This window comes from Photobacterium aquae, assembly GCF_001029445.1.
GTDB lineage: Bacteria > Pseudomonadota > Gammaproteobacteria > Enterobacterales > Vibrionaceae > Photobacterium > Photobacterium aquae.
Window position 1 is genome coordinate 57672 of the sequence record NZ_LDOT01000011.1, and the last position, 57038, is coordinate 114709.

General features: G+C 52.8%; 57 protein-coding genes and 1 other RNA gene (2 of these 58 cut by a window edge). 37 read left to right on the forward strand and 21 right to left on the reverse strand.

Annotated elements, in window-relative coordinates; translation table 11 throughout:
• The 4 genes in view from lptC to ABT56_RS09055 are tightly spaced (at most 14 nt apart) and all read right to left on the reverse strand, a layout consistent with a single transcriptional unit that may run on beyond the window.
• A protein-coding gene (gene lptC / locus ABT56_RS09045; protein WP_047878561.1) for an LPS export ABC transporter periplasmic protein LptC crosses the window boundary here: on the reverse strand, positions 1–417 show its 5' portion. Its footprint begins 141 nt before the window's first position; only the first 417 of its 558 coding nucleotides appear in the window; the start codon lies at positions 415–417; its stop codon lies off the left edge, out of view.
• Complete coding sequence (locus tag ABT56_RS23890) at positions 414–590, reverse strand: hypothetical protein (RefSeq protein WP_157037807.1); 177 nt, start codon at positions 588–590, stop codon at positions 414–416. Before ABT56_RS23890 ends, lptC begins: the two co-directional genes overlap by 4 nt.
• Positions 590–1561 (reverse strand): KpsF/GutQ family sugar-phosphate isomerase, encoded by a 972-nt coding sequence (locus tag ABT56_RS09050; RefSeq protein WP_047878562.1) that lies wholly within the window; start codon positions 1559–1561, stop codon positions 590–592. Before ABT56_RS09050 ends, ABT56_RS23890 begins: the two co-directional genes overlap by 1 nt.
• A gap of 14 nt (positions 1562–1575) precedes the next feature.
• Complete coding sequence (locus tag ABT56_RS09055) at positions 1576–2541, reverse strand: calcium/sodium antiporter (protein ID WP_047878563.1); 966 nt, start codon at positions 2539–2541, stop codon at positions 1576–1578.
• A gap of 430 nt (positions 2542–2971) precedes the next feature.
• Between ABT56_RS09055 and mlaF the strand changes: the two genes are divergently transcribed.
• The 7 genes from mlaF to murA all read left to right on the forward strand — a co-directional run bounded on the left by mlaF (position 2972) and on the right by murA (position 7633).
• Positions 2972–3790: a phospholipid ABC transporter ATP-binding protein MlaF gene (gene mlaF / locus ABT56_RS09060; protein WP_047878564.1), complete on the forward strand. Its 819-nt coding sequence runs from the start codon at positions 2972–2974 to the stop codon at positions 3788–3790.
• 2 nt (positions 3791–3792) lie between these two features.
• Positions 3793–4572, forward strand: coding sequence for a lipid asymmetry maintenance ABC transporter permease subunit MlaE (gene mlaE / locus ABT56_RS09065; protein WP_047878565.1), 780 nt, complete (start codon positions 3793–3795; stop codon positions 4570–4572).
• An 82-nt stretch (positions 4573–4654) separates the two neighbouring features.
• Positions 4655–5128, forward strand: a complete 474-nt coding sequence (gene mlaD / locus ABT56_RS09070; protein ID WP_047878566.1) for an outer membrane lipid asymmetry maintenance protein MlaD — start codon at positions 4655–4657, stop codon at positions 5126–5128.
• A 15-nt stretch (positions 5129–5143) separates the two neighbouring features.
• Complete coding sequence (gene mlaC / locus ABT56_RS09075) at positions 5144–5782, forward strand: phospholipid-binding protein MlaC (RefSeq protein WP_047878567.1); 639 nt, start codon at positions 5144–5146, stop codon at positions 5780–5782.
• On the forward strand, positions 5779–6090 hold the full coding sequence (locus tag ABT56_RS09080) for an STAS domain-containing protein (protein ID WP_047878568.1): 312 nt from the start codon (positions 5779–5781) through the stop codon (positions 6088–6090). Before mlaC ends, ABT56_RS09080 begins: the two co-directional genes overlap by 4 nt.
• Before the next feature lie 13 nt (positions 6091–6103).
• On the forward strand, positions 6104–6367 hold the full coding sequence (gene ibaG, locus ABT56_RS09085; protein WP_420835123.1) for a BolA family iron metabolism protein IbaG: 264 nt from the start codon (positions 6104–6106) through the stop codon (positions 6365–6367).
• Positions 6368–6376: 9 nt separating this feature from the next.
• The gene (gene murA, locus ABT56_RS09090) at positions 6377–7633 is read left to right on the forward strand and encodes a UDP-N-acetylglucosamine 1-carboxyvinyltransferase (RefSeq protein ID WP_047878569.1); all 1257 of its coding nucleotides are present in this window, start codon (positions 6377–6379) and stop codon (positions 7631–7633) included.
• A gap of 63 nt (positions 7634–7696) precedes the next feature.
• On the opposite strand, the gene ABT56_RS09095 is transcribed toward murA, so the two are convergent.
• The 4 genes from ABT56_RS09095 to zapG all read right to left on the reverse strand — a co-directional run bounded on the left by ABT56_RS09095 (position 7697) and on the right by zapG (position 11733).
• The gene (locus tag ABT56_RS09095) at positions 7697–8419 is read right to left on the reverse strand and encodes a glycosyltransferase family 25 protein (protein WP_047878570.1); all 723 of its coding nucleotides are present in this window, start codon (positions 8417–8419) and stop codon (positions 7697–7699) included.
• A gap of 141 nt (positions 8420–8560) precedes the next feature.
• Entirely contained in the window at positions 8561–9622 is a 1062-nt protein-coding gene (gene degS / locus ABT56_RS09100) for an outer membrane-stress sensor serine endopeptidase DegS (protein ID WP_047878571.1), read from the reverse strand.
• Between the two features lie 158 nt (positions 9623–9780).
• Complete coding sequence (locus ABT56_RS09105; RefSeq protein ID WP_047878572.1) at positions 9781–11148, reverse strand: Do family serine endopeptidase; 1368 nt, start codon at positions 11146–11148, stop codon at positions 9781–9783.
• Positions 11149–11310: 162 nt separating this feature from the next.
• Positions 11311–11733, reverse strand: a complete 423-nt coding sequence (gene zapG / locus ABT56_RS09110; protein ID WP_047878573.1) for a Z-ring associated protein ZapG — start codon at positions 11731–11733, stop codon at positions 11311–11313.
• 289 nt (positions 11734–12022) lie between these two features.
• On the opposite strand from zapG, the gene zapE reads away from it, so the two are divergent.
• From zapE to sspB, 8 genes are all read left to right on the forward strand, one after another.
• Positions 12023–13120: a cell division protein ZapE gene (gene zapE / locus ABT56_RS09115; protein WP_047878574.1), complete on the forward strand. Its 1098-nt coding sequence runs from the start codon at positions 12023–12025 to the stop codon at positions 13118–13120.
• Positions 13121–13386: 266 nt separating this feature from the next.
• Positions 13387–13815: a 50S ribosomal protein L13 gene (gene rplM / locus ABT56_RS09120; RefSeq protein ID WP_047878575.1), complete on the forward strand. Its 429-nt coding sequence runs from the start codon at positions 13387–13389 to the stop codon at positions 13813–13815.
• Positions 13816–13830: 15 nt separating this feature from the next.
• The gene (gene rpsI, locus ABT56_RS09125) at positions 13831–14223 is read left to right on the forward strand and encodes a 30S ribosomal protein S9 (protein ID WP_047872725.1); all 393 of its coding nucleotides are present in this window, start codon (positions 13831–13833) and stop codon (positions 14221–14223) included.
• 426 nt (positions 14224–14649) lie between these two features.
• Positions 14650–15240, forward strand: a complete 591-nt coding sequence (gene petA / locus ABT56_RS09130; protein ID WP_047878670.1) for a ubiquinol-cytochrome c reductase iron-sulfur subunit — start codon at positions 14650–14652, stop codon at positions 15238–15240.
• A complete protein-coding gene (locus ABT56_RS09135; RefSeq protein ID WP_047878576.1) occupies positions 15240–16505 on the forward strand; it encodes a cytochrome b in 1266 nt (421 codons plus the stop codon). Before petA ends, ABT56_RS09135 begins: the two co-directional genes overlap by 1 nt.
• Positions 16502–17239, forward strand: coding sequence for a cytochrome c1 (locus tag ABT56_RS09140; RefSeq protein WP_047878577.1), 738 nt, complete (start codon positions 16502–16504; stop codon positions 17237–17239). The genes ABT56_RS09135 and ABT56_RS09140 overlap by 4 nt, the downstream gene beginning before the upstream one ends.
• An 85-nt stretch (positions 17240–17324) precedes the next feature.
• Positions 17325–17963 (forward strand): stringent starvation protein SspA, encoded by a 639-nt coding sequence (gene sspA, locus ABT56_RS09145; RefSeq protein WP_047878578.1) that lies wholly within the window; start codon positions 17325–17327, stop codon positions 17961–17963.
• Positions 17963–18448, forward strand: coding sequence for a ClpXP protease specificity-enhancing factor (gene sspB / locus ABT56_RS09150; RefSeq protein WP_047878579.1), 486 nt, complete (start codon positions 17963–17965; stop codon positions 18446–18448). The genes sspA and sspB overlap by 1 nt, the downstream gene beginning before the upstream one ends.
• Before the next feature lie 51 nt (positions 18449–18499).
• Here sspB and ABT56_RS09155 read toward each other — a convergent pair whose 3' ends face one another.
• The 4 genes from ABT56_RS09155 to ABT56_RS09170 are packed head-to-tail and all read right to left on the reverse strand — an operon-like array spanning position 18500 to position 21830.
• Positions 18500–19033, reverse strand: coding sequence for a BON domain-containing protein (locus ABT56_RS09155; RefSeq protein WP_047878580.1), 534 nt, complete (start codon positions 19031–19033; stop codon positions 18500–18502).
• A 21-nt stretch (positions 19034–19054) separates the two neighbouring features.
• Positions 19055–19645 (reverse strand): phosphoheptose isomerase, encoded by a 591-nt coding sequence (locus tag ABT56_RS09160; RefSeq protein WP_047878581.1) that lies wholly within the window; start codon positions 19643–19645, stop codon positions 19055–19057.
• A 3-nt stretch (positions 19646–19648) separates the two neighbouring features.
• On the reverse strand, positions 19649–20023 hold the full coding sequence (locus ABT56_RS09165; RefSeq protein WP_047878582.1) for a YraN family protein: 375 nt from the start codon (positions 20021–20023) through the stop codon (positions 19649–19651).
• Positions 20001–21830 carry a penicillin-binding protein activator gene (locus tag ABT56_RS09170; RefSeq protein ID WP_047878583.1) on the reverse strand — a complete coding sequence of 610 codons (1830 nt, stop codon included), beginning with the start codon at positions 21828–21830 and terminating at the stop codon, positions 20001–20003. The genes ABT56_RS09165 and ABT56_RS09170 overlap by 23 nt, the downstream gene beginning before the upstream one ends.
• A 61-nt stretch (positions 21831–21891) precedes the next feature.
• On the opposite strand from ABT56_RS09170, the gene rsmI reads away from it, so the two are divergent.
• The 16 genes from rsmI (at position 21892) to lpxC (ending at position 40211) form a co-directional block, all read left to right on the forward strand.
• Positions 21892–22752, forward strand: a complete 861-nt coding sequence (gene rsmI, locus ABT56_RS09175) for a 16S rRNA (cytidine(1402)-2'-O)-methyltransferase (protein ID WP_047878584.1) — start codon at positions 21892–21894, stop codon at positions 22750–22752.
• A gap of 73 nt (positions 22753–22825) precedes the next feature.
• An RNA gene (rnpB, locus tag ABT56_RS23235) (RNase P RNA component class A) lies at positions 22826–23215 on the forward strand.
• A 326-nt stretch (positions 23216–23541) separates the two neighbouring features.
• A complete protein-coding gene (gene rsmH / locus ABT56_RS09180) occupies positions 23542–24489 on the forward strand; it encodes a 16S rRNA (cytosine(1402)-N(4))-methyltransferase RsmH (protein ID WP_047878585.1) in 948 nt (315 codons plus the stop codon).
• Positions 24486–24806 carry a cell division protein FtsL gene (ftsL, locus tag ABT56_RS09185; RefSeq protein WP_047878586.1) on the forward strand — a complete coding sequence of 107 codons (321 nt, stop codon included), beginning with the start codon at positions 24486–24488 and terminating at the stop codon, positions 24804–24806. Before rsmH ends, ftsL begins: the two co-directional genes overlap by 4 nt.
• Entirely contained in the window at positions 24803–26584 is a 1782-nt protein-coding gene (locus ABT56_RS09190) for a penicillin-binding transpeptidase domain-containing protein (RefSeq protein ID WP_047878587.1), read from the forward strand. Before ftsL ends, ABT56_RS09190 begins: the two co-directional genes overlap by 4 nt.
• A complete protein-coding gene (gene murE, locus ABT56_RS09195; protein WP_047878588.1) occupies positions 26571–28085 on the forward strand; it encodes a UDP-N-acetylmuramoyl-L-alanyl-D-glutamate--2,6-diaminopimelate ligase in 1515 nt (504 codons plus the stop codon). The genes ABT56_RS09190 and murE overlap by 14 nt, the downstream gene beginning before the upstream one ends.
• Positions 28082–29461: a UDP-N-acetylmuramoyl-tripeptide--D-alanyl-D-alanine ligase gene (gene murF, locus ABT56_RS09200; RefSeq protein WP_047878589.1), complete on the forward strand. Its 1380-nt coding sequence runs from the start codon at positions 28082–28084 to the stop codon at positions 29459–29461. Before murE ends, murF begins: the two co-directional genes overlap by 4 nt.
• On the forward strand, positions 29461–30543 hold the full coding sequence (mraY, locus tag ABT56_RS09205; RefSeq protein ID WP_047878590.1) for a phospho-N-acetylmuramoyl-pentapeptide-transferase: 1083 nt from the start codon (positions 29461–29463) through the stop codon (positions 30541–30543). Before murF ends, mraY begins: the two co-directional genes overlap by 1 nt.
• Entirely contained in the window at positions 30544–31881 is a 1338-nt protein-coding gene (gene murD, locus ABT56_RS09210) for a UDP-N-acetylmuramoyl-L-alanine--D-glutamate ligase (protein WP_047878591.1), read from the forward strand.
• Entirely contained in the window at positions 31881–33089 is a 1209-nt protein-coding gene (gene ftsW, locus ABT56_RS09215; RefSeq protein WP_047878592.1) for a cell division protein FtsW, read from the forward strand. Before murD ends, ftsW begins: the two co-directional genes overlap by 1 nt.
• On the forward strand, positions 33076–34155 hold the full coding sequence (gene murG, locus ABT56_RS09220) for an undecaprenyldiphospho-muramoylpentapeptide beta-N-acetylglucosaminyltransferase (RefSeq protein WP_047878593.1): 1080 nt from the start codon (positions 33076–33078) through the stop codon (positions 34153–34155). The genes ftsW and murG overlap by 14 nt, the downstream gene beginning before the upstream one ends.
• Positions 34155–35615 (forward strand): UDP-N-acetylmuramate--L-alanine ligase, encoded by a 1461-nt coding sequence (gene murC / locus ABT56_RS09225; protein WP_047878594.1) that lies wholly within the window; start codon positions 34155–34157, stop codon positions 35613–35615. The genes murG and murC overlap by 1 nt, the downstream gene beginning before the upstream one ends.
• 267 nt (positions 35616–35882) lie before the next feature.
• Complete coding sequence (locus ABT56_RS09230) at positions 35883–36650, forward strand: cell division protein FtsQ/DivIB (protein ID WP_047878671.1); 768 nt, start codon at positions 35883–35885, stop codon at positions 36648–36650.
• Between the two features lie 51 nt (positions 36651–36701).
• The gene (gene ftsA / locus ABT56_RS09235) at positions 36702–37958 is read left to right on the forward strand and encodes a cell division protein FtsA (RefSeq protein ID WP_047878595.1); all 1257 of its coding nucleotides are present in this window, start codon (positions 36702–36704) and stop codon (positions 37956–37958) included.
• Between the two features lie 33 nt (positions 37959–37991).
• Positions 37992–39170 carry a cell division protein FtsZ gene (ftsZ, locus tag ABT56_RS09240; RefSeq protein ID WP_047878596.1) on the forward strand — a complete coding sequence of 393 codons (1179 nt, stop codon included), beginning with the start codon at positions 37992–37994 and terminating at the stop codon, positions 39168–39170.
• A gap of 123 nt (positions 39171–39293) precedes the next feature.
• Positions 39294–40211, forward strand: a complete 918-nt coding sequence (gene lpxC / locus ABT56_RS09245; RefSeq protein ID WP_047878597.1) for a UDP-3-O-acyl-N-acetylglucosamine deacetylase — start codon at positions 39294–39296, stop codon at positions 40209–40211.
• A 90-nt stretch (positions 40212–40301) separates the two neighbouring features.
• Here the strand turns inward: lpxC and ABT56_RS09250 are convergent, their stop codons facing one another.
• Positions 40302–40772: a DUF721 domain-containing protein gene (locus tag ABT56_RS09250; protein WP_047878598.1), complete on the reverse strand. Its 471-nt coding sequence runs from the start codon at positions 40770–40772 to the stop codon at positions 40302–40304.
• Between the two features lie 419 nt (positions 40773–41191).
• Between ABT56_RS09250 and secA the strand changes: the two genes are divergently transcribed.
• On the forward strand, positions 41192–43918 hold the full coding sequence (secA, locus tag ABT56_RS09255) for a preprotein translocase subunit SecA (protein WP_047878599.1): 2727 nt from the start codon (positions 41192–41194) through the stop codon (positions 43916–43918).
• An 80-nt stretch (positions 43919–43998) separates the two neighbouring features.
• On the forward strand, positions 43999–44418 hold the full coding sequence (gene mutT / locus ABT56_RS09260) for an 8-oxo-dGTP diphosphatase MutT (protein ID WP_047878600.1): 420 nt from the start codon (positions 43999–44001) through the stop codon (positions 44416–44418).
• 31 nt (positions 44419–44449) lie between these two features.
• Here the strand turns inward: mutT and yacG are convergent, their stop codons facing one another.
• The 8 genes from yacG to nadC form a co-directional block, all read right to left on the reverse strand.
• Positions 44450–44668 (reverse strand): DNA gyrase inhibitor YacG, encoded by a 219-nt coding sequence (gene yacG, locus ABT56_RS09265; RefSeq protein ID WP_047878601.1) that lies wholly within the window; start codon positions 44666–44668, stop codon positions 44450–44452.
• Between the two features lie 8 nt (positions 44669–44676).
• Entirely contained in the window at positions 44677–45414 is a 738-nt protein-coding gene (gene zapD, locus ABT56_RS09270) for a cell division protein ZapD (RefSeq protein WP_047878602.1), read from the reverse strand.
• Between the two features lie 23 nt (positions 45415–45437).
• Positions 45438–46043 carry a dephospho-CoA kinase gene (gene coaE, locus ABT56_RS09275; RefSeq protein ID WP_047878603.1) on the reverse strand — a complete coding sequence of 202 codons (606 nt, stop codon included), beginning with the start codon at positions 46041–46043 and terminating at the stop codon, positions 45438–45440.
• Positions 46044–46045: 2 nt separating this feature from the next.
• Complete coding sequence (locus ABT56_RS09280; RefSeq protein ID WP_047878604.1) at positions 46046–46924, reverse strand: prepilin peptidase; 879 nt, start codon at positions 46922–46924, stop codon at positions 46046–46048.
• 117 nt (positions 46925–47041) lie between these two features.
• Positions 47042–48262, reverse strand: a complete 1221-nt coding sequence (locus tag ABT56_RS09285; protein WP_047878605.1) for a type II secretion system F family protein — start codon at positions 48260–48262, stop codon at positions 47042–47044.
• A 10-nt stretch (positions 48263–48272) separates the two neighbouring features.
• Entirely contained in the window at positions 48273–49973 is a 1701-nt protein-coding gene (pilB, locus tag ABT56_RS09290) for a type IV-A pilus assembly ATPase PilB (RefSeq protein WP_047878606.1), read from the reverse strand.
• Positions 49973–50425: a pilin gene (locus ABT56_RS09295; RefSeq protein WP_047878607.1), complete on the reverse strand. Its 453-nt coding sequence runs from the start codon at positions 50423–50425 to the stop codon at positions 49973–49975. Before ABT56_RS09295 ends, pilB begins: the two co-directional genes overlap by 1 nt.
• A 305-nt stretch (positions 50426–50730) precedes the next feature.
• The gene (nadC, locus tag ABT56_RS09300; protein WP_047878672.1) at positions 50731–51618 is read right to left on the reverse strand and encodes a carboxylating nicotinate-nucleotide diphosphorylase; all 888 of its coding nucleotides are present in this window, start codon (positions 51616–51618) and stop codon (positions 50731–50733) included.
• 195 nt (positions 51619–51813) lie between these two features.
• Here nadC and ampD point away from each other — a divergent pair, with 195 nt between their 5' ends.
• The 4 genes from ampD to aceF all read left to right on the forward strand — a co-directional run.
• The gene (ampD, locus tag ABT56_RS09305; protein WP_047878608.1) at positions 51814–52377 is read left to right on the forward strand and encodes a 1,6-anhydro-N-acetylmuramyl-L-alanine amidase AmpD; all 564 of its coding nucleotides are present in this window, start codon (positions 51814–51816) and stop codon (positions 52375–52377) included.
• Between the two features lie 315 nt (positions 52378–52692).
• Positions 52693–53466: a pyruvate dehydrogenase complex transcriptional repressor PdhR gene (gene pdhR / locus ABT56_RS09310; protein ID WP_047878609.1), complete on the forward strand. Its 774-nt coding sequence runs from the start codon at positions 52693–52695 to the stop codon at positions 53464–53466.
• A 79-nt stretch (positions 53467–53545) separates the two neighbouring features.
• Positions 53546–56212 (forward strand): pyruvate dehydrogenase (acetyl-transferring), homodimeric type, encoded by a 2667-nt coding sequence (gene aceE / locus ABT56_RS09315; RefSeq protein WP_047878610.1) that lies wholly within the window; start codon positions 53546–53548, stop codon positions 56210–56212.
• Positions 56213–56226: 14 nt separating this feature from the next.
• Positions 56227–57038, forward strand: partial view of a pyruvate dehydrogenase complex dihydrolipoyllysine-residue acetyltransferase gene (aceF, locus tag ABT56_RS09320; RefSeq protein WP_047878611.1) — the 5' portion only. 1075 nt of this gene lie beyond the right edge of the window; only the first 812 of its 1887 coding nucleotides appear in the window; the start codon lies at positions 56227–56229; its stop codon lies beyond the right edge, outside the window.

Here is a 57038-nt window from a genome sequence, read left to right on the forward strand (position 1 = left end):
GATCAAATCGAGGCGCAGGTTGTCGGTTTGGATGACCTTGAGTGCAGATTGTGGCAGCAGGTTGAATACCCTAACGTGACCGGTCATCTGCAGTACGTGATCTTTGTCAAGGCGGGCCTTGTCGGCACTGATCCGCCATTCGGTTTCATCTCCGTCTCGGTAAACCCACAGGACGGGGTCGACAAAGTCGGTATTGCCACTCTGGTTGAAGTGCTCTAGGTAGCTGGCATCTATCTGATAGCTGCGCAGGCCCGCTTCGTTATACGAGGTATTGGTTACCGTATTACCGGTAAACAGAGGCTTCTCGGCATCAGGAGCAACCTGCACGTCTTCTTCCCAGTGTTTGTCCAGCAGGTAGTAGCCGGTCCATGCACAAACTACCAGTAGCAAGGCAGAGAGTAGCCTTTGTAAGGTCATATGCTTAAACCTTTATGTTTATCTAATTTGCCGTTGGCTTCAAGGAGCAGGTTGTACACAGTCTCATACTTATAAGAAAAGGCCGCACCTACATCACAAATCAGCAGCCGGGTCTCTAATGTTTCATTATACAGTGTATGGCATACAGGGCAGCCAAGCGCTCCAATTTGCATTACATCACTCCGGCTTTCAAGAGGTCATGCATATTAAGCGCCCCAACCAGTTTGCCGTTATCGGTGACCAGCAGGCCATTGATTTTTTTGTCTTCCATCAGCTTCAGTCCCTCAGCGGCCAAGACGTCACACGTGATGGTCGCTGGGCTGCGGGTCATTACCTCACCGATTTCCGTATTGTGGATATCGACATGGTTGTCCAGCAGGCGGCGCAGATCGCCATCGGTGAAGATCCCGAGCAGGGTCTGATCCTGATCTATGATAGCTGTCATTCCCAAGCCTTTGCGAGAGACTTCGAGCAACGCATCTTTGATGGTCGCATTTTCCTGTACCACAGGCAGGGCCTCGCCGCAGTGCATTACGTCGCTGATCCGCATCAGCAGTTTGCGGCCTAGTGCTCCACCCGGGTGGGACAGGGCGAAATCATCGGCGGTGAAGCCGCGGGCTTCCATTAGGGCAATGGCGATTGCATCTCCCATCGCCAGCGTTGCGGTGGTGCTGGAGGTGGGAGCCAGCCCAAGCGGGCAGGCTTCTTTGTCGACGGTGATCTGCAGGTGGATCTGCGACAACTTGGCCATGCTTGAGGCGGGCTTGCCAGTCATGCTGATTAGCGGGATGCCCAAGCGCTTGATTACCGGAAGCAGGGTTAGGATCTCTGATGCTTCGCCGGAGTTGGAAATGGCCAATAACACATCCCCTTTGGCAACCATGCCCAGATCACCGTGGCTGGCTTCGCCCGGATGAACAAAGAATGCCGGTGTGCCGGTGCTGGCAAGGGTCGCGGCAATTTTGTTGCCGATATGCCCTGATTTGCCCATTCCCATCACGATGACTTTGCCGTTGGCATTGGCAATGAGTTCGCAGGCAGCAGTAAAGCTACCATTGATGTATTGGGTTAGCTGCTGCAGGGATTGGGCCTCGATATCGATCACTCGACGGCCAATTTCACAATAATCAAACGTTTCAGACATAGCTTAGATCTCCGTTAGGCCGCCAGATTATAAAGGAGATAACCTTGATAGGCGACAAAGGTAGCCAGGAGAATTGCACCTTCAACGCGGTTAATGCGGCGGCGTTTGCCCAGCGCCATCAAAACAAGCAGTACCGATACGCCGAGCATAACCAAATAGTCGCGATCCATCGCTAGCGGGCTGAGCTCTGAAGGGTTGAGCAATCCCGGAAGCCCCATGACAGCGAGGATGTTGAAGACATTGGAGCCGATAATGTTGCCGACAGCCATGTCGTCCTCGCCCTTGAAGATACTGGCAACCGATGCCGCCAGCTCCGGCAGGCTGGTACCGACAGCAATGATGGTCAAGCCGATCACCAGATCGCTCATGCCAAAATGCTTGGCGATAGTTACAGAAGAGTCAACCAGCATACTGGCGGCATACGGCAGCAGTACCAGGCCGATCACTGTCCAGATGGTGGCTGCGGTGTTGCTGACGCCTTCCGGGATCTCCGACTCTTGCTCATCAACGAGAGGATCTCCGCTGCTCTTGGCATTGCGGCTGATTTTCAGCATGGCTAGCAAGAAAATCACAAACAGGATGACCAGCAATACACCTTCGTAGAAGCCGAGGTGGTTGTCCCAGAGTAGGCCGCCGGCAATCAGGGTGACGACCATCATCAGCGGTAATTCACGGCGGATGATCTCGGAGCTGATCGAAAGAGGCTTGATCAGTGCGGTGATGCCGAGGATCAGGGCGATATTGGCGATATTGGAGCCAAGTACGTTACCCACGGCGGTATCGGTTTTGCCATCAAGGGCAGCGGTGGCCGAAACCATCATCTCCGGCGCGGAAGAGCCCATCGCAAGAATAGTCATACCGATGACCAATGGGGTTACGCCGAGGTTTTTCGCAAGTGCGGCCGCACCAAAAACAAGTCGATCAGCACTCCATACCAGTAACGTCAGACCGATACAAAGCAACACGATGGCTTCGAGCATGGTTATCCCTTTTGTTGTATTTAAATAGACAGATCTTGTGGCGGTGTCCTTAGCCCGTTGGGTTGAACGCCGTCACCAAAGATATAGGTGGTTAATTTTGACGGTTCATCCTGTAAAAAGAAAGCGTAAGCAGAGAGAAATTAACCGCCTTGTCAGATGTGTTGTAGGTTGCTCACAGAGAGCGGTGTTTGATGTCATTGGTGACTCAAAATGCTAGCTATAGGTCGCAATTGGCGCATGAATACGCGGTTTGGCGAGCGAGGTGGGCGGGATAAATAACAGAGTTCTTACAGTTATAGCCTTGAGTTGGCATCATAATGTACCTATCATCAAGGCGTAAAATTTAAATATCTAATTCTATTCATATATTACTGTTAGTTGTGGCACCGAGGGTGGCCCAGAACGGCAGGGGAGCCTTGTTGATAGCGTGATGGAGCAGAGCCAACCGCTGGTGTCGATCCGCCAGATGACGTTCTCTCGAGGAGAACGTAAAATTTTCGATGATGTATCCCTAGACGTCCCAAAAGGCAAGATCACGGCCATTATGGGCCCGTCAGGGATCGGCAAAACGACCTTGCTGCGCTTGATTGGCGGCCAGTTGCTGCCTGATTGCGGCGAGGTCTGGTTCGAAGGGGAAAATATACCGGCTCTAAAGCGGCAGGCACTGTATCAGGCCCGTAAGAAGATGAGCATGCTGTTCCAGTCAGGGGCGCTGTTTACCGATATGACGGTGTATGACAATGTCGCCTTCCCGCTGCGCGAGCACACCCAGTTACCCGCTGATTTGCTGCATACTCTGGTATTGCTCAAATTGGAAGCCGTTGGCCTGCGTGGCGCGGCCCAGCTGATGCCTAACCAGCTATCCGGCGGTATGGCCCGCCGAGCGGCTCTGGCACGCGCTATTGCGTTGGATCCCGAGTTGATTATGTATGACGAGCCATTCGTTGGCCAAGACCCCATTACCATGGGGGTACTGGTGAAGCTGATCCGCGATTTGAACAAGGCCTTGGGGATCACATCGATCATTGTGTCGCATGATGTGCCCGAGGTGATGAGCATTGCCGATCATGTCTATTTGCTTTCCGGTGGTAAGGTTATCGGTCAGGGAAGCCCACAGGCGCTGTCCGCCGATCCGGATCCGCGGATCCGCCAGTTCCTCGACGGTGATGCTGACGGCCCCGTGCCTTTTACGTACCCAGCCAAGTCGATGGCTGACGAGTTGTTTTTGTCCTCTTTGGGAGATCGATAGGCATGGTGTTGGATTTAGTGGCCCGCCAAGGCCAACGGGCCTTGGCCTTGTGTAGCTCGATTGGCCGAGCGACCCTGATGCTTTACGGCGCGGTGGTCAGCAAGCCCCAGCCCCGCAAAATGTTCCCGCTGCTGGTTCGCCAGCTGTATTCGGTGGGGGTGATGTCGGCGGCTATTATCCTGGTGTCGGGGTTGTTTATCGGGATGGTGCTCAGCCTGCAGGGCTATATCGTGCTGGTGGACTTTGGTGCCGAAACCAGCCTTGGCCAGATGGTTGCCCTGTCGTTGCTCCGTGAACTCGGCCCCGTCGTGACGGCCTTGCTGTTTGCTGGCCGGGCAGGCTCGGCGCTGACGGCAGAGATTGGCCTGATGAAGGCAACCGAACAGCTGTCCGGCATGGAAATGATGGCGGTGGATCCGCTACGGCGGGTGATTGCCCCGCGTTTCTGGGCTGGGGTTATTTCGATGCCGCTGCTGGCGATGCTGTTTATCGCTGCGGCCATTTGGGGCGGCGAGCTGGTCGGTGTTGACTGGAAAGGTATCGACCACGGCAGTTTCTGGTCGGTGATGCAGTCTTCTGTCGAGCTGGGCTATGACATTGGCAACAGTGTGCTCAAGTCGGTGGTTTTTGCCGTGACGGTGACCTGGATTGCGGTCTTCAATGGTTACGATGCGGTACCGACTTCCGAAGGGATCAGCCGGGCAACGACTCAGACAGTGGTTCATTCATCATTGGCAGTATTGGGCTTGGACTTTGTTCTTACCGCCCTGATGTTCAGCTAAAAACAAATATGACGTATTGGTCCCCGCAGAAAGGGTTTAGGGGCCAGTAAGTGCCAGCAGGGACGACAACAGGAATTTTCTGATGCAACAAACAAGAAAACTAGAATTATGGGTAGGCAGCTTTGTCTTGGCTGGAATTGCAGCATTGTTGGTGCTGATCTTCAAAGTCGCCGACGTACAGAGCATCGGTGGTACAGAAACCTACACCCTAAAAGCACATTTTGACAATATCGGCGGGCTCAAGGTGCGTTCACCGATCAAGGTCGGTGGGGTAACCGTCGGTACGGTTGCTAACATCACGCTAGATACCGAGACGTATGTCCCGGTCGTAACATTGTCGATTGATAAGAAATATGGCTATTTCCCAGAAACCAGTTCAGCAGCTATTCTGACATCAGGCTTGCTGGGCGAGCAGTTCCTGGGGATTAAGCCGGGTTTTGTCGATGAGGATATCGAGATGTTGCATGATGGCGACCTGATTGAAGATACAAAATCAGCGTTGGTACTGGAAGATATGATTGGCCAAGTGCTCTATAGCATTGGCGGTGACAAATAAGTAAGGGAGAAAACAATGAAGTGGTTGAGACATGCTTTGTGGCTAATCGTGATGATTCCGGGCATCACTCTGGCGGCGGTTGATCAGAGCAACCCTTATCGCCTGATTGATCAAGTCGCAAAGCAGACGTTTTCGCGCCTTAAGGCAGAACAAGTACAGATCCAGCGTAATCCTGAGCAGCTGCGTACGGTTGTTCGCCAGGAGTTGCTACCTTACGTCAATGCGCGCTATGCGGCCTTCAAGGTGCTTGGGCCCAATTTGAAAAAGACGACGGCGCAGCAGCGTAACGCCTTTGTTGCGGCATTTACCGAGTATTTGGTGGCCTCTTATGCCCAGGTGCTGACTCAATATACGGATCAGGATATTAAGATTGAATCGGCCAAAGCGGTACCGGCAGATCGCAAAGTCGTTTCTGTCCGAGTGGATATTCTAGATAACCAGCGTCCGCCAATCCGGTTGGATTTTAAATTGCGCAAGAACAGCAAGACGTCACAGTGGCAGGCTTTTGATATGGTCGCCGAGGGCGTCAGTATGATTTCGACCAAGCAGAGTGAGTGGAGCGGCAAGCTTCGCAGCCAAGGTGTTGATGCAGTAACTCAGGATCTCAAGGCACTGGCAGCCAAGCCAATTCGCCGCGAGGCCCAAAATCAATGAGTAAGCGAAAGATTGAGTGGCGAGTTCAGGAAAATGGCCATTACTGCTTGTCAGGGGCATTGGAACGTGACACAGTTCCAGCTTTTTGGCAGCAGCGACAGCAATGGATGCCCGCAGACTCTGCGGTGACGCTGGATTTGGCCGCTGTTACCCGGGTGGATTCTGCCGGTATGGTGATGTTGCTTCACCTTTGCCAGCAACTCCGGCAACAAGGGGCTGAGCTTCACTTGTTGGATGTGCCGGAACAGCTTAATACGCTGCTTCGCCTGAGCCATGTAGAATCAATGTTCTCTGCTTGCAAAACGTAAGCAGTCAAGAGGAATGCTTGTGGAAGTTTCTGAAATTAAACAAATTCTGGAAAGTGCCCTTGAGCTTGACGAAGTGATTGTCAAGGGTGATGGCAGCCATTACGAAGTGATCGCTGTTGGTGCCATGTTCGAGGGAATGAACCGCGTGAAAAAACAGCAGGCCATTTACAGCCCGCTGATGGGGCACATTGCGACCAATGCAATCCATGCATTGAGTATTAAGACGTACACTCCTGAGGAGTGGGCACGTGACAAAAAGCTAATGTCGCTGTCCTAAGAGGTTATGATGCAAAAGTTTCGAATCCAGGGCGGTGGCCCGCTGTGTGGTGAAGTGTCCATTTCGGGTGCAAAAAATGCCGCTCTGCCAATCTTGTTTGCCGCGTTGTTGGCAGAAGAGCCGGTAGAGGTCGCTAACGTACCTAAGCTACGTGATATAGATACGACCATGGAGCTGTTGAGCCGTCTAGGTGCCAAGGTGTCACGCAATGGTTCAGTCCATGTCGATGCTGGTAGCGTGAACGAGTACTGTGCGCCGTACGATTTGGTGAAGACCATGCGTGCGTCTATCTGGGCGCTTGGCCCATTGGTTGCTCGTTTCGGGCAAGGTCAGGTTTCCCTGCCTGGCGGTTGTGCGATTGGTGCCCGTCCTGTTGATTTGCATATCCACGGCCTTGAGCAGTTGGGTGCCGAAATTACCTTGGATGAAGGCTATGTGAAAGCCACCGTTGATGGTCGCCTGAAAGGTGCCCATATCGTGATGGACAAGGTTAGTGTCGGTGCGACAGTGACCATTATGTCTGCGGCGACTTTGGCCGAAGGTACGACCGTGATCGAAAATGCCGCGCGTGAGCCTGAAATTGTCGATACGGCAGATTTCCTCAATACGCTGGGGGCGAAGATCAGCGGCGCAGGCAGCGATACCATTACTATTGAAGGTGTTGAGCGTCTAGGTGGCGGTTACCACGAAGTGCTGCCAGATCGTATCGAGACCGGTACCTTCTTGGTTGCCGCAGCGGTATCTGGCGGCAAGATTGTGTGCCGCAATACGCGTCCGTCATTGATGGAAGCGGCGTTGGCCAAGCTTGAAGAAGCGGGTGCCAAGGTTGAAACCGGCGACGACTGGATCAGTCTGGACATGACGGATCGCGAGCTGACCGCTGTAAATATCCGTACCGCCCCGCATCCGGGGTTCCCAACCGATATGCAGGCGCAGTTCTCGTTGTTGAACCTGATTGCGAAGGGGACGGGGATTATTACCGAGACGATTTTCGAAAACCGTTTCATGCATATTCCTGAGCTTATCCGGATGGGTGCGCGTGCCGAGATTGAAGGCAACACGGTTATCTGTGGTGATACCGATGGCCTGAGCGGCGCTCAGGTAATGGCTACAGACCTGCGTGCATCGGCTAGCTTGGTGATTGCAGGCAGTATTGCCAAGGGTGAGACGATCGTCGATCGTATCTACCATATTGATCGCGGCTACGAACATATCGAAGACAAGTTCCGTGCGCTGGGTATGAACATCGAGCGCTTTAGCGACTAAATTGCTGACGATAGATGAAAAAAAGCGAGGATGATTCCTCGCTTTTTTTATATTTGTAGATTGTTAGCTGATGGTATTGGCATGATCTAAGTGAAGGTGATCGCCATAGTTGCGATCGTCAATGGTGGTATCGAAACCAGCCAGGGCTAGTAGGTTGGGTTCGATCGTGTAGCAATTGATGCCTGATCGCTGGATGAACCCTGTAAGGTAGTCTGCGGGCATTCGAACTGGATAGGCATGTGATAGTAGCTTTTGCATGCCCGATTTATTGATGTAGTAGCCAACTGTTCCGGTAATAAAGCGGCTGGAGGTGGCTGACGGCGGGATCACTTTTTTGATCTTGAAATTATATGGCAACTTTTTGTACAGGGGCCAGGTCTTTGCCTTCCCATGGAAAAGGTAGAGCAATTCGCTATGTGGATTTTTCCGTTTGGCGATAGCTTGGAGGACCGTATGAAAATACTCAGGAACGGTGATGTCATCCTCGAGGATTATCACCTCGTCGATGCTCTCGGCCAGGCATTTTTCGTAGATTCGGATATGGCTCAGTGCACAGCCAACTTCTCCCAGTGAGAGTTGGTGCCCGCAAAGGGCTTTTGCCTGAATAAAATCAATAGTGTTCAGTTCTGCACTGGATAGTTTTTTGCCGTCAATGGCATTGAAGAAATGGAATTGGATACCCATGGCTTCAAACTGTGCGCGAATATATTCCCTGCGATCCTTCGATTTCTCCATATTGATGACAAAGATAGGAGGAATCGGGGTATGGATATCTGATTGCTTCATAATAGGATCGTACGGCCTTTCGAGTGTTGACCCTGAATTCTAATCTTCTTGTTCGATTCCTTTCAATGTTGTTTTTTGCTCACATAGGAATATTTTTATTCGTCATGGGTATTTATTGTGGTGGCCGCCGAGTATATGCCGTTAGACCTCAGGCTCGTCGCCAATCAGGACACTCAGGGTCTTGGGCTGGCCGTTGCGCAGGACTTTCATGGCAACCTGCGTACCCGGACGAAGGTCGGTTACGATATCGAGCACATTGCGTCGGTCGGTGACACGCTTGCCGTCGATTTCGACCAGGATATCCTGGACTTTGAATCCGGCTTTGGCCGCGGGGCCGTTGGGATCCATACCCATCACGATGATCCCGCTGACTTGGTCGGCATCATAGAGGCGGGCCATGACCGGGTTGATATCCCGCGCTTCGAGGCCGATATAGCCACGGATCACCCGGCCGTCAGCAATGAGCTTGTTCATGATGGTTTGGGTGAGCTCATAAGGGATCGCAAAAGAGATCCCGTAGGTCTCGATGTCGGTCGCCTGCTGGAACGAGGCGGTGTTAATGCCTACTAACTCGCCGCGGGTGTTGACCAGCGCCCCGCCGGAGTTGCCGTCGTTGATCGCGGCATCGGTCTGAAGGAAATCCTGACGGCCATAGAAGCTCATTCCTGCTCGCCCCGTTGCCGAGATGATTCCATAGGTAGTGGTTTGGCCTAGGTTGTACGGGTTGCCTATAGCCAAAACCACATCGCCCACGGCGGGTTTGTAGCGGGCATTGAGTGGGATCACCGGCAGGTTGTCTGCGGGGATTTTGAGTACCGCGAGATCGGTACGGCGGTCTTTGCCGATTAACTGGGCGGTTAGGATCCTACCATCCTGCAGAGCGACAATGACCTGATCGGCCTCGGCAACCACATGGTAATTGGTAACAATGTAGCCTTTGTCGCTCATGATCACGCCGGAGCCTAGCCCTTGGGTGCTGAGCTGGAGGCGGTCGTTGGCGTTGTAGCGACGATTATAGATGTTGACGACGGCAGGCGATGCTCGGCGTACCGCATAGTTGAATGAGAGTTGGGTCTGGTCTGGCTGGGCCGGAAGGACGGTGGTTGGCGCCAGCATTTGAGTGCGCAGATCAGGGAATGCGAGCAATAGGGCAATGGCCGTGACGACACCCAGCAATATGGATCGACCTAAGAACGCCAGCATGTATGCTCCCTTGAAAACGAATACCGCTAAATATAGCCGACGAGATTACCATTACCGTAGCAAGATACCAAATTTCAGCGTTATTTTGAGAATGGCGTAGCATATTAACGGCGTGAAGAAACAGGCAGCCCAAGGGCTGCCTGTCTTGATGGTGCGGGTTAGCGGATGATGAGGTAGAGGACCGCGTCGCCGCGCTTGATTTCCAGTGCCAGCACGCCGCTGTGGCTTTCCAGAGCCTTGCGCAGCTCGCCGAGGTTGCGGACAGGCTGGCGGTTGACGCCCAGAATAATGTCATCCTTCTGCAGGCCGTAGCGAGCCGCCATGGATTTCTCTTGCAGATTGGTGACCTTGACGCCCTTGATACCGTCGCTGGCGGTGGTGTTGGCAAATTCCGCGCCGCTCAGTCCCGGGTGGAGGTTATCGGCTTTGACCTTGTTTTGGCTCGCGCCTTGCAGGGTCACCTTGACGGTCTTTTCCTTGCCGTCGCGGACAATGCCCAGTTTGACCGTCTTGCCGGCGCCGATAGTGGCTATCTTGGCCCGCAGTTCGCCGAAGGTCTGGATTTCCTTGCCGTTGACCGAGGTGATGATATCGCCGGCTTTTAGCCCTGCTTTGGCTGCGGCAGAATCCGGCATAACTTGGTTGATAAAGGCCCCGTGGTTGGTTTCGTAGCCGAATGCCTCAGCCAGCTCCGAGGTTAGCTCCCCACCTTGTACGCCCAGTACGCCGCGTTTGACTTCGCCGTATTCAATAATCTGCTCGGTTAGGTTTTTCACCATGTTCACCGGGATGGCAAAGCCGATACCGACGTTGCCGCCGTTCGGGCCGAGGATTGCCGTATTGATCCCGACCAGTTCACCATTGAGGTTGACCAGTGCACCGCCGGAGTTACCGCTGTTGATCGCAGCATCGGTCTGGATGAAGTTTTCGAAGTTCTCGATGTTCAGGCCGCTGCGTCCCAGCGCAGAGATAATGCCGGAGGTAACCGTCTGGCCAAGGCCGAATGGGTTGCCGATGGCAACCGCAAAGTCACCGACTTTGATCTGGTCTGAATCGGCCAGCTTGATTTCGGTGAGATCTTTGGTGTTGCTCAGCTTGAGCAGGGCGATGTCGGACATCTCATCGCTGCCAATTAGCTCGGCGCTGACTTCGCGGCCGTCATGGAGCTGGACAAGGATCTTGTCGGCGCCCCCGATAACATGGTGGTTGGTGACGATATAGCCCTTGTCGGCATCGACGATAACCCCTGAGCCAAGGCCGCGGAACGGACGCTCGCGGATCTGCTCTTCGGGGAACTCTGGGCCAAAGAAGAAACGGAATGTTTCAGGCAGGCGCTGCTTTGATACTTGCGTGCCTTCGACTGAAATACTGACAACGGCCGGGGTGACTTGCTCCAGCATCGGGGCAAGGCTTGGAACTTGCTGGCCGTTGACGGAATGGGGCAGTGCGGCCGTTGCAGTGATTGGGGTAATAACAGAACTGATGCCGAGTGCTAGGGCACTTAATACAAGCAAAGGTTTTTTCATTATTACTATAACTCCGAGATTCAAGTCTAAGCAGGTGTCTAATTAATGGGATAATCCTGCCAACCCTAAGACTCGAGAACTGCGGGTTAGTTCCAAAATTTGTACAATAAAAAAACAGCATGCCCCAGAGAGAGCATGCTGTTTTGTGGATAATTGCAGGGTTTAGCTGGCTTTAGGGGTCTCGCTCACCTGCTCCCGCTCACCTTTTAGGAGGCCGGTTGCGCCATTGGCATAGTCACGAGGTTGGCCTTGAGCTTCGTCAGTTTTTTTCACTGACTCTAGCGTGCTGATGCGACGGGAAAACGGATTGTCCTGCTCTGGCAGGTTTGGCATCAACTCGGTTGAGGTTTTTGCCATGTGCTCATAGAGCTTGCTGTAGTCTTTGGCAATATTGTCTAGTAGTTCCGAGCTTTGGGCAAAATGGTCAACCAACTCCTGGCGGAACTGTTCCAGTTCGTATTTTGATTTGTCGAGCTCTTTCTTGAGCTCTTTTTGTTGTTTGAGGCCTTTGTTTCCCAGACGGGCAGCGAAGGCCCCGACAATCGCCCCGGCAATAAAGATAAGAAGCGCATAAATCCAAGCCATGAAATACTCCTTTTGACTTCAGGTAAAGGGACTGCGACAGGCTACCTCCCGAATCTTGGGGATGGTGCCCGGCGGATGGCAGTAGCAGGACTGCCATGTTCATCTGTTCTAGAGTAATAAGATGAATTGCCGCTGAATCATTTGCATGATTTAAGGTAAGCACCCGTCGGCTTTTACAAACTGCAAGGCCGAGCTTCAGTATAGCCACGATTGGCGTTCTGTACATGCTCACTGGTGGTCATGTTACTATCTTGGGCATGGAAGGAAAACGATTAAGTACAAGGAAAGGATGACACCACAGCAGAAATACAGACAGGATCTCACCCGAGAGGGGTTCATTGCAGATCCGGCGCAGGCGGAGGCGGTACGTCACCTTGATGAGCTCTACCATCGCCTCATGGCCCCAAGAGCAACCCCATCCCCGTCACTATGGCAGCGCGTACTCCGCCAGGCCCCTCCGTCGCCTCCACCTGTCCGGGGGCTTTATTTCTGGGGCGGTGTCGGCCGAGGCAAGACCTATCTGGTTGATACCTTTTTTGAGTGCCTGCCGCTAAAACGCAAGATGCGGGTGCACTTTCATCGATTTATGCAGCGGGTCCACGATGAGCTTCGCTTGCTTGGCGCCCAGTCCGATCCCCTCGAGATGGTGGCCGACCGTTTTTGCGAAGAAGCAGACCTGATCTGCTTTGATGAGTTCTTTGTGTCTGATATTACGGATGCGATGCTGCTGGGTACCTTGTTCGAGGCGCTGTTCAGGCGAGGGATCACCTTGGTTGCCACGTCCAACATTCCGCCTGATGACCTGTATCGAAACGGCTTGCAACGTTCGCGCTTCTTGCCTGCCATCGCCCTTATTAAGGCGCATTGCGAGGTGGTGAATCTTGATGGCGGCGTTGATTATCGGCTCCGGACACTCGAGTTGGCTGAAATTTACCATTACCCGCTAGACGGTGCCGCTAAGGACAATATGACCCGGTATTTTAATCAATTAGCCGGTACGGTAGGGGCGTCGGCTAAATCCCTCGTTATAAATCAGCGGCCGCTGGTGGCCAGCCAGGAGCATGACGGGGTGGTGCATTTTGACTTTTCGACCTTGTGCCTAGGGCCAAGAAGCCAGAGCGACTATATGGAGATAGCCCGGCTTTACCATACTGTCTTGCTCTCAGGGGTCACGGTTATGGGGGAGGAGCACAATGATGCGGCACGGCGCTTTATTGCGTTGGTTGATGAATTTTATGAGCGCAATGTGACTTTGATTATTTCCGCGGAGGTGGCGTGGAATGATCTTTATCAGGGTTATAAGCTGGCCTTTGAATTTCAACGCTGCTGTTCGCGCTTGAGTGAAATGCAGAGCCATGAATATCTGGCACGCGCCCATCTGGTTTAAACCAAGAAAAGATGGGAGAATCTACGGATAGGCGAGGGAAAACTGCTAATTATAGGGCGAAAATTGAGGTTCAGAAAAAATCGCAATTTTTTTTCAAAAAAAGGTGATTTTTTCTCCACCCTTCCCTATAATCTTGCGACCCACCGTACCTGTAACGGCAAAAGCCGGGAGTGCCAACCACTCGAAGGGGTGATGACTGGGCTCTGTACAGAGGGGAGCATTGGCTCCCGTAAAGTGAAACTATTTAATTTTGGGTAATAATTAGCATGAAAACTTTCGTTGCTAAACCAGAAACTGTAAAACGTGACTGGTATGTTGTTGACGCTGAAGGCAAAACTCTTGGTCGTCTAGCAACTGAAATCGCATCTCGTCTACGTGGTAAGCACAAGCCGGAGTACACTCCACACGTTGACACTGGTGACTACATCGTAGTTATCAATGCTGAGAAAGTAGCAGTAACTGGTGCTAAGCGTACAGATAAAATGTACCACCACCACACTGGCTTCATCGGCGGCCTTAAGTCAATCAGCTTCGACAAGCTGATCGCTAAGAAACCAGAAATGGTTATTGAAACTGCTGTTAAAGGCATGCTTCCTAAAGGTCCTCTAGGCCGTGCAATGTACCGTAAGCTGAAAGTTTACGCAGGTACTGAGCACAACCACGCTGCACAGCAGCCTAAAGTACTAGACATCTAATTGGGGATTATGACAATGGCAGAGAATCAATACTACGGCACTGGTCGTCGCAAGAGCTCAGCTGCTCGTGTTTTCATTAAACCGGGTACTGGCAACATCGTAATCAACAAACGCAGCATCGAAGAGTACTTCGGTCGCGAAACAGCTCGCATGGTTGTTCGTCAGCCTCTTGAGCTAGTTGAAATGACTGAGAAACTAGACCTATACATCACTGTTAAAGGTGGTGGTATCACTGGTCAGTCAGGCGCAATCCGTCACGGTATCACTCGTGCTCTTATGGAGTTCGATGAGACTCTACGTCCAGCACTACGCGCTGCGGGTTACGTTACTCGTGATGCACGTAAAGTTGAACGTAAGAAAGTGGGTCTACGTAAAGCACGTCGTCGTCCACAGTTCTCTAAGCGTTAATTTTACGCACCAGATTTATCTGGTTACTGTGCACAAAAAGCTCAACCTACGGGTTGGGCTTTTTTTATATCTATTGATTTTCTTGTCACATATAAGCAACAACCTATCCATTGATGTGCTATCGTCACCGCAGTTTGTAGCCCGTTATACCCTTCTAAATCCTTAATATCACAGCATTCTGTATCATCTCAGAAAACAAAAAGAACATACCTCTCACATTTGTTGCGAAAAAGTAGCTTTATCTTGTCACAAAGTGTCATTTTATTTATCATTTGGTGTGATAAGCCAGTGCTTTTTAAGCAGGCTTGCTCCACCAGGGTCGGTGGAGGTCTACTGTTTTCTATCCGTAGAAAGTTAGCCGCAAGCTCCAAGGACGCATAAGGAAATAATAATAATCCAGCGCGGGAGCACATGGGAGAATGTTGGATGAGCAATGCGCCAGTAAGTAACGGCCGACGCCGCTTCCTGACCGCGACGACTTCGGTTGTTGGGGGCTTAGGTGCCGCCGCTGTAGCCGTACCTTTTATCAAATCGTGGAATCCGAGCGCCAAAGCCAAAGCAGCCGGGGCGCCGGTTGAGGTTGATATCAGTAAGTTGGAAGATGGCCAGATGGTTCGCGTCGAATGGCGCGGCAAGCCGGTCTGGGTTGTCCGCCGTAGCGATGCGGTTTTGAGTGAATTGGGTAGCCATGACGGCCAACTGCGGGATCCGCAGTCCGCGGAGCCGCAGCAGCCAGGCTACGCCCAGAATGAATATCGTTCTGTTAAACCGGAAATCTTTTTGGCCGTAGGGATCTGCACCCACCTCGGCTGTTCCCCTACCTACCTGCCCAATACCTTCAGTGAGCAGGTCAGCGGTATCTCCGCGGGCTTTTTCTGCCCGTGTCACGGTTCCAAGTTCGATATGGCCGGCCGGGTCTTTTCTGGCGTACCGGCCCCGCTGAATCTGGTGGTTCCGCCACATACGTTTTTGGATGACGGGACCATTCTGATCGGTGTTGATGAGGAGGCTGTCTGATGCAAGGGATAGTAGATTGGTTTGAAAAACGCCTGCCGGTGATGAATGCCTACCGCAAGCATTTATCTGAATACCCGATGCCGAAAAATTTTAACTTCTGGTATCTATTCGGCTCGCTGGCGATGCTGGTCCTGGTGAACCAGATCCTGACGGGGATTTGGCTGACGATGAACTATGTGCCGTCAGGCGACGGGGCCTTTGCTTCTATCGAGTACATCATGCGTGATGTCGAATATGGCTGGTTGTTGCGTTATATGCACTCCACGGGTGCTTCGGCCTTTTTCGTGGTTATTTACCTTCATATGTACCGCGGGTTGATTTATGGCTCCTACCAGAAACCGCGTGAATTGCTGTGGCTGTTCGGGATGCTGATCTTCCTGGTATTGATGGCCGAAGCCTTCATGGGCTATTTGTTGCCTTGGGGCCAGATGTCCTATTGGGGCGCGCAGGTGATTATTTCGCTGTTCGGTGCGCTTCCGGTGATCGGTGATGATCTGACATTGTGGATCCGCGGGGACTACGTGATTTCCGGTGCCACGCTTAACCGCTTTTTCGCCCTGCATGTGATAGCTCTCCCGATAGTCCTGCTGCTGCTGGTCGTGCTTCATGTACTGGCTCTGCATGAGGTAGGTTCGAATAACCCGGATGGTATCGAGACGAAGCTGCCCAAAGGCAGCAAGGGTGAGGGGTATAAGACCCAGTTCCCATTCCACAGCTATTACAGCAAGAAGTACGATATCATCGACTCGATCCCGTTCCACCCATACGGCACGGTGAAAGATCTGGTCGGGGTGGCCGTGTTTGCCTTCCTGTTTAGCTATGTAATTTTCTTCAACCCAGAGATGGGCGGTTACTTCCTTGAGCCGCCTAACTTCGAGGCGGCCAACCCGCTCAAGACACCTGAGCATATCGCCCCGGTCTGGTACTTCACCCCGTTCTACGCGATTTTGCGGGCGGTGCCTGACAAGCTACTTGGGGTTATTGCGATGGGGGCATCGATTGTGGCGTTGTTCTTGTTGCCGTGGCTGGATCGCTGCAAGGTGCGCTCTTACCGTTATCGCAGTAAGTTGCACCTGTTCAATATCGCCCAGTTCACCGTGAGCTTTGTGGCTCTGGGGATCCTCGGCGCATTGCCAGCGACACCGACCTATACCATCTTGGCGCAGATCTTCAGCTTTGCGTATTTCATGTTCTTTGTCCTGCTGTTTTTCTACAGCAAGAACGAAGCGACCAAACCGCTACCAGAGAGGGTGACATTCAAATGAAAAAGTTGATAGTGATACTTTTTTCCCTGTTGCCTGCTCTGGCTATGGCGGCGGGTCCATCTGTCCCGCTCGACGCGGCGAACAATGACTTGTCAGACAAGGCATCGCTCCAGCGAGGCGCCCAGATCTTCATGAACTACTGCTTTGCCTGTCATGCGACACAGTACCAGCGCTACGGACGGGTGGCGGAGGATCTCGGGATCCCCGATGATCTGATGAAGGAGTACCTGATTTTCGATCCCAATGCCAAAATTGGCGATTTGATGGTCAATGCGATACCGGCCGATTACGCCGCAGCCTCGTTTGGCGCGCCTGCTCCTGATTTGACGATGGTTGCCCGGGTGCGCGGCAGTGACTGGCTCTATACCTATCTGCGTTCGTTCTATGCCGATCCCACCCGCCCGTTTGGGGTTAACAATATCGTCTTCCCGAGTGTGGGGATGCCCCATGTCCTCGAAGAGCTGCAGGGGGTTCCGAGCAAGGTGTACGAAACACGGCTGGTGGACGGGGTGGAGATCGAGGAGTATGTCGGGATCCGCTCGGATGGCACCGGGGAGTTGAACGACGAGGAGTACGACGAGGCCGTACGTGACTTGGTCAATTTCCTTGAATATTCTGCCGAGCCGATGAAGCTGGAACGCCAGCGTTTGGGCTACTGGGTGATGGGCTTTATCGTGGTATTCTTTGTACTAACATTATTGTTGAAGAAAGAGTATTGGCGTGATGTCCACTGATCAGGTAATCTAGTGGGTTAGAATCTCGCAATGGGGGCTAGGGCCTCCGTTGCTTTTTGTGTATTGCTATATACTGGAGGGGTTGATGGCTGTTGCTGCCAATAAACGCTCTGTGATGACTCTGTATTCTGATGCCTCTGACATCTACAGCCATCAGGTGCGTATCGTACTAGCAGAAAAAGGTGTAAGTGTTGAGATTGAACTGGTTGACCCAAACAATCTGCCAGAAGATCTACTTGAACTCAACCCGTACAATTCTGTGCCTACTCTGGTTGACCGTGAGTTGGCGCTTTATCAGGCTAATATCATCATGGAATACTTGGATGAGCGTTTCCCTCATCCGCCGCTGATGCCTGTTTACCCGGTTGCCCGTGGTAACAGCCGTCTAATGATGTACCGTATCGAGCGTAACTGGTACACATTGGCCGAGAAAGTACAGAAAGGCACTGCAGACGACGCAGACAAAGCGCGTAAGCAGCTGCGTGAAGAGCTGTTGGCTCTGGCCCCTGTGTTTGCAGAGTTCCCATACTTCATGAGCGAAGAGTTCAGCCTTGTTGATTGCTACCTGGCACCGCTGCTATGGCGTTTGCCTTCAATGGGTATTGATTTGACTGGCCCTGGCGCGAAGGAAGTGAAGGCTTACATGACTCGTGTATTCGAGCGTGATTCGTTCCTTGCATCACTGACTGAAGCAGAGCGCGAAATGCGCCTGGCAGGTAAGTAATGGATATGGATCGCATGACACCGCGTCGACCATATTTGCTTCGTGCATATTATGATTGGTTGGTGGATAACGATCTGACGCCACACTTGGTTGTAGATGCAACTCTGCCGGGGGTTAAAGTCCCGATGGAGTTCGTCAGTGACGGCCAGATTGTGCTTAATATTGCGCCGCGTGCGGTTGGCAATCTAGAACTGGGCAACGAGGCAATTAGTTTCAGTGCCCGCTTCAGCGGCCGCCCGCATTCTGTGATCGTACCGCTGTATGCGGCGATGGCGGTTTATGCCCGCGAAAATGGCGCTGGCACGATGTTCGAGCCTGAGCCTGCCTATATGTCGGAGATGATTGTCGAAGAAGAACTCGATGATGATATGCCGGCTGATATGCTAAGCGCAGTAAGCGATGATGACGAGACGGTGACTGATATCGAACCTGATGATGAGCCGCCACGTCCTCGTGGTCGCCCAAGTCTCCGGGTCGTCAAATAATAAAAAACGCAGCTAAGGCTGCGTTTTTTTATGCGTGTTGATTACGCTTGGCTATGGGTATTCAAAGGCCTTTATCACTTGCTTGACCCCTGCCACATTGCGGGCAATATCGGCGGCAATGTTCGCCTGCGCCGGCGTAACGAAGCCGAGCAGGTAAACGTGCTGCCCTTCAGTGGCGACAATGATACTGACATCGCGAAGCTGCTTGCTGGCGACCAGCTGGGCTTTGACTTTGGTTGTCAGCCAGCTGTCTTGGCTCACTTCTCCCAGCTCCGGCAGCGGGCGGATTTGCAGTTGGTTATAAACCTGCGTGACATGGGCGAGATCGCGGACCTGCCGTTCGAGCTGGCGGCTGGTCTGGGCGTCGACGGCCTGGCCGATCAGCAGGACCCTCCCCGAGATAGAGATGGCATTTACCCGGGCTTGGTGCCTGAATGGCGGCTTGGTGATAAGTCCTGCTATTTCCATCTCGATGTTCTGATCCTGCCACTGTTGTCCAGCAGTGCGGGGATCATCGGGATTGAGCATGGAGCAGCCGCTGAGGAGCGATACCGCTAGCAGTAGGGGAAGAAACAATTTACGCATATCCCGTATCCTTGCTTTGCGTTATACGTCGTGGTGCGGGAACAGCACCTTGTCAATCAGGTCACACAGGCAGTGTACGGTCAGCAGGTGGCCTTCCTGGATACGGGCGGTACGCTGAGACGGGATCCTGATCTCGACGTCCTGAGTGCCCAGTAGACCCGCCATTTCACCACCGTCCATACCGGTCAGGGCGATAATGGTCATGTCGCGGGTCAGTGCCGCTTCCATTGCTTTGATGATGTTCTTGCTGTTTCCGCTGGTTGAGATCACCAATAAGATATCCCCACCTTGGCCCAGCGCCCTGATTTGCTTTGAAAATACTTCATCGAGACTGTAGTCGTTGGCGACCGCTGTCAGGGTCGTGGTGTCTGCGGTCAGTGCCAGCGCGGGTAGGCTTGGGCGCTCTGTCTCGAAACGGTTGATCAGGCAGGAGGCAAAATGCTGGGCATTGGCTGCCGAGCCCCCGTTGCCGCAGCATAGGATCTTGTTGCCATTTAGCAGGCTCTGCACCATGACTTGGGCGGCTTGGGAAATAGCATCAGGCAGGGCTTCGGCTGCTGCAATCTGGGTTTGGATGCTTTCGGTAAAACTTTCTTTGATGCTCTCTAGCATGGATCAACCTTCAACTAGGATATTGGTAAGCCATTCGATTTTGGGTGGTGTGCCTTCAAGGCTGACGACATCAAATCGAAACTCTGTATGCTCAATAGGATAGCCGTTCTTGTGCAGCCAAAAAAGCGCAGCTCGCTTGAGTCGCTGTAGCTTGCGCCAGTTTACCGCTTCTGCGGCTGAACCGTAATGGGTTCGCTGACGGAATTTGACCTCGACGAAGACCAGACAATGCTGCTGCTTCATGATTAGGTCGATTTCGCCGCTACGGCACTGGAAGTTACGCTGGATGGGGGAAAGGCCATGGCGGCGCAGAAATTGCTCCGCCATGGTTTCATAGGCTTGGCCTTGTTGCCGCTTATTGAACGGGTTCAATGCCATTGCCGGAGAAGATCGCCCAGCTTAGCTGGCGCTGGACGACACATTGGTCATCGAGGCTTAGCTGGCCGGTGGTCCCCTGGGTGGTGTAGTTGTCGACGACCTGCATCTGCGGCAGCTCGTGGATCATTTTGTAGGCATCCATACCGAAGGCATGCAGGCGTAGGTTGGTATTGGAGCTGTTGGGCCACAGCTCGTCAAACTTAGCCATGAAGCCGGCATTGGCGTCGACCAGCAGCGGGATATCGCTGAACTCGATCCCGCGCAGTTCGTTGGTATTGCCGGTGCGGGTCGGGTAGCTGCGTGAGCTGGCATATAGCTTAGGCGGCGTGATCCCCGGGTTGACGGCCACTTCGATGAATGGCTTTAGCAAGGTCAGCTCATTTTTGTTGGCGATCAGGTAGACAGCATCGGTATCACGGCGGCTGCGAGGTTGTGCCTCGAGATCCATCCGGAGTACCTGCTTCATCTGATCGATCCGGGCTTGGCTGTCGGTCAGGCCGAAGACGGCTGCGATCTCCTGCTGGATCTGCTTACGCGAGCTGAACTGGCGCGTTGTCGGTGTTTTACCGGTCAGTTGCTGCCATTGTTCGATAAACGCGTTGCTGACGCGCTGGCCATAGCTGTTCGCGGGGGCCAGAACCATAGGGAACTGGTGCCCCTTGGCAAACAGGTGACGAGCAGCCTGCTCGGCTTCTTGTTCCGGAGACAATGCATAATAGCAGGCGTTGCTTTGGATCATGTTCGTTTCATCTGGCTCGTTAAGGGCCAGTTGAGTAATTTTGCTGCTGTTAGCGCGTTGGAACTCGGTGATTTTTTCCTTGCGTAGTGGACCAATCACCAGCTCGACACCGTCTTGTTCCATTTTGGCCAGAATACTGGCCATCGGCTCAGCTTCGGTATCGTAAACGGTCAGTTCGGTATTGGCGTCACGGCCGCTATCATCGAGCATGGCATTGATGAAGCCGTCACGCACAGCTTTGCCCGATGACTCGAAGCGTCCTGTCAGCGGTAGCAGCAGGGCGACATTGTTGAGCTCGGCAATTTCCAGCGACATGATCGCATCGAGGTCGGCAGGCAGGTATTGGTTGGCCGGGTGGTAAGGGTTCTGTGCCAGCCAGTCCTCAACCATGCTTTTTAGCTTGCCGGGATTCTGGGAGTAGGTGTTTTTCAGCACTGTCAGTTGTACCCAGCTGCGCAGTACCGTTTCGTCGCTACCGATGGCGGCGCGCTGGAGCTGGTTGTTGCTGAGGTTGGACAGGTCGTTCCACAGGCTTTGCCAGTTGGCTGCTTTTTTGTCGCCGGTAAGGAAGCGATCGAGCTGGGTGCGCTCGCGTGCGGCGTCCAGATACTGGTTATTCTGGCGCAGCAGTTCGGCGCGCAGCATGTGGTAGCGACGGTACTGGCTGTCGGCCAGCGTCCACCATGGCTGGAAATTCAATGAATCGAGAGCGGCCTTGGGCTGCCCTTGCTGGTAGCGCAATGTTGCACGGGCTAGTTGCCATTCTGCCATTTGCAACGGGTCAAGGTTCATGCGGCTAAGGCGCTCGGACTGCTTTTCTGCCTGGCTCCATTGGCCGTCTTTGATGAAGGCTTTGAGGGCAAGAATGTGCCAATTAATGCTCTCAACACCTTCTGCAGACTCGGCTCTGATCAGGTAATTGGCAGCGGTGTCCGTTGCTGTTGCTGTGATATCGGTGGCCACGACGTGTTGCTGGTTAGGGGTACTACAGCCAGCCAAGAGCACGGCAAGGGCTACAGGGGCTAACAGTCGTGATACACTTTTACGCTTGTGGGTAAAATTGATCATTGAATTCATTCAACTGTGACAAATTACTCTCTATATTAATTGCAGATGAGATCTTAGACAAATGAGTGATACGAATTCATGCACGGTAGATGTCGCAACTTTGTACATCGTCCCAACTCCGATCGGTAACTTGGCAGATATCACACAGCGTGCGCTGGATGTCCTGACGAATGTCGATCTGATTGCGGCAGAAGATACCCGCCACACATCCCGCTTGCTGACTCACTTCTCGATCTCGACCCGCACCTTTGCGCTTCACGATCACAACGAGCAGCAAAAAGCCGACTACTTGATCGAGAAGCTTCAGGCCGGTACCAGTATTGCTTTGGTGTCAGATGCCGGTACGCCGCTGATCAGCGATCCAGGATACCATCTTGTGAATCGTTGTCGTCAGGCCGGTGTTAAAGTTGTCCCATTGCCGGGCCCATGTGCGGTAATTACGGCGTTGAGTGCCTCTGGCCTGCCGTCGGACCGCTTCAGTTTCGAGGGCTTCCTGCCACCGAAGAGCAAAGGCCGACGCGATACTTTCCAAGCGCTTGCGGATGACGAGCGTACCTTGATTTTCTACGAATCACCGCACCGGATCATGGATTCGCTGGCGGATATGCTTGCGGTACTCGGCCCTGAGCGGCAGGTGGTACTGGCTCGCGAGCTGACCAAGACCTACGAGACGTTCCACGGCGCACCTCTGGCGGAGTTGATCGAGTGGCTTAACGGGGATAGCAACCGGATCCGCGGCGAGATGGTGGTGTTGGTGGCCGGTCACCGTGCCGAGAAGAACGATCTGCCGGCAGATGCCCTGCGGACGCTGGCCCTGTTGGTGGCTGAGCTGCCGCTGAAGAAGGCGGCGGCGCTGGCGGCGGAGATCCACGGCGTGAAGAAAAACGCGCTTTATAAGTGGGGTTTGGAGAACTTGGATTAATTTTCCACCATCTTGACAGGTTGTAAGAATTTTCACTGGTAACTGTGAAGTAAGTTCTATACAATCTGCCGCCTGAGTTGGCCAGGTAACCGCTGCTTCGTTGATGTCCCTTGGGAGACTGGCGAAGGGGAGGAAAGTCCGGGCTCCATAGGGCAGGGTGCCAGATAACGTCTGGGGGGCGCGAGCCTACGACCAGTGCAGCAGAGAGCAAACCGCCGATGGCCCGTTTTTCGGAACGGTGCACAGGTAAGGGTGAAAGGGTGCGGTAAGAGCGCACCGCGCGGCTAGCAATAGTTCGTGGCACGGTAAACTCCACCCGGAGCAAGACCAAATAGGTCCCTAATGGCGTGGCCCGCGTTGGGGACGGGTAGGTTGCTTGAGCCTGTGAGCGATTGCAGGCCTAGAAGAATGGTTACCACCGCGCAAGCGGATACAAAACCCGGCTTATCGGCCAACTCACCCCTTTCGGTATAAAAGGTGATGCAGCACCCATGCAGGGTATTGCGTCACCTTTTGTCGTTTTGGCCTATCAAAAATTTCGATTTCCTTCTCTTCCTGATTGAGACCTATCTCCGTGATTATCAATTGATTGTCAGAAATCGGGGGCTTGGCTTGACATCTTTTTTGCCAAATACGTACACTTTGCGATGGGAATTTGTCATAAATACAATTAAAACAGCGTTTTAATTGTGTAACTTGCTGAATTTCAAATTTATACGATATTTTTCCCGATACACTGGTATGTCTGCCAGTATTTGGGTTACCGGTCGAAGAGCGAATAGAATCATTATGTCTGAACAGTTTGAGCACGTTTCCGTCTTACTGCACGAGTCAGTGGACGGCCTGGCGATTAAGCCGGATGGTATCTACATTGACGGTACCTTTGGCCGTGGTGGCCACAGCCGCTTGATCCTTTCTCAGCTGGGCGAGAATGGTCGCCTCTACAGTATTGACCGTGATCCGCAGGCGATTGCCGAGGCGCAGAAGATCGATGATCCTCGCTTTACGATTATTCACGGCCCGTTTTCCGGTATGGATAAATACATGGCGGAGCGCGATTTGATCGGCCGTGTTGATGGCGTATTGCTGGATCTTGGCGTTTCTTCGCCGCAGCTGGACGATGCCGAGCGTGGTTTCAGCTTCATGCGCGATGGCCCGCTGGATATGCGTATGGATCCTACCAGTGGGATCTCGGCGGCAGAGTGGCTGGCCGAAGCCGAGGCCGATGATATCTCTTGGGTGTTGAAGGAGTTTGGCGAAGAGCGTTTTGCCAAGCGTATTGCCCGAGGCATTGTTGAGTATCGTGAAAACCCTGAGAACGAGCCGCTGACGCGCACGACCCAGCTGGCTAAGTTGATCGCCGATGTCTCGCCGTTCAAGGACAAGCACAAGCACCCTGCGACCCGCAGCTTCCAGGCTATCCGTATCTATATCAACAGTGAGCTTGAGGAGATCGATACTGCCTTGCATGGTGCGATGGATGTTCTGGCCCCTGGTGGCCGTCTGTCGGTGATTAGCTTCCATTCGTTGGAAGACCGCATGGTTAAGCGCTTTATTCGCAAGCAGAGCAAAGGGCCGGAAGTGCCAGCAGGCCTGCCGCTGACCGAAGCGCAAATCAAAGAGCTGGGTTCTGCACAGCTGAAAGCTGTCGGTAAGGCTATCAAGCCATCAAGCAATGAGATTTCAGACAACACCCGCTCTCGCAGCTCAGTACTGCGACTGGCTGAGCGCCTATGAAGCAGCGACCAGAACCGACTGACAACCTTGCCCTGTTGATTGGCCGGGATCTGCTCTGCGTGGGCAAGATCCCGTCGGTGTTATTGGTTCTGGTGCTGATTTCTGCTTTAGGCGTTGTCTATATCACCCACCAGTCCCGCCAGCTGATTGCCCAGCAGGAGCAGTTGCTGATCGAGCGTGATCAGCTGGATATCGAATGGCGCAACCAGATCCTCGAGGAGAACTCACTGGCTGAGCATAGCCGGGTCGAGCGGCTTGCCGAGAAGGAAATGGACATGAAGCGGCCATCCCGAGAAGACGAAGTCATAGTTAAATGATTAAGCTGACTAAGAATGCCAAACGAGATGGCAAGCAGAACCAGCGCAAGCCTAAAGCGCCACCGGTCTTTATCCCGTGGCGCTTTAATATTATTTTCGGCTTTGTGGTGCTGGCGCTGCTGGCACTTGTCGCTCGCGCGGCCTATATCCAGGTCCTAGAGCCGGGCAAATTGATTCAAGAAGGGGACATGCGTTCCCTGCGGGTCAAGGCGCTCCCCTCAGCCCGAGGGATCATCTCCGATCGCAATGGCGAACCGCTTGCGGTGAGTGTCCCCGTACAGGCCGTGTGGGCTGATCCCGTTACTATTTTCAAAGATAAGGCACTTGATGAGAAAGCCCGCTGGTATGCATTGGCGGATGTGCTTGGTCTGGATCGCGAGAAGCTGATTGAGCGGATCGAAGCTAACAAACAGCGTCGTTTTATTTATCTCCAGCGCCAGGTTAGCCCGGCGATGGCCAGCTATGTCAACAAGCTCAAGCTGCCGGGGATCGGCCTCAAAGACGAATCTCGCCGTTTCTATCCGGCCAGTGAGGTTAGTGCGCATTTGATCGGTGTTACCGGTATTGATAGCCACGGCCTTGAAGGGGTCGAACGGACTTACGACGGCTGGCTGACTGGCGAGCCGGGCCGGCGCACCGTGCGCAAAGACCGCTATGGCCGGGTGGTAGAAAATATCTCATTGAAGAAACGCGAGCCGGGCAAGCCGTTGAGCTTGAGTATTGACCAGCGCCTGCAGGCCGTTGCCTACCGCGCTGTCAAGCAGGCGGTGGCGGACTACCAAGCGACTTCTGCTACGGTGGTGATGGCCGATGTCCGCACCGGTGAAATCCTCGCGATGGTCAATGCGCCGTCCTATAACCCCAACAATCGCGAGCAGCTGCAAAGTTTCCGGATGCGCAACCGCTCGATCACCGATGCGATGGAGCCCGGTTCGACGATCAAGCCATTTGTGGTCTTGGCGGCAATGGAGAATGGCGTTGCAGATGAAGATACCATTATTGATACCGGCAATGGCCTGATGCAGATCGGCGGCAGCCGGGTGCGGGATGTCTCCCGTGTCGGCAAGGCTAATTTGGCGCGGATCCTCCAAAAATCGAGCAATATCGGGGTCAGCAAACTGTCGTTGGCAATGCCGATTGATGCTGTGCTGGGGATGTACAGCAGTGTCGGTCTGGGTGATCCGTCAGGTATTAACCTGATCGGCGAGGCGCAAGGATTCTTCCCTGACCGAACCCGTTGGTCTGATTTCGAGCGTGCGACGTTGGCATTTGGTTACGGAATCTCCGTCACGCCTATCCAGTTGCTTCGTGCCTATGCCACGCTTGGGGCGATGGGGGTCAATCGTCCGCTGTCGATCCTCAAAACGGAGGAAGTCGTCCCAGGGCGGCAGGTTGTGTCGGCGGCCAATACCCGTAAGTTGCTGGATATGATGGAAACGGTGACCCAGAAAGGGGGCAGTGCGGTACGTGCGGCCGTACCCGGTTATCGGGTAGGTGCCAAGACCGGTACTGCGAAGAAGGCCGTGGCCGGTGGTTACAGTGATGAATACGTCGCGATGACTGCAGGTATCGCCCCGATCAGCAGCCCTCGTCTGGCGATGGTGGTCGTGGTCAATGAGCCACAGGGCGACAAATATTACGGCGGGGCAATTGCGGCACCTATTTTTGCCGATGTGATGGAAAGTGCCTTGCAGATATTGAATATCCCGCCGGATGCGGGAAGCAAAGACGAATTGGAAATTGTAAATCATAAGGGCGGGAGCCATGTCGATAACTGATAACAATAAAACACTTGGTAGCCTGCTGGCCCCTTGGATGGTGACGGCCGGGATCTTGCCCGAGGCCGTGGCGGCGCTGCCGCTGTCGGGAATGGCTCTTGATAGCCGCCGGATCCAACCGGGCGATCTGTTTGTTGCCGTTAACGGCCATCAGGTTGACGGCCGCCGTTTTATTCCAGCCGCTGTTGAGGCGGGTGCTGTCGCTGTGCTGGTTGAGTCGGATAACGATGCGGTGACGCTGGATGTTAGCGGCGCGGTACCTGTTGTTGGGCTGCCCCAGTTAGGGCAGCAGCTGTCGGCGATCGGCAAGGCATTCTACGGTGCGCCGGACGAGGCGCTTGAGCTGGTGGCGGTGACCGGTACCAATGGCAAGACCACGATCAGCCAGTTGCTGGCCCAGTGGGCACAGCTGCTTGGGCATACCAGCGGGGTAATGGGAACGACGGGCAATGGCCTGCTTGATGCCATCGTCCCAGCAGCCAACACCACTGGCAGCGCATTGGAAATTCCAGCAACGCTTGCCTCAATGGTTGAACTCGGTGCTGACTATGCCGCGATGGAAGTCTCCTCTCACGGTTTGGTTCAGGGCCGCGTCGCAGCCTTGTCCTTCAAGGCCAGTATTTTTACCAACCTCAGCCGGGATCATCTCGACTACCATGGTGACATGGCCAGCTATGCCGAAGCCAAGAAACAATTGTTTACCACCCATGAATGCGGTGTGGCGGTTATCAATGCCGATGACCCTGTCGGTCGGGCTTGGCTGGTCGATTTGCCGCAGGCGGTGGCCGTGACCATGGAGAAAGGCGCTGCGGCATTTCATCACGGCAATAAGCTGTGGTTGGAGGACGTTGCCTACAGTACCCGTGGGGTAACGGTGGAGTTCGGTTCCAGTTGGGGGAACGGTCAGTTTACCGCCCCGCTGGTTGGCGCATTCAACGTGATGAACCTGATGCTGGCTTTGGCGACCTTGCTGGCCACCGGTCGCCCGTTGGCCCAGTTGCTGGCCGTCGCCCCGCAGCTGCGTGCAGTGAACGGCCGGATGGAAGTTTTTCAGGCGGCTGACAAACCTATGATGGTGGTTGATTATGCTCATACCCCGGATGCGCTGGAGAAGGCCCTTCAGGCCCTGCGCGTCCACTGCAAGGGGCAGCTTTGGTGCCTTGTCGGCTGCGGCGGTGACCGCGATCGCGGCAAGCGGCCGATGATGGCGGCGATTGCCGAGCTGATGGCTGACCGCGTAGTACTGACCGATGACAACCCTCGCAGTGAGGACCCGCATCAGATCATGGCTGATATGCAAGCCGGGCTGACCAAGCCCGAATTCGTCGAGGTGGTCCATGACCGCCGGGCGGCATGTGAGTGGGCACTTGCGCAGGCGAAAAGCGATGACATCATATTGGTGGCCGGCAAAGGGCACGAGGATTACCAGATCCTCGCAGACAAAACGATTCATTATTCTGACCGTGAAACGGTCAAGGCCTTGTTGGAGGGGCTGGCATGATTGAAGTGCAACTGGCAGAACTGGCTGGCGTGCTAGGCGCCGAATTGGTTGGTGGCGACTGCGCAGTCAGCGCAGTATCGACCGATACCCGTACCGTAGGTAGCAACACTCTGTTTATTGCATTGGCCGGAGCCCGTTTTGATGGTCACGACTTTTGCCAGCAGGCTCTAGAACAAGGTGCAAGTGCCCTGTTGGTTAGCAGGCACTTACCTTTGCCGCTTCCGCAGCTGGTCGTTGCTGACACGCATGCGGCACTCGGGCAGCTAGGCGCTTGGCTCAAGGCCAAGATGGCGGCGGAACACGGGTTGCAGACCGTTGCCCTGACCGGCAGCTGTGGTAAAACCACGGTGAAGGAAATGGCGGCGGCGATTTTGGCCGAGAAAGGTCGGGTGTTGGCCACCGGGGGGAACTTCAATAATGATATTGGTGTTCCGCTGACCTTGCTTCGCCTCGAGCCTCAGCACGAGTATGCGGTGATTGAGCTTGGTGCCAACCATCAGGGGGAAATCGCCTATACCACGGCGCTGGTCAAGCCTCAGGTTGCACTCATCAACAACTTGGCGGCTGCTCACCTAGAAGGGTTTGGCTCGCTGGCGGGAGTAGCTAAGGCCAAGGGCGAGATTTTCGAGGGCCTGGCCGATGGTGGTGTGGCGATTGTCAATCTGGACTCCCACTCCCTCGAAACATGGCAGCCGTTGCTAGCTGGGCATGATGTCGTGAGTTTCTCGGCAACCCAGGCTAATGCTGATTTCACTGCTGAGGCGATAAAAATTAACAATCACGGGCAGGCTTGTTTTACAATGCGCACCCCCTATGGCGCGTTCCCTGTTAGCCTGACTATGGCTGGTGGGCATAATGTGTCTAATGCTTTGGCTGCCGCTGCGTTGGCGATGTCGCTAGGCGCAACTGCAGAGCAGGTTCAGGCAGGGCTGGGTCGTGTTGCCAGTGTCAAAGGCCGGGTTGATATTTCAGAGCCTCGCCCGCGACTGCGCTTAATTGACGATACCTATAACGCCAGTGTGGCATCGGTAAAGGCCGCGATTGATTTGCTGGCTGGTTTTGATGGCCAGCGCTGGTTTGTGCTTGGCGACATGGCAGAGCTGGGTGAAGACAGTGCTGCCTTGCACCGGGAAGTCGCGGAGCATGCCATGACCCACTCCCTTGACCGTGTACTAACGTTTGGCCGAGCAAGCCAAGTGGTAAGCGAGCTTAACGGGGGCCGTCATTTTGACGACAAAACAGCGTTGATTGAGGAGCTGAAACTGCACCTCGAACCGCTATTGACCGAAGACAACACCCAAGTGACAGTGTTGGCGAAAGGAGCGCGTAGCTCCCGCATGGAAGATGTGATCGTCGCATTGCAGGAAACAAAATAATGATTTACTGGTTAGCCGATTTACTTGAACCGACTTTTCCTTTTTTCCGTCTTTTCGAATACCTGACGTTTCGTGCCATTATCAGTATCTTGACGGCATTGCTGATTTCTCTGTGGATGGGCCCGCGTCTCATTGCCCGCCTGCAGATATTACAGATCGGTCAGGTGGTACGCCATGACGGGCCGGAGTCTCACCTTAGCAAGCGTGGTACGCCTACTATGGGCGGGATCATGATTTTGGCGGCGATTGCCATTACCGTCTTGCTTTGGTGTGATCTGAGCAACCCGTATGTGTGGGCTGTGCTTGTTGTCATGCTGGGGTACGGTGCTGTCGGTTTTGTCGATGACTACCGCAAGGTGGTACGTAAAAATACAGACGGCCTGATTGCGCGCTGGAAGTATTTCTGGCAGTCGGTGATTGCCCTTGGGGTGGCTTTTGCCCTGTATGTTCACGGCCATGATACGGCGGCAACCCAGCTGGTGGTACCGTTCTTCAAAGATGTTATGCCGCAGCTAGGCCTGTTCTATATCGTGTTCACCTATTTTGTGATCGTCGGAACAAGTAATGCGGTCAATCTGACCGATGGTCTGGACGGACTGGCGATTATGCCGACGGTGATGGTGGCCGGTGGTATGGCGTTTATTGCTTGGGCAACAGGCAATGTCAACTATGCCGAATACCTGCATATTCCTTACCTGAAAGATGCCAGCGAATTGGTGGTCGTCTGTACGGCTATCGTTGGCGCCGGGCTTGGCTTTTTGTGGTTTAACACTTATCCGGCTCAGGTATTCATGGGCGATGTGGGCTCGCTGGCCCTTGGCGGTGCATTGGGCACGATTGCGGTGCTGGTACGTCAGGAACTGCTGCTGGTTGTCATGGGTGGTGTTTTTGTCATGGAAACCGTGTCGGTGATCTTGCAGGTTGGCTCTTATAAGCTGCGTGGCCAGCGAATTTTCCGGATGGCACCGCTTCATCACCACTATGAATTGAGTGGCTGGCCGGAGCCACGGGTTATTGTTCGTTTTTGGATCATCACTTTGATGCTGGTGCTGATTGCTCTGGCGACACTGAAGGTACGATAAATGAAAAGCTTGGATGGCGTAAGTAAGGTTGTAGTGATTGGGCTGGGTATGACCGGCCTTTCCGTGGTGAACCATTTGCGACGATTGCCGCAGTCTTTGGATATCAAGGTGATTGATACTCGTGCTGCGCCTCCAGGCCAAGATCAGCTGCCTGCCGAGGTCGAGCTGTGCTGCGGCGAGTGGCAGCGCGGCTGGCTGCTTGACGCCGACTTGGTCGTGGCCAGCCCGGGTATAGCCTTGGCAACACCCGAGTTGGCAGAGGCTGCGGCTGCCGGCATTGAGATCATCGGTGATATCGAGCTCTTTGCCCGTGCCGTCGACAAACCGGTGGTCGGTATTACGGGATCCAATGGCAAAAGTACCGTGACTAGCTTGGTCGGGGAAATGGCAAGGGAAGCCGGCATCGACGTCGGCGTCGGTGGCAATATCGGCTTTGCGGCGTTGGATATGCTTGAGCAGGGCCATGATCTTTATGTTCTGGAACTCTCTAGCTTCCAGTTGGAAACAACCTCCAGCCTACCTTTAGTCGCTGCTGTTTACCTCAATTTGTCTGAAGATCATATGGATCGCTATCCGGGCGGCTTGGAGCAGTACAGCGAGGCCAAGATGCGGATTTTCAAGCATGCCGATCTCGCGCTGTTCAATCGCGATGACCTCGCCACCAAACCTGCCACTGCGACTCAGTTGGCAAGTTTCGGCTTCGATGGCGAGGGGTACGGCTTGGTATGGCAAGACGGTAAGGAGTGGTTGGCCGTAGACGGCGATGCTTTGATGCCGGTTGAGGAGATCGCCTTGGTTGGTCGCCATAACGTGGCCAATAGCCTTGCGGCCCTGGCCCTTGCCGATGCGGCGGGGATTGAACGTCAGGCTGCCTGCCGAACCTTGCGCCGTTATACTGGTCTCGATCACCGCTGTCAGATGGTTGCCAATGAACATGGTGTGCAGTGGGTCAACGATTCTAAGGCGACAAACTTGGCCAGTACTGTCGCGGCATTGAGTGGTCTTAAGCTGGCAGGAAGGCTTCATCTTTTGGTTGGCGGTGATGGCAAAGGGGCGGATTTCTCGGCCTTGGGCGATGTGCTGGCCCCGATGGATGTCCGGTTGTACTGTTTCGGCCGTGATGGCCACCTGCTATGCCCGTTGTCTCCGCAGGCTGTTCTGGTTGAGACCATGCAAGAAGCCATGATGTTGGCTGCCGAGTGCGTCCAGCCAGGGGATATGGTGCTGCTGTCGCCTGCCTGTGCCAGCCTTGATCAATTTGCCAATTTCATGGCGCGGGGGGAGGCGTTTGCCGAGCTTGCGCATGAGCTCGCCCCGCAAGTCGGTGGTAAACACTGATGTTCTCGGTGTTTAGGGAGGCGCTGGCTTCGGTATTTGGCTGGTTCGTCCGTCCAGCGCCAGCAACCTCTTATGACCGACAACTGGTGTGGATAGCACTGGCCCTGATGACTACCGGACTGGTGATGGTAACCTCTGCCTCTATACCGGTAGCCTCTCGTCTGACCGATGACCCGTTCTATTTTGCCCAGCGTCACGGAATGTTCTTGCTAGGCTCGCTGTTCTTGGGGAGCTTGATGGTGATGGTTCCGCTGCATGCATGGCGAAAGTACAGTTGGCACATGCTGATTTGTTCTATTGCCCTGCTGTTTCTGGTGCTGGTGGTTGGCCGCTCTGTTAACGGCGCCTCGCGCTGGATCTCTTTGGGTTTTTTCAACCTCCAGCCAGCCGAAGTCACCAAGCTGTCACTGTTCATCTTTATTGCCGGTTATCTGGTCCGCCATTATCAGCAGGTCCGCGATAGTTTTGTCGGTTTTGCCAAGCCTATGGCACTGTTTGCTTTCATTGCTGTCCTATTGCTTGGGCAGCCGGATTTGGGTTCATCAGTGGTGATGCTGGTAACCACGGTCGGGATGCTGTTTATTGCCGGGGCTAAGTTGTGGCAGTTTATTGCAATGCTTGGGGCGGCACTGTTTGGTGTCGTTATGCTGATTTTGTTCGAGCCTTACCGACTGCGGCGTGTGACCTCGTTTCTTGATCCGTGGGACGATCCGTTTGGCAGCGGCTACCAGTTGACCCAGTCATTGATGGCGTTTGGTCGTGGTGAATGGTGGGGGCAGGGCTTGGGGAACTCGATCCAGAAACTGGAATACCTCCCCGAGGCCCATACCGACTTTGTATTTGCGGTATTGGCCGAAGAGCTTGGCCTGATCGGTGTCGTGATTGTACTCCTGCTTATTTTCTCTTTGGTCTTCAAAGCTCTGTCCATCGGGCGGCGAGCGCTAGAAAGCGAACAGTTATTTGGTGGTTTTTTGGCTTTCGGGATCGCATTTTGGTTTGCTTTCCAGACCCTGGTCAATGTCGGGGCCGCAGCAGGGATGGTGCCGACCAAAGGCTTGACTCTGCCGTTGATCAGCTACGGCGGCTCGAGCCTGTTTATTATGGCCACGGCGGTGGCAATTTTGATCCGAATTGATTATGAACAGCGATTGGCGGCCAGCAAGGGCCCTGATCCTGAAACTGAAGATAATGACAATGAACAAGAATAAACGCTTGCTGGTAATGGCTGGCGGTACAGGTGGCCATGTTTTTCCTGGGCTGGCTGTCGCTAGGGTTTTGCAGCAGGAAGGTTGGGAGATCCGCTGGCTGGGTACGGCCGACCGAATGGAAGCGGATTTGGTGCCTAAGCACGGTATCGAGATTGATTTTATCAAGGTCAAGGGGCTCCGTGGGCAAGGGCTCAAGCGCTTGTTGGCGGCACCGTTCCAGATTTTGGGTGCGGTGCTTCAGGCCCGTCGCTATATCAAGGCGTGGCAGCCTGACGCGGTATTGGGTATGGGCGGTTATGTCAGCGGGCCGGGCGGGGTAGCCGCATGGCTGTCGGGCGTGCCTGTGATCCTCCATGAGCAAAATGCGGTGGCTGGGCTGACCAACCAGTGGTTGTCTAAGATAGCCCGCGCAGTGTTGCAGGCATTCCCGGGCGCTTTCCCTGGCAAAGAGGTTGTTGGTAACCCCGTGCGTCAGGATGTCGTTGCGCTGCCAGCGCCGGCTGAACGTTTTCTCGAGCGCAGTGGCCCAATTCGGATATTGGTGATGGGGGGCAGCCAGGGAGCTAGGATCCTTAACCAGACCATGCCGCAAGTTGCTGCCGAGCTTGGCGATAAGGTGACGGTATGGCATCAGGCCGGTAAAGGTGCCGAGCAGGAAACGGCCGCAGCTTATGCCGAACAGGCAGAAGGCCAGCACCGGGTCACCGAGTTTATCGACGATGTGGCGGCGGCTTATGCATGGGCCGACATTGTCGTTTGCCGTTCGGGCGCGTTGACGGTATCAGAGTTGTCTGCCGCTGGATTGGGGGCGATTTTCGTCCCGTTTATGCACAAGGACCGCCAGCAGGCGCTTAATGCTGACCATCTGGTGCAGTGTGGTGCCGCAAGAATGATTGAGCAGCCGGAGCTGACAGTAGCCCGGCTAGCAGAAGAATTAGCACAGTTAGATCGAGACCAGCTGGCGGCGATGGCCCAGGCTGCACGCGATGCTGCGATTGTCGATGCTGACCGCCGAGTAGCGGCTGTTATCAAATCGCAGGCAAATGACAAAGACGAGACAAAGTGATGAATAAACTGGACAGCCAGCAACTAGCAAAAATCAGAACCATGGTACCAGAGATGCGCCGCGTTGAGCGCATTCACTTTGTGGGGATCGGCGGTGCAGGCATGAGTGGTATCGCCGAGGTATTGGTGAATGAAGGATACCGGATCAGTGGCTCGGATATCGCGCCCAATGCCGTGACAGCCCGGTTGGAAAACAAAGGGGCTGATATCTTTATCGGCCATCAGCCAGAGAACGTATCTGGCGCGAGTGTCGTGGTGGTTTCAACGGCTATCAATCAGAACAACCCTGAGTTGGTGGCTGCCCGTGAATTGCGAATTCCCGTTGTGCGTCGTGCTGAGATGCTGGCCGAGCTGATGCGCTACCGTCACGGTATTGCGATTGCCGGTACGCATGGCAAAACAACAACGACGGCGCTGGTTACCCAGATTTATTCCGAGGCGGGTCTGGATCCGACGTTCGTGAATGGCGGCTTGGTGAAAAGTGCCGGCACGAATGCCCGTTTGGGTTCCAGCCGTTACTTGATCGCCGAAGCGGACGAAAGTGATGCGTCGTTTATGCACCTGCAGCCAATGGTCTGTGTGGTGACGAATATCGAAGCTGACCACATGGATACCTATGGTGGTGATTTCGAGGTTCTCAAGCAAACATTCGTCGATTTCCTGCATAACTTGCCATTTTACGGTCTTGCGGTGATGTGTATTGATGATCCTGTTGTCCGCGAGCTACTGCCTCGGATCGGGCGTCCGGTGATCACCTATGGTTTTGCCGAAGATGCCGATGTTCGACTGGTTGATTATTATCAGAGCGGCCAGCAGGGGCATTTCTCGATCCTGCGCGAAGGCAAGCCCGCGCTGGAGGTGAAACTGAATATCCCAGGTAAGCACAATGCACTCAATGCGACAGCTGCAGTGGCGGTGGCGACCGAGGAAGGCGTGGATGACGAGGCAATTATTCGTGCGTTGGCCGAATTTGAGGGTACGGGCCGTCGTTTTGATCACTTGGGGGCGTTTGAGACCGGAAACGGCAATGTGATGCTGGTTGATGATTACGGTCATCACCCGAGTGAGGTTGACGTTACTATTCAGGCCGCTCGTGCCGGCTGGGAAGATAAGCGTCTGGTGATGGTCTTCCAGCCCCACCGCTTTAGCCGTACCCGTGACTTATACGATGATTTTGCCAATGTGCTTGAGCAGGTCGATGTCTTGGTGATGCTGGATGTTTATTCTGCGGGCGAGGCGCCGATTGCCGGTGCTGATGGTCGATCTTTGTGCCGTACAATCCGTGGCCGGGGTCGCATTGATCCAATTTTTGTACCAACAATCGAGGCGTTGCCGTCGGCATTGGCTAATATTCTGCAGAATAATGATTTAGTTCTGACACAAGGTGCCGGTGATGTTGGCAAAATTGCCCGTCAGCTCGCTGATATGAAGCTCGATATCGAGGTGATGCGCCAGCAGTAATCACTGGGGATTATTGATTGGTTTGAAGGTTGTGTCGCAAAAATGTGCTCTACCACGGCTGTTTTGGCTTTTTGGGGGATAGATTACGTGCTTTTTGTGGGTATTGCTCGAAGGAATTGCAAGGAAAGCGACGGCAAGTGTTGGAGTGCTGGGTGTTGCTCGGTATAATCTGCCAACTTTGCTCGAAATTAAGCACTGGTCACGGACAGGCAATGAGGCTGCCTTGGCTATCCCTTACGATATCGGCTGTGAAAGGTTAAACGAATGATGGCTGATAGTGTCTTAAACATGGTAGCGTCCCCTTCGCTGCGGAAAAAATCGCTGTGGGGAGGATTGGCTTTTTTCCTTTTTGTCATCGGTTTTACGGTTTGGCTATTTAATGCCGCGATTAACTGGATGACCGATGCCAACCGCTTGCCGCTATCACAGTTGGTGATTCAGGGAGAGCTCCATTACCTGACCCCGGCAGACGTGCGAAGCGGGATCCTCAAGCTTGACACTCTGGGTAGTTTTATGACCCAGGATGTCGATGCCATCCAGTATGCGCTGGAAGAAATGCCGTGGGTTGCTCGTGCTGCGGTTCGTAAGCAGTGGCCCGATACCCTCAAGGTGTTTCTGGTTGAGCAGCAGCCGGTCGCGACGTGGAACAACCATTACCTGGTGAATGAGGCCGGTGAGGTGTTCCGGGCTCCGTTCGAGCAGGCCGGTCAGTCGCTGGTTAATCTCGATGGTCCAGAAGACAGTAGCGAGGAGCTCTTGGCCGCATTGCACGAAATGCAACCGGTGTTGCAGCGGGCTGGCTTCGAAATTGCTACGCTGGCCTTGAATGAGCGTCGTGCCTGGCGGGTATGGCTGAGTAACGGAATCCGGCTTGAACTTGGGCGTCGCGAGCGGATGGAGCGACTGGCGCGTTTTGTCTCCCTCTATCCAGAGATGGAGAGTCAAGGCAAAGCCATCGAATATGTTGATTTGCGTTATGACACCGGAGCCGCAGTAGGCTGGAAAGTCGATGCTGAGCAGAACGAAAAACAGTAGCTGTCGTAGAGGATGGCTGCTGGTTTGGTATAACAAGATGAGCGTACGCTAATGACGAAAGCAGCAGATAAAAAACTGATAGTTGGCTTGGATATAGGTACATCTAAAGTCTGTGCTTTGGTTGGGGAAGTCTTGCCCGATGGCGAAGTGAATGTCATTGGCGAGGGTAGCAGCCCATCTGGCGGTATGGATAAAGGCGGGGTTAATGATCTTGAGTCCGTGGTTAAATCGGTACAGAGCGCAGTATACAAAGCGGAATTGATGGCAGACTGCCAGATCTCGTCGGTGTTTCTGTCGCTGTCCGGTAAGCATATTCGTTGCCAGACAGAGGAAGGCATGGTGCCAATCTCTGACAAAGAGGTCACTCAAGACGACGTCGATAATGTTATCCATACGGCGAAGTCGGTAAAAATCAGTGATGAACATAAAGTTTTGCATGTTATTCCCCAAGAATTTGCTATTGATTATCAGGAGGGGATTAAAAACCCTGTTGGATTGTCAGGGGTTCGCATGGAGGCAAATGTTCATCTCATTACGTGCCATAACGATATGGCTCGTAACATTGTCAAAGCGGTTGAGCGCTGCGACCTGAAGGTTGACCAGCTCATATTTTCAGGCTTGGCGGCAAGCCACGCGGTATTGACGCCTGATGAGCGAGAGCTCGGGGTCTGCGTGGTAGATATCGGTGGCGGTACGATGGATATCGCGGTATGGACCGGTGGCGCGCTCCGCCATGCTGCGGTAATCCCGTACGCGGGGAACGTAGTGACCAGTGATATCGCCTACGCCTTCGGTACGCCGCTTGGCGATGCCGAAGAGATCAAGGTTAAGTACGGTTGCGCACTGAGCGAACTGGTCAGCAAAGATGCCAAGGTCGATGTGCCGAGTGTTGGTGGTCGACCATCGCGCAGTTTGCAGAGTCAAACATTGGCTGAGGTTATCGAGCCTCGTTATAGCGAGCTGCTTGGATTAGTAAACCAGAAAGTCATTGAAGTACAAGAACAACTGCGTAATGCGGGGGTGAAGCACCAGTTAGCTGCCGGGATTGTCCTGACAGGTGGTGCAGCCCAGATGGAAGGGCTTGTTGAATGTGCCGAGCGTGTATTCAGCAACCAGGTCCGGGTCGGTTTGCCATTGGATGTGGTCGGACTGACGGAGCACGTACAAGCTCCGCATTATGCAACGGCAGTAGGATTACTGCATTACGGAAAGGACAGTCAGACATTTGATGATAGTGATTTGGAGCCGAAACGTTCGGTCTCAAGTATTTTCACTAAAATCAGTGGCTGGCTAAGAAAAGAATTTTAAACCTGATGCAAACAGGATGGACGGAGAGAACACATGTTTGAACCGATGATGGAAATGTCTGATGAGGCAGTAATCAAGGTCATTGGCGTTGGCGGCGGCGGTGGTAATGCCGTTGATCACATGGTACGTGAGTCAATTGAAGGGGTTGAGTTCATCAGCGTTAACACTGATGCTCAGGCGCTTCGTAAAAGTAGCGTCAACACGGTAATCCAAATTGGTGGCGCAATCACCAAAGGATTGGGTGCCGGTGCCAACCCACAGGTTGGCCGTGATTCGGCGCTCGAAGATCGCGAGGCGATCAAAGCTGAGCTTCAAGGCTCAGATATGATTTTCATTGCTGCTGGTATGGGCGGCGGTACCGGTACCGGTGCAGCGCCAATCATTGCCGAAGTGGCAAAAGAGCTGGGTATCCTGACGGTAGCGGTGGTCACCAAGCCATTTAGCTTCGAAGGCAAAAAACGCATGGCGTTTGCCGAGCAGGGCATTGAAGAGCTGTCAAAGCATGTTGACTCTCTGATCACTATCCCTAACGAAAAGCTGCTCAAGGTATTGGGTCGCGGCATTACGTTGCTGGACGCTTTTGCCAAGGCAAACGACGTGCTGAAGAACGCCGTGCAGGGCATCGCCGAGCTGATCACCCGTCCGGGTATGATCAACGTCGACTTTGCTGACGTTCGTACCGTGATGTCTGAGATGGGTCATGCCATGATGGGTAGCGGTGTCGCAACGGGTGATGATCGTGCTGAAGAAGCGGCTGAGATGGCAATTTCAAGCCCGCTGCTTGAAGATATCGATCTTGCTGGTGCTCGCGGCGTGCTGGTTAACATCACGGCGGGTATGGATATGCGTCTTGACGAGTTCGAAACCGTGGGTAACACCGTTAAGGCGTTCGCGTCTGACAACGCGACTGTGGTTATCGGTACTTCGCTTGACCCTGATATGTCTGACGAGCTACGGGTTACTGTTGTGGCAACAGGTATTGGCAAAGAGTCAAAGCCTGATATCACGCTTGTGACAACAAGCAAACCTGCGCCAGCTGTGGCACAGGAAAAGCCGGTTGTTGCAGCTCCGGTAGCGGAAGAGAGCAAGCCTGCTCCGATGACGCAGTCGGCACCTGTTGCAGACAACGCGCAAGCCGTTGCCAAGGCGAAGCCACAAGCTGATCATGACTATCTGGATATTCCAGCATTCTTGCGTAAACAAGCCGACTAACAGTGACCTGTTTCGCAAATTATTTGGGAAACATGTGTCAAAGTGGTATGATGTTTGTCCTTGCCTTAATTTTATACAGAGGCAAGGGCCAGCATTCGGCAAATTTGAGTTGAGATTAAGCAGATGATCAGACAACGTACTTTGAAAAGCATCGTCAAGACGACCGGGGTGGGTTTGCACTCGGGCCGTAAGGTGACGCTTATTCTTCGTCCTGCTGCAGCTAACACTGGTGTTATTTACCGTCGTACAGACTTGAATCCACCTGTTGATTTTCCTGCAGACGCCGATTCAGTGCGTGACACTATGCTATGTACCGCCTTGGTGAACGAGGAGGGTGTACGCATCTCAACGGTTGAGCACTTGAATGCTGCGTTGGCAGGTATGGGTATCGATAATGTTATTATCGAGGTGGATGCACCGGAAATTCCGATTATGGACGGTAGCGCCAGCCCATTTATTTACCTGTTGCAATCAGCCGGTATTGATCCTCTGAATATGCCTAAGCGTTTTCTGCGGATCAAGAAAACCGTGCGTGTCGAAGACGGAGACAAGTGGGCCGAGCTTCGTCCACACAATGGTTTTCGTCTGGACTTTGCCATTGAATTTAACCACCCAGCGATTGATGCCGAACAACAGCGCTTGGTGGTAGATTTTTCAAGCCAGTCGTTTGTCAAAGACATTAGCCGCGCTCGTACCTTTGGGTTTATGCGCGATATTGAGTACCTCCAGTCACAGAATTTGGCTCTGGGTGGCAGCTTTGATAACGCTATCGTTCTGGATGATTACCGTATCCTGAATGACGAGGGTTTGCGTTTTGACAATGAGTTGGTGACTCACAAGGTGCTCGATGCGATCGGCGACCTATACATGTGCGGTCATAACATTATTGGTGAAATGGTGGCATACAAATCGGGCCATGCCCTGAACAACAAGCTGCTTCGTGCAGTATTGGCTGATCAGGAAGCCTATGAGTGGTCAACCTTTGAGGATGAGCAGCAGGTACCTGTTACTTTTGCTCAGCCAGGTATGGTGTTGGCTTAAGTGCCAGTCACAGAATTATAAAAAACGCCGGACATTGTCCGGCGTTTTTTTTGGTTGTTTGTCTTTGTTGGGGGTAAAGCGAGAGTGGTGCTACGACGTTTCGTCGTTACGTTTGTCCGCCGCCAAGGCTGCAATACGCTCAAGCCTGCGTTTTATTTTTTCAGGCGCACTGTCAGCTGTTTGCAATAGGTAACCGGCCGCCTTGGCGGTAAGGGGTTTGCGGCGGATCGCCGGCGATTTCGGTTTGTATTCAGGGGCGATGGCTGCCAATGCCGGATTTACTTTTACCTCGATGGTAACCAGGTTCGGCAGTATGTTTTCCCGTAGAGTACGTAACAAATTGAGCCGCTCGTAATTGAGCCGCATCGACCAGGCCGCGGAGGCTGTTTCAATAACCAGTACGCCCTGACGGTAGTTGCTTACTCGGCAGTGGTCGGCACAGTTCAGGTGCTGTTTGACCGCTTTGTCGAGTTTGCTCAGTGCGATAGCCCGCTGCTGGATATTTCCGAGGGAGCTGTCATCAAGCAAATCGGTTGTTGGTTTGGGGCGGTGGTCACGCATGTCTTGGGGATTTCTCGCTATAAAAAATAAGGAGTGAGCTCTAATTTTTCGTATATGGTAAACCCTGCTAGGGGATTAATCATAGGCGACACCATTAATATGGCTTATTATAACAGGCTTGGGGGTGCAGTGGCTAAGGTCTAGCCAAAAGCCACGGTATCGGGCTCTGACGATGGGCTGCCTGGCCGAAAAACAGGGTTAGTTTCATTTTTCCCTTGAAAATGGTGCCAAGGGGCACAATATCTTCATTAACACTGTTTTTCGCATGAGTTTCCGTCGCCACATCGTGGTAGCTGAGTACGGGACAGGGATGATATACCTGGCTGCACATTGCATGCTGGTTATGACCCGGTAGAAACATTCAGATTAAGCAATTCAGCGATATTTTGCTGAAACAACAAAGAGAAAACGGCAACGCCATGTTATCAAAACTACTGACAAAAATTATCGGTAGCCGTAACGACCGCACTCTGCGTCGTATGCGCAAAATTGTTGACCAGATCAACAAACTTGAACCGCAGTTTGAAAGCCTGCAGGACGAAGAACTGAAGGCAAAAACCGTAGAGTTTCGTGAGCGCCTTGAGCAAGGTGAAAACCTTGACCAGCTGCTACCTGAAGCATTTGCAACGGTTCGTGAAGCGTCGAAGCGCGTATACGGCATGCGTCACTTTGATGTCCAGCTGATTGGCGGTATGGTACTGAACAACTGCCAAATCGCTGAGATGCGTACTGGTGAAGGTAAAACCTTGACCGCAACCCTGCCAGCTTATCTTAATGCGTTGACTGGTAAAGGTGTTCACATTGTTACCGTGAACGACTACCTTGCAGCCCGCGATGCGGAAACCAACCGCCCACTCTTTGAATTCCTCGGTATGACCGTCGGGATCAACGTACCGAATATGGCCCCGCAGGCGAAGAAAGAAGCCTATGCCGCCGACGTTCTGTACGGCACTAACAACGAATTCGGTTTTGACTACCTGCGCGATAATATGGCTTTCCGTCCGGAAGACCGTGTACAGCGTGAGCGTTTCTTTGCTGTGGTCGATGAGGTGGACTCGATCCTTATCGATGAGGCCCGTACGCCGCTGATCATTTCCGGCCCGGCCGAAGACAGCTCTGAGCTGTATATCAAGATCAACACCCTGATCCCGCAGCTGGTTAAGCAGGATAAGGAAGACAGCGAAGAATACCGTGGCGAAGGCCACTATACCCTTGACGAGAAATCCAAGCAGGTCCACCTGACTGAAAATGGCCAGGAGTTCGTCGAGGAACTGATGAAGCAGCACAAGATGATGGAAGAGGACGATACCCTGTATTCTCCTGCCAACATCAGTTTGTTGCACCATATCAATGCCGCCCTGCGCGCGCATGTGCTGTTCGAGCGCGATGTCGACTATATCGTGAAGGACGATGAGGTGATCATCGTTGACGAACACACTGGCCGTACAATGCCTGGCCGCCGTTGGTCTGAAGGCCTGCATCAGGCTGTTGAAGCTAAAGAAGGCGTGAAGATCCAGAACGAGAACCAGACGCTGGCTTCGATTACCTTCCAGAACTACTTCCGCCTGTATACCAAACTGTCAGGTATGACAGGTACAGCTGATACCGAAGCGTTTGAATTCCAGTCAATCTATGGTCTGGAAACCGTGGTATTGCCAACCAATAAACCGATGATCCGCGATGATATGGGTGATTTGGTTTATATGACCGAACTAGAGAAGTTCGCGGCAATTAGCGAAGATATCAAACAGCGTGTCGAAAAAGGCCAGCCTGTATTGGTTGGTACGGTATCGATTGAAAAGTCAGAGTTGCTTTCTAGTGCTCTGAAAAAGCAAGGTATCAAGCACGAAGTGCTTAACGCCAAGTTCCACGAACGTGAGGCCGATATTGTTGCCGAAGCCGGTGCTCCTGGCGCGGTAACCATTGCGACTAACATGGCCGGTCGTGGTACCGACATCGTGCTGGGTGGTTCTTGGAAGTCACAAGCTGAGAAACTGGTTAATCCAACCGAAGAACAACTGGCTCAGTTGAAAGCCGATTGGCAAGTCCGCCATGATGCCGTATTGGCGTCGGGCGGCCTGCATATTATCGGTACCGAGCGTCATGAATCACGCCGTATCGATAACCAGCTCCGTGGCCGTTCAGGCCGTCAGGGTGATGCCGGTTCATCACGCTTCTACCTGTCGATGGAAGATGGCCTGATGCGTATCTTTGCGTCTGATCGTGTTTCTAACATGATGAAGAAGCTGGGTATGGAAGAAGGCGAAGCGATTGAGCACCCATGGGTGACCAAGGCAATCGAGAACGCCCAGCGCAAGGTGGAAGGCCGTAACTTTGATATCCGTAAGCAGTTGCTTGAGTTCGATGATGTGGCCAACGACCAGCGTAAGGTGGTTTACGAGCTACGCGACGAGCTGATGAATGCTGACGATATCAGCGATATGATCGAGCATAACCGCGAAGATGTGTTTAATGATTTGATTGATGCCTATATCCCACCACAGTCTCTGGAAGAAATGTGGGATATCGCAGGCCTTGAAGATCGTCTGAAGTCGGATTTTGATCTGGACCTGCCAATTCAGCAGTGGTTGGATAGCGAAGAGAAACTGTACGAAGAAGCTCTGCGCGAACGTATTGTTGAGCAGGCTGTGGCTGTTTACCGCCAGAAAGAAGAGGTTGTTGGTGCTCCTGTACTGCGCAACTTCGAGAAGACGGTAATGCTGCAGAATCTTGATACGCTATGGAAAGAACACTTGGCGGCGATGGATCATCTACGTCAGGGTATTCACCTGCGTGGCTACGCTCAGAAGAACCCTAAGCAGGAGTACAAGCGTGAGTCGTTTGAACTGTTTGAGGGGATGCTTGAAAGCCTGAAGGCTGACGTGATTGCTATTCTTAGCAAGGTTCGCGTGCAGCAGCAGGAAGAAGTTGATCGTATGGAAGCCGAGCGCCGTCGTCAGGCAGAAGAGCTTGCCCGTCGTCAGCAATTCCAGCATCAAAATGCCGAAAACCAGATTGCCGATGAAAGCCAAGATGAGGACGGTGCAGAGCCTTATCATCGTGAAGAACGCAAGGTTGGCCGCAATGAGCCGTGTCCTTGTGGTTCAGGCAAGAAATACAAGCAGTGCCACGGTAAGATTAACTAATCTTACCCGGGACTCAATGAAAAGGCCGCGCAAGCGGCCTTTTGTTTATTTGAAACCAAGAGAAAGAAATTGGAGCTGGCGTGGTTCAGAATAAGAAGCAAGTATGGATTTCTGCGGGAATTATTTTCAACGTAACGCAGGATAAGGTGTTTATTACCCGCCGGGCGGCATCGGCTCACAAGGGCGGCTTTTGGGAGTTTGCCGGTGGCAAGGTAGAACAGGATGAAACTGCTGAGCAGGCTGTGATCCGTGAACTGCACGAGGAGGTGGGGATTGAGGCAACAGAGCTCGAGCACTTCATGGCATTGGAGCATGATTACCCTGACAAGGCATTGAAGTTTGATTTTTTCTTGGTCAAAGCATTTGAGGGGGAAGCGTTCGGCAAAGAAGGTCAGCCGGGCGAGTGGGTTGCTTTGGAGCGGCTACATGAATATGCGTTTCCCGAAGCGAATGATGTCGTATTGGAAAAATTGTTGGCGCGGTGTGTTAACGAAAAATAAGGGGCGAGGTTTTCCTTGCCCCCTGATTGGGTTAGTAGCCCATATCTTCCGACCAGCCATCTGAATCGGACATATCCGGTGCCCCGGGGATTGCTTTCTCTTCTTCAGCCCATTCGCCCAGATCGATGAGCTGGCAGCGTTTACAGCAAAATGGACGGAATGGGCTTTGCTCGCCCCACACTACATCGGTTTTACAGGTCGGGCACTTGACGATAGTTGGTGATGCCGTGCGATTTTGGGTTTGTGTCATGGCGAGCCTCAGCAGATAGCCAGTTTGAATTCGATGCATTCTGCTATGCAGGCCCCTTCCTCGAAAGGCAAGAAGCGGATGGCAAAGCGACTGCGGTGACCCGATATCATAGGGTAAACCCCATGGCTTGGGCAAATATCCAAACGGAGCAGGCAGGCATCTTCGGCTTCGTGCTGATAAAAGCCGCTACGTGCAACTTGTGGTGAAAACTGGCCTGATTCCCTGATCAGTTTTAGCCATAGCCCCAGTGCATGGCTGAGTTCCTGTATCTGGTTCAGCCAATTTTGCATGTCGTTTTGTTTGTGGGCCAGAGGAAGGTGCTGCCAGTGGTGCAGTGCTGGCAAATCAAAGCAACAGCTTCCCCCTGGGATCGACAGGCGTTGTTTAATCCCGCCCAGAAAGCGGTCTTCGCGGAGTTCTTGACCGAGACGGTTGGCACTTAGTAGTTGGTGCTGGGCTGACTCCAGTGAGTCGAGCAGTTCGAGCAGGGCATTTTGGTCAACCCCCTCGATATTGAGCCATTGTTTGAGCTTTTCGCGCTGCTTGTCGAGATCTTTGGCGAGTTCGGCCTTGAGCTGGATTTGGTCTAGGATCTCAAGCAAGTCGAACAGGGCGCGGAAGAATACCTGATATTGCCATTGGTCGGTAAGTTTGGCGGCATGGCTCATCTGGCGGATCAAGTATTCCAGCCGCAGGTAGATGCGGACTTTTTCGTTCAGCGGGTGCTCGTAACGATTAACTTGCATAGTGACAATCCGATTCATTCCGTTCAGATATTGCTCTTCGCGAGCGCTAAGTAGTATTGGTGCAACTGGGCGGTTTTTTCGCGCAGGTTGCTACCATCTCCATTATTGCAGATAACATCATCCGCGACGTCAAGGCGCTGCTGGCGGGATGCCTGTGCCGCGAGTATCTTGACGACTTGCTCCGCCGATACGCCATCGCGAGCCGTCGTACGGCTGATCTGTACCTCTTCGCTGACATCGACCACAAGTAGTCGGTCCGTCATCTGCTGGAGGTTATTTTCGACCATTAACGGTACCACGAGCAGGCAGTAGGGGGCGGTTGATGCTATGATTTCTGCCTGCATTTTTTCCCTGATCAGCGGATGCAGTAAGTTATCCAGCCATGATTTCAGGCTACTGTCATTGAAGATAGCATCGCGTAATTTACTACGGTTGAGTTGGCCGTCTGTCAGTAGGATGTCAGAGCCAAGTTTTTGTTTTATCGCGTTAAGCCCTGCAGAGCCTGGGGCAACGACATCTCGCGCAATGACATCGGCATCAATGATATCGATGCCGTATTCTGCAAACAGGTTGGCCACGGTCGTTTTGCCGCTGCCGATCCCGCCGGTTAGTCCGATCACCATCGTCATGGTTAGGCTCCAAAAAAGGATGTCAGGTACCAGCTGACCAGATCATGGCCCCAAAGCATCGCCAACCACCCGGCCACGGCGAGGTAGGGGCCAAATGAAAACGGGGTTTGGCTGTCGGTATCTTGGAGCCGCATAATAATGATCCCGGCAATCGCACCGACCAGTGATGAGAGCAGGATAACCAGCGGCAATAATTGCCAGCCAAGCCAGGCCCCCAAGGCCGCGAGCAGTTTGAAGTCCCCATATCCCATACCTTCTTTGCCGGTAAGCAATTTAAAGGCCCAATAGACGCTCCAAAGTGACAGGTAGCCGGCTATGGCACCGATGACCGCATCCTCTAGGCTAACTGGCGAATAGCCGAGCAGGGCCAGCAGCAGGCCAGCCCACATCAGTGGCAGGGTGATCTGATCGGGCAGTAGCATCTTGTCGATATCGATAAAGGTCAGGGCGATCAGGGCGAAGCTGAAACCAAGTACCGCAAGTGCCCATTCAGAAGGCGGTAGCATGATGGCGACAGTCAGTGCGACAAGGGCCGTGAAAGCCTCGACCAGCGGATAGCGGGCGCTGATTTTCGCATGGCAATGTTTGCACTGGCCCTTCAGTACCAGCCAACTGATGACGGGAATGTTCTCCAGCATTCCGATAGGGTGCTGGCAACTTGGGCAGCGCGAACGCGGTACGCTGAGATTGAAGGTTTCTTGGTTGGTTGTGGCAGCGCTGCCATCAAATTCCGGGAAGCACTCGGCGCAGTCGGTCTTCCATTGGCGCTCCATCATAATGGGCAGGCGGTAAATAACAACGTTAAGGAAGCTGCCGATGAGCAGCCCGAAAATGGCAGCAAATAGTGGGAAAATCCAAGGCGTTAACGTCAGCAGATCCATGAAGGTACTCTCATATTAGGTTCAAGGCTATTGTAGGGGATTCGGAATGGAGATCCTATAACAGGCACAAAAGAAGCCGGTGATTCCGGCTTCTTTAGGTGCAGTAATTGCTGATGATTAGCCAATGACACTCATTAAATTGAATATAGGCAGGTACATTGCCACGAGCAGCCCTCCGACAAGCCCACCAAGAATGACAATGATGAGTGGTTCGATAATTTTCCCTAAATTATCGACCGTATTATCAACGTCGTTCTCATACAAAGCCGCAATTTTATTGAGCATTTCATCGAGTGAGCCGGATTCTTCACCAATCATGGTCATCTGCAGTATTAGCTCGGGAAAGACCTCGCTTTGGCGCATCGCGATATGAAGCGGCATTCCCGCAGCAGCGCTTTTGTGGGCTTCCATCGCTGCCATTTCAATATATAGGTTACCACAGGTTTTGGCGGCAGCTTCAAGACCGGTTAGTAGCGGAATGCCGGCACTGAAGGTTGTCGCTAGGGTCCGGGCAAAGCGGGCAACAGTGGCTTTAGTCATTACTCCACCAATAATGGGTATATGCAAAAGTATTTTGTGAGAACGTAGTTGAATAATTTTGGAGTTTTTATAACTATGTCGATATAAGAGTCCGCAAATAAGGAGTGCGGCAGCTACGAAGGCACCATAACTGATTAAGAGTTCAGAGATATTGATGATTTGCCTTGTAAACCAAGGTAACTCAGCCCCAAAACTTTTAAATATGGAGGCGAATTGCGGGATTACAAAAACTAACATGAGGACAGTGACCGCTATTGCGGTAAGGGTGACCATCGTCGGATAGATTAAAGCCTTGATGACCTTCTTGCGTGTCGCTTCATTCTTTTCACGATAGGTTGCAAGCCGTTCGAAAACTTCAGCTAAGTGGCCGGTTTGCTCACCAGTGCTGACCAAGTCACAGTAAAAGTTGTCAAATAGCGGTGAGCTGGTGCGCAAAGCACGCGCTAAAGAGGCCCCCGATTCGACTTGGTTGGCGATTTGCTGCAAGGTGGCACGGCCCTCGGCCTTGTTGTGGCTGTCGGACATTAGTTTGAGTGCCATTACAATTGGCACTCCTGAGTGAAGCATGGTGGCTAACTGGCGAGTGATGGTTGTGATATCCGTTGACTTGAGCTGGTTGCGGATCTTGCTCAATGTTGAAGGCTGACGGCGCTTGATCTTCTTGATTTGGATCATCTGCTCGGTCAGCTTGGCGCGTACTTCCTGTTCCTGGAAGCCAAGGGTGATGCCTGAGAGCTTTTTGCCTGACGGGCCGATGCCCCGCCAGTGGTAATAGCGGATTTTACTGGTCGTATCCACGTGTTATCTCCTAGCTAAGGTTTATAACCCGCTGTAGTTCCTGAAGGCTGGTGGTGCCCTCGCACAGTTTTTCGATCCCTGAATGCTTGAGGGTCTGCATCCCTTGCTCGACGGCAATGCGTTCAAGCTCGATGGTGCTTGCCCCGCGCATCAGTGCTTCGGCCAATTCGCGGCTAAACGGCATGACCTCGTAAATACCGACCCGGCCTAGGTAGCCCTTGTTGCATTCGTCACAGCCGTGCTCGGCGGCTTTGAATACAGTGGCAGAGAGCGGTATCGAAAGCTGCTCGCGGATAAACGGGTCGATATCGTCAGGTTGCTTGCAGTGGTGGCAGAGGCGCCGTCCAAGGCGCTGGGCGATGATCAGGGTCAGCGAGGAGGCCAAGTTGAAGTTCTCGATCCCCATATTGGTGAGGCGGGTGATGGTCTCGGCGGCAGAGTTGGTATGCAAGGTCGAGAGAACCAAGTGACCGGTTTGAGCCGCTTTTACTGCGATACCACCAGTTTCCAAGTCACGGATCTCGCCGACCATGACCACATCCGGATCCTGACGGAGGAATGAACGCAGCGCATCGGCAAAGCCTAGCCCGATGGCGCTTTTTATTTGGACCTGGTTGATACCCGGCAGGTTGATTTCCACCGGATCTTCGGCGGTTGATATATTGCGTTCTTCGGTATTGAGAATTTTCAGACCAGTATACAGAGAGACGGTTTTGCCGCTGCCGGTCGGTCCGGTCATCAGGATCATCCCTTGTGGTTTTTTCAGTGCATCAAGGTAGGCCTGTTTCTGGCTGGCATTATAGCCGAGAATGTCGATATCCAAGGTGGCACTGGTACCATCGAGGATCCGTAGGACGATTTTTTCTCCCCACAACGTCGGCAGGGTGGAAACCCGCAGGTCAATGGTAACAGTGTCGGACAGGCGAAGCTTGATCCGACCATCTTGGGGCTGGCGTCGCTCGGCAATATTGAGTTTTGACATGACCTTGAGGCGGGTCGATAAACGGCGCGACAAATTGGCCGGCGGTGTCGCATGCTGATGCAAGATCCCGTCACAGCGGAAGCGGATCCGGTAAGTTTCCTCATAAGGTTCGAAATGGATATCCGAGGCTTTCTTACGCACCGCATCAAGTAGGGTCTGGTTGATATAACGGCTGACTGGGGCGGTATCGGTACTGATATCGGCCACCTCATCGACAGTTTCACCATCGGCCAAATCAACCAATTCGCTCAGGTCGTCGTCGCTGACCTGGCGGCCCGCTTTGTTGTTCTGCATCCCTGCAATATCACTGCCGTAGAGACGGCGAATGGCGGCGTCCATCTGCTTGTGCTCAAGCAGGAGCGGCTCGGTATTTTTGCCGGTGGTAAAGCGAAACTCGTCCAGTGCATCGATCCGGGTGGGATCGCTGAGCCCGACGAACAGGGTATTGTCGTTGACATAGAGCGGCAGCACTTTGTGGCGCAGCACCAGATCTCGCAGGTTGAGTGCTTTGCAGCACTCGGTATAGTCGTAGTGGTGAACATCAACCAAGGGCAGTCCAAATAGGGATTCGAGCTGACGGGCCAACTCATTACTGCCGATAATGCCCAGTTGGAGTAACGCCGAGGGCACGGGGGTGCCCTCAGCATTAACCAGATCCACTACCTGCTGGTGTTGCGTCTGGCTGATTAAATCAGCTTGCTGCAGGATAGAGGCGAGGTTGGTGTTCATTAGCTACCTGAGCAATCAATGCTTCGGCCATCAACAGTACAACCATTACCTGTTAGATCCCATTGAACAACACCGTTAGCAATAGTTGGAGTTAATACAACATTAAGGTTGGTTGTACCATCGTCTTGTACACCTGTTGACGATACTGTAATTACACCATTTGTTATACCAACACTATCAACATAAGAGATCGTTGCCCCTGCATCACCGGCGGCTACGGCTGCTGGAATTTGGTTTGTACCAGCGTTACAACCAGTTAGAGTGCCTAGATCTTGAGCACATAATGCTATTGCTGTTTTAAAGCCTGTAATACCTGTAACAGCACCAGCGACGCGGGTACGCTGAGTGTAGTCAGAGTATGCTGGGATAGCAAAAGCAGAGATAATACCGATGATTGCTACGACAATCATCAATTCGATCAGGGTAAAACCCTTTTGTCCTTTTAATTTCATTTTTACGTTTCCTTAAAAATTTCCAAAGTTGCAAACAAGCAAAGTGTTTGGTCCGAGAAGAATATGCTGATACTGCAACACGCTGAATCAGATGAAAATAATTGCTCGGCGTAGTTTGAAATAATCAACTAAATATCTCATTGATTGCATATTATTTTGCGATTGAAAACACGAAAAAATGCTGAGAGTAAAATCAGTAAGGAATAATCACCCCATTTTTGGGGCGGGGACAGGTGCAAAAGGGATTTATTCGGCGGACTTCATATTTTGCTGTCCGCCGATAAAGCGTGTGGGCTGAATGCGGCTTATTTAAAGCGCATGGAGAGATCGAGGGCTTTTAGGTGCTTGGTCAGTGCGCCGACAGAAATATAGTCGACCCCTGTTTGGGCATATTCGCGGATGGTATCAAGGGTGACGTTACCGGAATTTTCCAGCGCCGCACGGCCCGCATTGAGGGCGACGGCCTCACGCATCATCTCGGCGGTGAAGTTGTCGAGCATGATGATATCTGCACCAGCATCGATAGCCTGCTGCAGTTCGTCGAGGGTTTCGGTCTCGACCTCTATCGGCTTGCCGTGGTGGAGCTGCTTGGCGGAAGCCACGGCCTGACGGATCCCGCCGCAGGCGATAATGTGGTTTTCCTTGATCAGGTAGGCATCGAATACCCCGAACCTGTGGTTGGCACCGCCCCCGCAGGCGACGGCGTATTTAAGGGCGCTGCGCAGGCCCGGGATGGTCTTGCGGGTATCAAGCAGGCGGCACTTCGTCCCTTCTAGCTGTTTGACATATTGGGCGGTGGTCGTTGCGCAACCCGATAGGGTCTGAATGAAATTCATCGCATTGCGTTCACCGGTCAACAGGATCCGCGATGGGCCCTCCAGCGTACACAGGATTTGGTTAGGACTTACTTGATCACCGTCTTTGACATGCCAGTCAATGCGAGCTTCCCCGCCTAGCTGCCGGAATACTTCATCAGCCCACATTTGGCCGCAGAAGATCCCATGCTCACGGGTGATGATCGTTGCTGTGCTGCGGTTTTCCGCCGGGATCAGGCTGGCGGTAATATCTTGGGTGGGATCAACACTGCCTCCGAGATCCTCGCGTAGGGCATCGGCCACCGTACGGGCAATATCAACGGGAAGTTGTTGGATGAGGTATTCGAAGCGTGATTGGCTGTCGTGTTTCGTGTCCATCTGAGTCATGACATATCCCTAGTTGGTGTGGTAGGAAAGGCAGACGGACAGAAGGAGTATTTCAGCTGGCGTTGCCTTTGAACGCCCTGATAATACCGCGAGAGTAGGGCAAGATCGACAAACACATTGACAGGACGTGATGCTTTGACAAGGATCGCTCGATGGTTCCTTTACTGCGGCTTTACCGATTATTTCATGCTGACCATAAACCCAGAACATTGGCTAGATAACGCCAAACATGTACTGTCTCCCTTTTTCGATGAACGGTCGAATGAAGACGATATTTCCTTGCTGGTGGTTCACAATATCAGCTTGCCCCCGGGGCAATTTGGCGGCCCTTACATCGAGCAGCTTTTTACAGGTACGCTAAACCCAGATGATCATCCATATTTTTCATTAATTTCCGGTTTTCGTGTTTCTGCTCACTGTTTAATTCGGCGAAATGGGGATATTATTCAGTTTGTTCCGTTTAATCGTCGGGCTTGGCATGCCGGTGTATCTCAGTTTGCCGGGCGGGACAAATGCAACGATTATTCAATTGGTATCGAACTGGAAGGAACGGACACCCTCCCTTATACCCAAGCCCAGTACCGAGTACTGGTCGCTTTGACTCAAGCGCTGCTCGCGCGTTACCCCCATATGGATATGAGCCGGATTACCGGACACGAATTTATTGCCCCTGGGCGCAAGACCGATCCTGGCTTGGTATTTGACTGGCGTTATTACAAATCCCTGTTGGCGAATAATAACGGTGAATAAACCACCAGTTAGATTGGTCGGGTAGAAAGATGATGGGTGGGAATGCATGTCGCTATTGGTCAGACCATAGGCATGTTTTCACCCTCTATTTAGCCGTAAACGCAGTTCAGCGCTTACATTTATAATGTTTTAATAAGTTTTCATTATTTGAAATTTTTGTTAAATCCCCCCCTGTTCCATGATTTCCGTCAAGTTGTTGGTGGACATCCTCAATTATTTCTGTAAACTTTCTCCATATCGTTAAATTGGTAATACCAATTATCCGCACAACGGATTTACGAGCCACAAATAAGTACAACGAATACAGAATAACAAATGACTTATAAACGAATTCGCCAGCCTAAGCTCTCTGATGCCATCGAGCAGGAAGTAGAGCGATTGATCCTCGAGGGTATTCTCTCGCCGGGTCAGCAACTCCCGCCAGAGCGTGAGTTGGCGCGCCAGTTCGATGTGTCTCGCCCTTCGGTCCGTGAAGCTATCCAGCGTCTAGAAGCCCGCAAACTGCTTACCCGTCGACAGGGTGGCGGTACCTTTGTGACGGAAAAGCTATGGCAGAGCTTTTCCGAACCACTGCTGGAGCTGTTGGCCGGAAACCCGGAAACCCAATTTGACCTACTTGAGTCACGCCATGCCCTAGAAGGGCTGGCAGCCTACTATGCCGCATTGCGCGGCAATAACGAAGATTTCAACCGGATTCGTGACTGCCATCAGCGGATCCGGGATGCCCAGCAGCAAGGCGATTTGCCGGCCGAGGCCGCCGCCGTGATGCAGTACCTGATTGCGGTCACCGAGTCCGCTCATAATGTGGTACTGCTGCATATAGTTCGGAGCTTGGCTCCGCTGCTGGAGCAAAACGTATTACAAAACTTTGAGCTCCTGAACCGCCGTCCAGAGGTGGTGGAGAAGGTGCGTCACCACCGAGCCAACATTGTCCAAGCGATTGTTTCCGGTGAGCCCATAAAGGCTCGGGAGGCATCGCATGCACACTTGGCTTATATCGAGGAAACATTGTTGGATTTGTCACGTGAAGAGAGCCGACGTGAACGCTCACTTCGCCGGATTCAACAACGCATGGATGGGCTGGATTAATACCCCTCATATAAGCCGAGAGTGGTAGTAAACAGTCGCGACATTGTTTTGTAGATTATCAACCTAAAGGATAGATCGCATGTCTGAAGTCATGAAAAATGACGTGGACGTACTGGAAACTCAAGAGTGGCTATCAGCCCTTGAATCAGTCGTTCGTGAAGAAGGTGTAGAGCGCGCGCAGTACCTGCTAGAGCAAGTATTGGACAAAGCACGTCTAGATGGCGTAGATATGGCCACTGGCGTAACTACTAACTACATCAATACGATCCCAGCGGCACAAGAGCCTGCATACCCAGGTGACACAACGCTTGAGCGTCGTATTCGTTCCATCATCCGTTGGAACGCAATCATGATCGTACTACGTGCTTCTAAGAAAGATTTGGATCTGGGTGGCCACATGGCTTCTTACCAGTCTGCATCTGCATTCTACGAAGTATGTTTCAACCATTTCTTCCGTGCACCAAATGAAGTAGATGGCGGCGATTTGGTTTACTACCAAGGCCACATCTCTCCGGGGATCTATTCTCGTGCGTTTGTTGAAGGTCGTCTAACTGAAGAGCAGCTAGATAACTTCCGTCAAGAAGTAGACGGTAAAGGTATTCCTTCATACCCGCACCCTAAACTAATGCCTGAGTTCTGGCAGTTCCCGACCGTATCTATGGGTCTGGGTCCAATCTCTGCTATCTACCAAGCGCGTTTCCTTAAGTACCTTGAAGGTCGCGGTCTGAAAGACACCTCGGCACAGCGCGTATACGCGTTCTTGGGCGACGGTGAGATGGATGAGCCAGAATCACGCGGTGCAATCTCTTTTGCTGCTCGTGAGAAGCTGGACAACCTATGCTTCCTGATCAACTGTAACCTACAGCGTCTTGACGGCCCAGTAATGGGTAACGGCAAGATCATCCAAGAGCTAGAAGGCCTATTCAAGGGTGCTGGCTGGAATGTGGTTAAGGTTATCTGGGGTAACAACTGGGATGCGCTACTAGCGAAAGACACTACCGGTAAACTTCTTCAGTTGATGAACGAAACTATCGACGGTGACTACCAGACATTCAAATCTAAAGACGGCGCTTATGTTCGTGAGCACTTCTTTGGTAAGTACCCTGAAACGGCAGCGTTGGTTGCTGATATGACCGATGACGAAATCTTCGCGCTTAAGCGTGGTGGTCATGAGTCTTCTAAGCTGTTTGCTGCGTTCAACAATGCAAAAGAAACAGGCGGCAAGCCGACAGTTATCCTTGCTAAAACCGTAAAAGGTTACGGCATGGGCGATGCAGCTGAAGGTAAGAACATTGCACACGGCGTGAAGAAAATGGACATGACGCATGTTCTTCACCTACGTGACCGCCTAGGCCTGCAAGATCTAGTATCTGACGAAGACGTGAAGAGCCTGCCTTACCTGAAGCTGGAAGAAGGCTCTGCAGAGTACAACTACCTACATGCTCGTCGTAACGCGCTGCACGGTTACACGCCTAAGCGTCTGCCTAAGTTCACGCAAGAGTTCAAAGTACCTGAGCTAGAAGAGTTTGCACCGCTGTTGGTTGAACAGAAGCGTGAAATCTCCACTACTATGGCTTACGTGCGTACGCTGAACATCCTGCTAAAAGATAAGAATATTGGTAAGAACATCGTACCAATTATCTGTGATGAAGCACGTACGTTCGGTATGGAAGGTCTGTTCCGTCAAGTGGGTATCTACAACCCGCACGGCCAGGAATACACCCCAGAAGATAAAGGTATCGTTTCTTACTACAAAGAAGCAACATCTGGCCAGGTTCTTCAGGAAGGTATCAACGAACTAGGTTCAATGGCATCTTGGGTGGCTGCTGCAACATCTTACAGCACCAACGATCTACCGATGATCCCGTTCTATATCTACTACTCAATGTTCGGCTTCCAGCGTGTGGGCGACATGGCATGGCTAGCAGGTGACCAGCAAGCGCGTGGTTTCCTACTGGGCGCAACAGCCGGTCGTACAACGCTAAACGGTGAAGGTCTTCAGCACGAAGATGGCCATTCACACATCATGGCGAACACTGTACCTAACTGTATCTCTTACGATCCAACGTTCGCTTACGAGCTAGCGGTTATCATGCAAGACGGCATCCGTCGCATGTACGGTGAAAACCAAGAGAACGTTTATTACTACCTAACAGTAATGAACGAAAACTACGCGATGCCAGCAATGCCAGAAGGCGCTGAGGAAGGCATCCGCAAGGGTATCTACAAGCTTGAGTCTTACGCTGGTGACAAGGCCAAGGTTCAGCTGATGAGCTCTGGTACGATCATGAACGAAGTTCGTAAAGCGGCGCAGATTCTGAGCGACGATTACGGTATTGCGTCTGACGTGTTCTCTGTAACGTCATTCAACGAGCTGACTCGTGACGGCCAAGATGCTGAGCGTTACAACATGCTGCATCCTGAAGCTGAGCAGAAAGTACCTTACATCACAACTGCGATGGGTACTGAGCCGGCAATCGCCGCGACGGATTACATGAAGAACTACGCTGAGCAAGTACGTGCGTTCATGCCGACCGAGTCTTACAAGGTACTTGGTACTGACGGTTTCGGCCGCTCTGACAGCCGTGCGAACCTACGCCGTCACTTCGAAGTGAATGCAGGCTACGTTGTAGTGGCTGCGCTGACTGAACTGGCGAAGCGTGGTGACGTTGAGAAATCAGTAATTGCAGAGGCAATTGCTAAGTTCAACATCGACGCTGACAAGATCAACCCGCTATACGCGTAAGAGGCAAATTAAACATGGCAATCGAAATTAATGTACCTGACATCGGTGCGGATGAGGTTGAAGTAACTGAGATCCTTGTAAGCGTTGGCGACAAGGTTGAAGAAGAGCAATCTCTGATCACTGTAGAAGGCGACAAGGCTTCTATGGAAGTACCTGCTTCTCAGGCGGGTATCGTGAAAGAAATCAAAATCGCTGAAGGCGACAAGGTTTCAACCGGTTCTCTGATCATGATTTTCGAAGCCGAGGGTGCTGCAGCTGCAGCACCTGCTCCTGCGGCGGAAGCAGCTCCAGTAGCAGCTCCAGCGGCAGCAGCGGCGGCTGAACTGAAAGAAGTACACGTGCCAGATATCGGTGGTGACGAAGTTGAAGTAACCGAAATCATGGTTGCAGTTGGCGACAGCATCGAAGAAGAGCAGTCTCTTCTGACGGTTGAAGGCGACAAGGCTTCTATGGAAGTACCAGCACCTTTCGCTGGTGTTCTAAAAGAGATCAAAGTGGCAGCGGGCGATAAAGTATCGACTGGCTCATTGATCATGATCTTCGAAACAGCCGGTTCTGCGCCAGCAGCACCTGCAGCGGCCGAAGCACCAGTTGCAGCTGCACCTGCGGCAGCGGCTGACAAAGAAGTGAACGTACCGGATATCGGTGGCGACGAAGTTGAAGTGACTGAAATTATGGTTGCTGTTGGCGACATGGTAGAAGAAGAGCAGTCGCTGATCACTGTAGAAGGCGACAAGGCTTCTATGGAAGTACCAGCACCGTTTGCCGGTAAAGTAAAAGAAATCAAGATCGCGACTGGTGACAAAGTGTCTACTGGCTCTCTGAT

Coding starts and splice junctions, on each gene's coding strand:
- murG (WP_047878593.1), top strand. CDS start 33,076: ATGAACAAGAATAAACGCTTGCTGGTAATGGCTGGCGGTACAGGTGGC.
- ftsL (WP_047878586.1), top strand. CDS start 24,486: ATGAAGCAGCGACCAGAACCGACTGACAACCTTGCCCTGTTGATTGGC.
- ABT56_RS09140 (WP_047878577.1), top strand. CDS start 16,502: ATGAAAAAGTTGATAGTGATACTTTTTTCCCTGTTGCCTGCTCTGGCT.
- rsmH (WP_047878585.1), top strand. CDS start 23,542: ATGTCTGAACAGTTTGAGCACGTTTCCGTCTTACTGCACGAGTCAGTG.
- ftsZ (WP_047878596.1), top strand. CDS start 37,992: ATGTTTGAACCGATGATGGAAATGTCTGATGAGGCAGTAATCAAGGTC.
- aceE (WP_047878610.1), top strand. CDS start 53,546: ATGTCTGAAGTCATGAAAAATGACGTGGACGTACTGGAAACTCAAGAG.
- murE (WP_047878588.1), top strand. CDS start 26,571: ATGTCGATAACTGATAACAATAAAACACTTGGTAGCCTGCTGGCCCCT.
- ABT56_RS09280 (WP_047878604.1), bottom strand. CDS start 46,924: ATGGATCTGCTGACGTTAACGCCTTGGATTTTCCCACTATTTGCTGCC.
- lpxC (WP_047878597.1), top strand. CDS start 39,294: ATGATCAGACAACGTACTTTGAAAAGCATCGTCAAGACGACCGGGGTG.
- zapG (WP_047878573.1), bottom strand. CDS start 11,733: ATGGCTTGGATTTATGCGCTTCTTATCTTTATTGCCGGGGCGATTGTC.
- ABT56_RS09105 (WP_047878572.1), bottom strand. CDS start 11,148: ATGAAAAAACCTTTGCTTGTATTAAGTGCCCTAGCACTCGGCATCAGT.
- sspB (WP_047878579.1), top strand. CDS start 17,963: ATGGATATGGATCGCATGACACCGCGTCGACCATATTTGCTTCGTGCA.
- ABT56_RS23890 (WP_157037807.1), bottom strand. CDS start 590: ATGCAAATTGGAGCGCTTGGCTGCCCTGTATGCCATACACTGTATAAT.
- ABT56_RS09050 (WP_047878562.1), bottom strand. CDS start 1,561: ATGTCTGAAACGTTTGATTATTGTGAAATTGGCCGTCGAGTGATCGAT.
- degS (WP_047878571.1), bottom strand. CDS start 9,622: ATGCTGGCGTTCTTAGGTCGATCCATATTGCTGGGTGTCGTCACGGCC.
- ABT56_RS09155 (WP_047878580.1), bottom strand. CDS start 19,033: ATGCGTAAATTGTTTCTTCCCCTACTGCTAGCGGTATCGCTCCTCAGC.
- pdhR (WP_047878609.1), top strand. CDS start 52,693: ATGACTTATAAACGAATTCGCCAGCCTAAGCTCTCTGATGCCATCGAG.
- petA (WP_047878670.1), top strand. CDS start 14,650: ATGAGCAATGCGCCAGTAAGTAACGGCCGACGCCGCTTCCTGACCGCG.
- ABT56_RS09080 (WP_047878568.1), top strand. CDS start 5,779: ATGAGTAAGCGAAAGATTGAGTGGCGAGTTCAGGAAAATGGCCATTAC.
- ftsW (WP_047878592.1), top strand. CDS start 31,881: ATGTTCTCGGTGTTTAGGGAGGCGCTGGCTTCGGTATTTGGCTGGTTC.
- nadC (WP_047878672.1), bottom strand. CDS start 51,618: ATGGACACGAAACACGACAGCCAATCACGCTTCGAATACCTCATCCAA.
- ABT56_RS09165 (WP_047878582.1), bottom strand. CDS start 20,023: ATGGCATTGAACCCGTTCAATAAGCGGCAACAAGGCCAAGCCTATGAA.
- rpsI (WP_047872725.1), top strand. CDS start 13,831: ATGGCAGAGAATCAATACTACGGCACTGGTCGTCGCAAGAGCTCAGCT.
- ABT56_RS09135 (WP_047878576.1), top strand. CDS start 15,240: ATGCAAGGGATAGTAGATTGGTTTGAAAAACGCCTGCCGGTGATGAAT.
- zapD (WP_047878602.1), bottom strand. CDS start 45,414: ATGCAAGTTAATCGTTACGAGCACCCGCTGAACGAAAAAGTCCGCATC.
- murF (WP_047878589.1), top strand. CDS start 28,082: ATGATTGAAGTGCAACTGGCAGAACTGGCTGGCGTGCTAGGCGCCGAA.
- mlaF (WP_047878564.1), top strand. CDS start 2,972: ATGGAGCAGAGCCAACCGCTGGTGTCGATCCGCCAGATGACGTTCTCT.
- mlaC (WP_047878567.1), top strand. CDS start 5,144: ATGAAGTGGTTGAGACATGCTTTGTGGCTAATCGTGATGATTCCGGGC.
- ABT56_RS09055 (WP_047878563.1), bottom strand. CDS start 2,541: ATGCTCGAAGCCATCGTGTTGCTTTGTATCGGTCTGACGTTACTGGTA.
- rsmI (WP_047878584.1), top strand. CDS start 21,892: ATGAGTGATACGAATTCATGCACGGTAGATGTCGCAACTTTGTACATC.
- sspA (WP_047878578.1), top strand. CDS start 17,325: ATGGCTGTTGCTGCCAATAAACGCTCTGTGATGACTCTGTATTCTGAT.
- ABT56_RS09230 (WP_047878671.1), top strand. CDS start 35,883: ATGGCTGATAGTGTCTTAAACATGGTAGCGTCCCCTTCGCTGCGGAAA.
- yacG (WP_047878601.1), bottom strand. CDS start 44,668: ATGACACAAACCCAAAATCGCACGGCATCACCAACTATCGTCAAGTGC.
- murC (WP_047878594.1), top strand. CDS start 34,155: ATGAATAAACTGGACAGCCAGCAACTAGCAAAAATCAGAACCATGGTA.
- ABT56_RS09160 (WP_047878581.1), bottom strand. CDS start 19,645: ATGCTAGAGAGCATCAAAGAAAGTTTTACCGAAAGCATCCAAACCCAG.
- ABT56_RS09095 (WP_047878570.1), bottom strand. CDS start 8,419: ATGAAGCAATCAGATATCCATACCCCGATTCCTCCTATCTTTGTCATC.
- pilB (WP_047878606.1), bottom strand. CDS start 49,973: ATGAACACCAACCTCGCCTCTATCCTGCAGCAAGCTGATTTAATCAGC.
- mlaE (WP_047878565.1), top strand. CDS start 3,793: ATGGTGTTGGATTTAGTGGCCCGCCAAGGCCAACGGGCCTTGGCCTTG.
- coaE (WP_047878603.1), bottom strand. CDS start 46,043: ATGACGATGGTGATCGGACTAACCGGCGGGATCGGCAGCGGCAAAACG.
- ampD (WP_047878608.1), top strand. CDS start 51,814: ATGCTGACCATAAACCCAGAACATTGGCTAGATAACGCCAAACATGTA.
- ABT56_RS09250 (WP_047878598.1), bottom strand. CDS start 40,772: ATGCGTGACCACCGCCCCAAACCAACAACCGATTTGCTTGATGACAGC.
- mlaD (WP_047878566.1), top strand. CDS start 4,655: ATGCAACAAACAAGAAAACTAGAATTATGGGTAGGCAGCTTTGTCTTG.
- murD (WP_047878591.1), top strand. CDS start 30,544: ATGAAAAGCTTGGATGGCGTAAGTAAGGTTGTAGTGATTGGGCTGGGT.
- ABT56_RS09190 (WP_047878587.1), top strand. CDS start 24,803: ATGATTAAGCTGACTAAGAATGCCAAACGAGATGGCAAGCAGAACCAG.
- ftsA (WP_047878595.1), top strand. CDS start 36,702: ATGACGAAAGCAGCAGATAAAAAACTGATAGTTGGCTTGGATATAGGT.
- ibaG (WP_420835123.1), top strand. CDS start 6,104: ATGCTTGTGGAAGTTTCTGAAATTAAACAAATTCTGGAAAGTGCCCTT.
- ABT56_RS09295 (WP_047878607.1), bottom strand. CDS start 50,425: ATGAAATTAAAAGGACAAAAGGGTTTTACCCTGATCGAATTGATGATT.
- rplM (WP_047878575.1), top strand. CDS start 13,387: ATGAAAACTTTCGTTGCTAAACCAGAAACTGTAAAACGTGACTGGTAT.
- secA (WP_047878599.1), top strand. CDS start 41,192: ATGTTATCAAAACTACTGACAAAAATTATCGGTAGCCGTAACGACCGC.
- zapE (WP_047878574.1), top strand. CDS start 12,023: ATGACACCACAGCAGAAATACAGACAGGATCTCACCCGAGAGGGGTTC.
- mraY (WP_047878590.1), top strand. CDS start 29,461: ATGATTTACTGGTTAGCCGATTTACTTGAACCGACTTTTCCTTTTTTC.
- ABT56_RS09170 (WP_047878583.1), bottom strand. CDS start 21,830: ATGATCAATTTTACCCACAAGCGTAAAAGTGTATCACGACTGTTAGCC.
- murA (WP_047878569.1), top strand. CDS start 6,377: ATGCAAAAGTTTCGAATCCAGGGCGGTGGCCCGCTGTGTGGTGAAGTG.